The 54,436-nt window shown below is 62.8% G+C and carries 55 protein-coding genes, 2 pseudogenes and 1 riboswitch (1 of these 58 cut by a window edge); of the genes and pseudogenes, 27 read left to right on the top strand and 30 right to left on the bottom strand.

Annotated elements, in window-relative coordinates; all coding sequences use genetic code 11:
- Positions 1-330, top strand: the end of a protein-coding gene (locus NKI20_RS04090) for an ROK family protein (protein ID WP_023757160.1). It extends 846 nt beyond the left edge of the window; only the last 330 of its 1,176 coding nucleotides appear in the window; its start codon lies beyond the left edge, outside the window; the stop codon is at positions 328-330.
- 38 nt (positions 331-368) lie between these two features.
- Here the strand turns inward: NKI20_RS04090 and NKI20_RS04085 are convergent, their stop codons facing one another.
- Both NKI20_RS04085 and NKI20_RS04080 read right to left on the bottom strand, forming a co-directional pair.
- Entirely contained in the window at positions 369-845 is a 477-nt protein-coding gene (locus NKI20_RS04085; RefSeq protein ID WP_352828518.1) for a methyltransferase family protein, read from the bottom strand.
- Complete coding sequence (locus NKI20_RS04080; protein ID WP_352828517.1) at positions 842-1,840, bottom strand: heparan-alpha-glucosaminide N-acetyltransferase; 999 nt, start codon at positions 1,838-1,840, stop codon at positions 842-844. Before NKI20_RS04080 ends, NKI20_RS04085 begins: the two co-directional genes overlap by 4 nt.
- Positions 1,841-2,064: 224 nt before the next feature.
- Here NKI20_RS04080 and NKI20_RS04075 point away from each other — a divergent pair, with 224 nt between their 5' ends.
- The 5 genes from NKI20_RS04075 to cobO all read left to right on the top strand — a co-directional run bounded on the left by NKI20_RS04075 (position 2,065) and on the right by cobO (position 5,817).
- Entirely contained in the window at positions 2,065-3,264 is a 1,200-nt protein-coding gene (locus tag NKI20_RS04075; protein WP_352828515.1) for an MFS transporter, read from the top strand.
- A gap of 125 nt (positions 3,265-3,389) precedes the next feature.
- A riboswitch (cobalamin riboswitch) is annotated at positions 3,390-3,586 on the top strand.
- 36 nt (positions 3,587-3,622) lie between these two features.
- Positions 3,623-3,802, top strand: a complete 180-nt coding sequence (locus NKI20_RS04070) for a CbtB domain-containing protein (protein WP_023757164.1) — start codon at positions 3,623-3,625, stop codon at positions 3,800-3,802.
- Positions 3,803-3,817: 15 nt separating this feature from the next.
- Positions 3,818-4,585 carry a CbtA family protein gene (locus NKI20_RS04065; RefSeq protein ID WP_352828512.1) on the top strand — a complete coding sequence of 256 codons (768 nt, stop codon included), beginning with the start codon at positions 3,818-3,820 and terminating at the stop codon, positions 4,583-4,585.
- A gap of 172 nt (positions 4,586-4,757) precedes the next feature.
- Positions 4,758-5,201, top strand: a complete 444-nt coding sequence (gene cobU / locus NKI20_RS04060) for a bifunctional adenosylcobinamide kinase/adenosylcobinamide-phosphate guanylyltransferase (protein ID WP_352485680.1) — start codon at positions 4,758-4,760, stop codon at positions 5,199-5,201.
- A gap of 1 nt (position 5,202) precedes the next feature.
- Positions 5,203-5,817, top strand: coding sequence for a cob(I)yrinic acid a,c-diamide adenosyltransferase (cobO, locus tag NKI20_RS04055; protein WP_352828509.1), 615 nt, complete (start codon positions 5,203-5,205; stop codon positions 5,815-5,817).
- A gap of 40 nt (positions 5,818-5,857) precedes the next feature.
- Here the strand turns inward: cobO and cbiB are convergent, their stop codons facing one another.
- Complete coding sequence (gene cbiB / locus NKI20_RS04050; protein WP_352828505.1) at positions 5,858-6,826, bottom strand: adenosylcobinamide-phosphate synthase CbiB; 969 nt, start codon at positions 6,824-6,826, stop codon at positions 5,858-5,860.
- Between cbiB and cobD the strand changes: the two genes are divergently transcribed.
- Both cobD and NKI20_RS04040 read left to right on the top strand, forming a co-directional pair.
- On the top strand, positions 6,825-7,871 hold the full coding sequence (cobD, locus tag NKI20_RS04045) for a threonine-phosphate decarboxylase CobD (RefSeq protein WP_352828502.1): 1,047 nt from the start codon (positions 6,825-6,827) through the stop codon (positions 7,869-7,871). The two genes, cbiB and cobD, sit on opposite strands and share 2 nt — an antisense overlap.
- Entirely contained in the window at positions 7,868-8,377 is a 510-nt protein-coding gene (locus tag NKI20_RS04040; RefSeq protein ID WP_023757789.1) for a tyrosine phosphatase family protein, read from the top strand. The genes cobD and NKI20_RS04040 overlap by 4 nt, the downstream gene beginning before the upstream one ends.
- On the opposite strand, the gene NKI20_RS04035 is transcribed toward NKI20_RS04040, so the two are convergent.
- Both NKI20_RS04035 and NKI20_RS04030 read right to left on the bottom strand, forming a co-directional pair.
- Positions 8,378-9,181, bottom strand: coding sequence for a creatininase family protein (locus NKI20_RS04035; RefSeq protein ID WP_352828498.1), 804 nt, complete (start codon positions 9,179-9,181; stop codon positions 8,378-8,380).
- A 55-nt stretch (positions 9,182-9,236) separates the two neighbouring features.
- Positions 9,237-9,620 (bottom strand): RidA family protein, encoded by a 384-nt coding sequence (locus NKI20_RS04030; RefSeq protein WP_352828495.1) that lies wholly within the window; start codon positions 9,618-9,620, stop codon positions 9,237-9,239.
- Positions 9,621-9,886: 266 nt separating this feature from the next.
- Between NKI20_RS04030 and NKI20_RS04025 the strand changes: the two genes are divergently transcribed.
- From NKI20_RS04025 to NKI20_RS03995, 7 genes are all read left to right on the top strand, one after another.
- Complete coding sequence (locus NKI20_RS04025) at positions 9,887-10,891, top strand: ABC transporter substrate-binding protein (protein WP_352602863.1); 1,005 nt, start codon at positions 9,887-9,889, stop codon at positions 10,889-10,891.
- 11 nt (positions 10,892-10,902) lie between these two features.
- Positions 10,903-11,730: an ABC transporter ATP-binding protein gene (locus NKI20_RS04020; protein WP_352828492.1), complete on the top strand. Its 828-nt coding sequence runs from the start codon at positions 10,903-10,905 to the stop codon at positions 11,728-11,730.
- Positions 11,717-12,568: an ABC transporter permease gene (locus tag NKI20_RS04015; protein WP_023757784.1), complete on the top strand. Its 852-nt coding sequence runs from the start codon at positions 11,717-11,719 to the stop codon at positions 12,566-12,568. The genes NKI20_RS04020 and NKI20_RS04015 overlap by 14 nt, the downstream gene beginning before the upstream one ends.
- Positions 12,569-12,754: 186 nt before the next feature.
- A complete protein-coding gene (locus tag NKI20_RS04010; RefSeq protein ID WP_352728449.1) occupies positions 12,755-14,056 on the top strand; it encodes a cytosine deaminase in 1,302 nt (433 codons plus the stop codon).
- Entirely contained in the window at positions 14,056-15,459 is a 1,404-nt protein-coding gene (locus tag NKI20_RS04005) for an FAD-binding oxidoreductase (RefSeq protein WP_352828767.1), read from the top strand. Before NKI20_RS04010 ends, NKI20_RS04005 begins: the two co-directional genes overlap by 1 nt.
- Before the next feature lie 207 nt (positions 15,460-15,666).
- The gene (locus NKI20_RS04000) at positions 15,667-16,248 is read left to right on the top strand and encodes an NAD(P)H-dependent oxidoreductase (protein WP_352828487.1); all 582 of its coding nucleotides are present in this window, start codon (positions 15,667-15,669) and stop codon (positions 16,246-16,248) included.
- The gene (locus tag NKI20_RS03995) at positions 16,248-16,835 is read left to right on the top strand and encodes an NAD(P)H-dependent oxidoreductase (protein WP_352828484.1); all 588 of its coding nucleotides are present in this window, start codon (positions 16,248-16,250) and stop codon (positions 16,833-16,835) included. The genes NKI20_RS04000 and NKI20_RS03995 overlap by 1 nt, the downstream gene beginning before the upstream one ends.
- Before the next feature lie 178 nt (positions 16,836-17,013).
- On the opposite strand, the gene NKI20_RS03990 is transcribed toward NKI20_RS03995, so the two are convergent.
- The 5 genes from NKI20_RS03990 to NKI20_RS03970 form a co-directional block, all read right to left on the bottom strand.
- The gene (locus NKI20_RS03990) at positions 17,014-19,464 is read right to left on the bottom strand and encodes a GcvT family protein (RefSeq protein WP_352828481.1); all 2,451 of its coding nucleotides are present in this window, start codon (positions 19,462-19,464) and stop codon (positions 17,014-17,016) included.
- A complete protein-coding gene (locus NKI20_RS03985; protein WP_352828478.1) occupies positions 19,461-20,642 on the bottom strand; it encodes a pyridoxal phosphate-dependent aminotransferase in 1,182 nt (393 codons plus the stop codon). Before NKI20_RS03985 ends, NKI20_RS03990 begins: the two co-directional genes overlap by 4 nt.
- Positions 20,635-21,540, bottom strand: coding sequence for a homocysteine S-methyltransferase family protein (locus NKI20_RS03980; protein ID WP_352828475.1), 906 nt, complete (start codon positions 21,538-21,540; stop codon positions 20,635-20,637). The genes NKI20_RS03985 and NKI20_RS03980 overlap by 8 nt, the downstream gene beginning before the upstream one ends.
- Positions 21,537-23,990 carry a GcvT family protein gene (locus NKI20_RS03975; RefSeq protein ID WP_352828472.1) on the bottom strand — a complete coding sequence of 818 codons (2,454 nt, stop codon included), beginning with the start codon at positions 23,988-23,990 and terminating at the stop codon, positions 21,537-21,539. Before NKI20_RS03975 ends, NKI20_RS03980 begins: the two co-directional genes overlap by 4 nt.
- A gap of 99 nt (positions 23,991-24,089) precedes the next feature.
- Positions 24,090-24,686, bottom strand: coding sequence for a helix-turn-helix domain-containing protein (locus NKI20_RS03970; RefSeq protein ID WP_352828469.1), 597 nt, complete (start codon positions 24,684-24,686; stop codon positions 24,090-24,092).
- A gap of 171 nt (positions 24,687-24,857) precedes the next feature.
- On the opposite strand from NKI20_RS03970, the gene NKI20_RS03965 reads away from it, so the two are divergent.
- Positions 24,858-25,562, top strand: coding sequence for a nitroreductase (locus NKI20_RS03965; RefSeq protein ID WP_023757774.1), 705 nt, complete (start codon positions 24,858-24,860; stop codon positions 25,560-25,562).
- 110 nt (positions 25,563-25,672) lie between these two features.
- Here the strand turns inward: NKI20_RS03965 and NKI20_RS03960 are convergent, their stop codons facing one another.
- The 5 genes from NKI20_RS03960 to NKI20_RS03940 form a co-directional block, all read right to left on the bottom strand.
- Positions 25,673-26,290 carry a sarcosine oxidase subunit gamma gene (locus NKI20_RS03960; RefSeq protein ID WP_352828464.1) on the bottom strand — a complete coding sequence of 206 codons (618 nt, stop codon included), beginning with the start codon at positions 26,288-26,290 and terminating at the stop codon, positions 25,673-25,675.
- The gene (locus tag NKI20_RS03955) at positions 26,283-29,276 is read right to left on the bottom strand and encodes a sarcosine oxidase subunit alpha (RefSeq protein ID WP_352828461.1); all 2,994 of its coding nucleotides are present in this window, start codon (positions 29,274-29,276) and stop codon (positions 26,283-26,285) included. Before NKI20_RS03955 ends, NKI20_RS03960 begins: the two co-directional genes overlap by 8 nt.
- A complete protein-coding gene (locus tag NKI20_RS03950) occupies positions 29,273-29,569 on the bottom strand; it encodes a sarcosine oxidase subunit delta (RefSeq protein WP_023757771.1) in 297 nt (98 codons plus the stop codon). The genes NKI20_RS03955 and NKI20_RS03950 overlap by 4 nt, the downstream gene beginning before the upstream one ends.
- Positions 29,570-29,637: 68 nt before the next feature.
- Positions 29,638-30,897, bottom strand: coding sequence for a sarcosine oxidase subunit beta (locus NKI20_RS03945; RefSeq protein WP_352828764.1), 1,260 nt, complete (start codon positions 30,895-30,897; stop codon positions 29,638-29,640).
- A gap of 5 nt (positions 30,898-30,902) precedes the next feature.
- Entirely contained in the window at positions 30,903-31,124 is a 222-nt protein-coding gene (locus NKI20_RS03940; RefSeq protein WP_352828784.1) for a hypothetical protein, read from the bottom strand.
- Here NKI20_RS03940 and NKI20_RS03935 point away from each other — a divergent pair.
- From NKI20_RS03935 to NKI20_RS03900, 8 genes are all read left to right on the top strand, one after another.
- The gene (locus NKI20_RS03935; protein ID WP_352828458.1) at positions 31,107-33,596 is read left to right on the top strand and encodes a mechanosensitive ion channel family protein; all 2,490 of its coding nucleotides are present in this window, start codon (positions 31,107-31,109) and stop codon (positions 33,594-33,596) included. The two genes, NKI20_RS03940 and NKI20_RS03935, sit on opposite strands and share 18 nt — an antisense overlap.
- 174 nt (positions 33,597-33,770) lie before the next feature.
- Positions 33,771-34,034, top strand: a complete 264-nt coding sequence (locus tag NKI20_RS03930) for a hypothetical protein (protein WP_352828455.1) — start codon at positions 33,771-33,773, stop codon at positions 34,032-34,034.
- 295 nt (positions 34,035-34,329) lie between these two features.
- Positions 34,330-36,891 (top strand): GcvT family protein, encoded by a 2,562-nt coding sequence (locus NKI20_RS03925; protein ID WP_352828453.1) that lies wholly within the window; start codon positions 34,330-34,332, stop codon positions 36,889-36,891.
- Between the two features lie 83 nt (positions 36,892-36,974).
- Entirely contained in the window at positions 36,975-37,823 is an 849-nt protein-coding gene (locus tag NKI20_RS03920) for a DUF1194 domain-containing protein (protein ID WP_352828451.1), read from the top strand.
- 88 nt (positions 37,824-37,911) lie between these two features.
- A complete protein-coding gene (locus NKI20_RS03915) occupies positions 37,912-38,259 on the top strand; it encodes a peptidase inhibitor family I36 protein (protein ID WP_352828449.1) in 348 nt (115 codons plus the stop codon).
- A gap of 165 nt (positions 38,260-38,424) precedes the next feature.
- On the top strand, positions 38,425-39,375 hold the full coding sequence (locus tag NKI20_RS03910; RefSeq protein ID WP_352828447.1) for an ABC transporter substrate-binding protein: 951 nt from the start codon (positions 38,425-38,427) through the stop codon (positions 39,373-39,375).
- 90 nt (positions 39,376-39,465) lie between these two features.
- Positions 39,466-40,239: an ABC transporter permease gene (locus NKI20_RS03905; RefSeq protein WP_352728480.1), complete on the top strand. Its 774-nt coding sequence runs from the start codon at positions 39,466-39,468 to the stop codon at positions 40,237-40,239.
- A complete protein-coding gene (locus NKI20_RS03900) occupies positions 40,236-41,018 on the top strand; it encodes an ABC transporter ATP-binding protein (protein ID WP_352602830.1) in 783 nt (260 codons plus the stop codon). Before NKI20_RS03905 ends, NKI20_RS03900 begins: the two co-directional genes overlap by 4 nt.
- Positions 41,019-41,028: 10 nt before the next feature.
- Here the strand turns inward: NKI20_RS03900 and NKI20_RS03895 are convergent, their stop codons facing one another.
- The 4 genes from NKI20_RS03895 to NKI20_RS03880 form a co-directional block, all read right to left on the bottom strand.
- Positions 41,029-41,286 carry a type II toxin -antitoxin system TacA 1-like antitoxin gene (locus NKI20_RS03895; protein WP_352602828.1) on the bottom strand — a complete coding sequence of 86 codons (258 nt, stop codon included), beginning with the start codon at positions 41,284-41,286 and terminating at the stop codon, positions 41,029-41,031.
- Positions 41,214-42,230 carry a GlxA family transcriptional regulator gene (locus NKI20_RS03890; protein ID WP_352602826.1) on the bottom strand — a complete coding sequence of 339 codons (1,017 nt, stop codon included), beginning with the start codon at positions 42,228-42,230 and terminating at the stop codon, positions 41,214-41,216. Before NKI20_RS03890 ends, NKI20_RS03895 begins: the two co-directional genes overlap by 73 nt.
- A gap of 265 nt (positions 42,231-42,495) precedes the next feature.
- Positions 42,496-42,630, bottom strand: a complete 135-nt coding sequence (locus tag NKI20_RS03885; protein ID WP_013531161.1) for a hypothetical protein — start codon at positions 42,628-42,630, stop codon at positions 42,496-42,498.
- A 339-nt stretch (positions 42,631-42,969) separates the two neighbouring features.
- Positions 42,970-43,155 (bottom strand): hypothetical protein, encoded by a 186-nt coding sequence (locus NKI20_RS03880; protein WP_023757759.1) that lies wholly within the window; start codon positions 43,153-43,155, stop codon positions 42,970-42,972.
- Positions 43,156-43,373: 218 nt separating this feature from the next.
- On the opposite strand from NKI20_RS03880, the gene NKI20_RS03875 reads away from it, so the two are divergent.
- Positions 43,374-44,273 (top strand): LysR substrate-binding domain-containing protein, encoded by a 900-nt coding sequence (locus NKI20_RS03875; protein ID WP_023757757.1) that lies wholly within the window; start codon positions 43,374-43,376, stop codon positions 44,271-44,273.
- Between the two features lie 33 nt (positions 44,274-44,306).
- Here the strand turns inward: NKI20_RS03875 and NKI20_RS03870 are convergent, their stop codons facing one another.
- The 9 genes from NKI20_RS03870 to NKI20_RS03830 form a co-directional block, all read right to left on the bottom strand.
- Positions 44,307-45,260, bottom strand: coding sequence for an alpha/beta hydrolase (locus NKI20_RS03870; protein ID WP_023757756.1), 954 nt, complete (start codon positions 45,258-45,260; stop codon positions 44,307-44,309).
- Between the two features lie 228 nt (positions 45,261-45,488).
- Positions 45,489-45,674, bottom strand: a complete 186-nt coding sequence (locus tag NKI20_RS03865; protein ID WP_023757754.1) for a hypothetical protein — start codon at positions 45,672-45,674, stop codon at positions 45,489-45,491.
- 236 nt (positions 45,675-45,910) lie between these two features.
- Positions 45,911-48,064, bottom strand: coding sequence for an ASKHA domain-containing protein (locus tag NKI20_RS03860; RefSeq protein WP_352828440.1), 2,154 nt, complete (start codon positions 48,062-48,064; stop codon positions 45,911-45,913).
- Positions 48,015-48,989: a methyltetrahydrofolate cobalamin methyltransferase gene (locus tag NKI20_RS03855; protein ID WP_352828438.1), complete on the bottom strand. Its 975-nt coding sequence runs from the start codon at positions 48,987-48,989 to the stop codon at positions 48,015-48,017. Before NKI20_RS03855 ends, NKI20_RS03860 begins: the two co-directional genes overlap by 50 nt.
- A gap of 79 nt (positions 48,990-49,068) precedes the next feature.
- The gene (locus NKI20_RS03850) at positions 49,069-50,160 is read right to left on the bottom strand and encodes a methylenetetrahydrofolate reductase (RefSeq protein WP_023757751.1); all 1,092 of its coding nucleotides are present in this window, start codon (positions 50,158-50,160) and stop codon (positions 49,069-49,071) included.
- Positions 50,157-50,768, bottom strand: a complete 612-nt coding sequence (locus NKI20_RS03845; protein ID WP_352485596.1) for a methylenetetrahydrofolate reductase C-terminal domain-containing protein — start codon at positions 50,766-50,768, stop codon at positions 50,157-50,159. Before NKI20_RS03845 ends, NKI20_RS03850 begins: the two co-directional genes overlap by 4 nt.
- Complete coding sequence (locus tag NKI20_RS03840) at positions 50,761-51,063, bottom strand: virulence factor (RefSeq protein ID WP_023757749.1); 303 nt, start codon at positions 51,061-51,063, stop codon at positions 50,761-50,763. Before NKI20_RS03840 ends, NKI20_RS03845 begins: the two co-directional genes overlap by 8 nt.
- 306 nt (positions 51,064-51,369) lie before the next feature.
- Positions 51,370-52,149: a formyl transferase gene (locus tag NKI20_RS03835; RefSeq protein WP_352828433.1), complete on the bottom strand. Its 780-nt coding sequence runs from the start codon at positions 52,147-52,149 to the stop codon at positions 51,370-51,372.
- A gap of 94 nt (positions 52,150-52,243) precedes the next feature.
- Positions 52,244-52,819 (bottom strand): DUF4893 domain-containing protein, encoded by a 576-nt coding sequence (locus tag NKI20_RS03830; protein WP_352828431.1) that lies wholly within the window; start codon positions 52,817-52,819, stop codon positions 52,244-52,246.
- Positions 52,820-52,933: 114 nt separating this feature from the next.
- On the opposite strand from NKI20_RS03830, the pseudogene NKI20_RS03825 reads away from it, so the two are divergent.
- A pseudogene (locus NKI20_RS03825) lies at positions 52,934-53,185 on the top strand (NAD-dependent epimerase/dehydratase family protein); the annotation flags it as partial.
- Between the two features lie 181 nt (positions 53,186-53,366).
- Here NKI20_RS03825 and NKI20_RS03820 read toward each other — a convergent pair.
- Positions 53,367-53,999 carry a DUF1638 domain-containing protein gene (locus NKI20_RS03820; RefSeq protein ID WP_352828428.1) on the bottom strand — a complete coding sequence of 211 codons (633 nt, stop codon included), beginning with the start codon at positions 53,997-53,999 and terminating at the stop codon, positions 53,367-53,369.
- A gap of 64 nt (positions 54,000-54,063) precedes the next feature.
- On the opposite strand from NKI20_RS03820, the gene NKI20_RS03815 reads away from it, so the two are divergent.
- Positions 54,064-54,204 carry an entericidin A/B family lipoprotein gene (locus tag NKI20_RS03815; protein WP_023757744.1) on the top strand — a complete coding sequence of 47 codons (141 nt, stop codon included), beginning with the start codon at positions 54,064-54,066 and terminating at the stop codon, positions 54,202-54,204.
- An 86-nt stretch (positions 54,205-54,290) separates the two neighbouring features.
- Here NKI20_RS03815 and NKI20_RS03810 read toward each other — a convergent pair.
- A pseudogene (locus tag NKI20_RS03810) lies at positions 54,291-54,436 on the bottom strand (cobalamin-binding protein); the annotation flags it as partial.

The raw sequence follows: 54,436 nt of genomic DNA, 5'->3' as shown, positions 1-54,436 counted from the left end.
GACCGCTACGACATGGTCAGAGCGGCCAAGACCGGTGACGAGGTGGCCGTGAATTTGCTGCGCGAAGCAGGCGAAGGCATCGGAAGGTTTCTGGGCAGCTTCTGCAACATCATCGATCCGGAGGTGATTGTCGGCGGCGGCGAAGCGGTGAGCTTCGGCGACTACCTCTTCGAGCCCATGCGCGACGCGCTACGGCGTTACGCAATGTGGACTCCACCGCCGATCACGCCGGACTGGGCAGACGATTCATGGGCGCGGGGCGCCGCCGCGCTCGCTACCCAGCGGCTGTTTGATTTCGAAAGCAGGCCTGGAGAAGTCGCGGCCGTATAGGCAATATCTCGAACTCGGACGCCCGCGGTGAGGCTTGCTCAAATCCAGCGCCGCACGCGTTTGGCGTAGTCGCGGTATTTCTTGCCGAACTTCGCCGCCAGAACCTTTTCCTCGCTCTCGATCGCCATCTTCTGCGTGGCGAAGGCCGCGATGAGCGCCATCGGCAGGAACCAGACTATCCCTGAGACAAAGGCGACGCCGATCAACAGCAGTGTGTTGGCCAGATAGATCGGATTGCGGGTGATGCCGAAGGGACCCGACGTGACGAGGTGGTCAGGCACCGCGTTCGGGTTGAGCGTTGTCTTGGCCCGGATCATGGTGCGGATCGCGGTGAACCAGAGTGCTGCGACGCCGAACAGCGCCACCCAGCCGGCGGCGAACAGAATATCGCCCAAGAGGTCGCCGATCCAGGGCAGGGGATAGAGCAGGCCCAGCGCGATGCTGATGGCGATGGCGGCGGTGTAGATCAGCGGCGGCCACGGGATGAGCCCCGGCTTCGGCTGGTTCTCGGTCATTTGACCCCTTCCTCCATCAACTTGCTGTCGGTGTTGGCGGTACACATGCCGGCAAGGTCGGACAAGTGTGATTTCCATTCCGCAGTCTGATCGTTGTTGTAGAGCCGATCAAGCGTCGCCTCGCCCTCGAGCGTATCGAGCATGCAGACACAGTAGCTGGAACAGAACTCGGTGTCGCGCGACTGCTCGCAGGACAGCTGGCAGGTTTTGAGGAAATTCACCTGCGGGGTTTCGACCTGCGCCGGCATGATCTGCGAGAACAGCCAAACGCAGCCGATCAGCAATGGCTGGTGGATCAGGTAGAAGGCCAGGCTGTGCCGGCCGATGAAGACCAGCGGGTTGGCCCAGCGCCCGGCCTTGAGGTTCGCCAGCCACGTCAAGATACCCGCGCCCGCGGCAAGCCTGGTGGAGCCTATACCCAGAAGCACGGCGCCGAACCATGGGAACAGTGGAACGTAGTCGTTGGAACGCGGATTGACCGCCGACAGGCCGACCCACCACAGCCATGGATGGTCGAAGGCCTCGAAGCGCAAATAGACCGGCGCCGCGATGACCAGCGCGGCAACCACCATGGTCAGTAAAGCCGGCAGGCGAAGAAACAGCAGGCCGAGCAGGCTGGCCAGCGCGATCTCGTGCAATATGCCGAAGAAGATGAAGCCGTCCGGGGTGGCGATGCGGGTGACGATCGAAATCGCGATCGCGGCTCCCGCGACCATGGCGAAACGCTTCCAGAAGCCGTTCCAGCGGATTTTCTTGCCATGGGCGAGGTACAGGCTGACGCCGACCAGGAACAGGAAGGTCGAGGCGATGCAGCGCGCGTAGATCTTCCACCAGCCGAAGGCGGTCAGGCCGGGATCGGTGTAGCCGAAGAATTCCAGATCCCAGGTGAAATGGTAGCTCGCCATGGCGATCAGCGCGATGCCGCGCACGATGTCGATGGCGACGATGCGCCTTGGTCGATCCTGAACGGGTGCGGTCGGCGTTTGGATGCTCATGGTCTCGCATTCTGATTCAGCCCCGCAAAACGACTATCACGGTTGCACCGAACAAAAGAAGGCCGGGAATTTTGCCGAGGACGCCGGATCAGGCGCCGCTTTAGGCCAGTGCCGGGAAGCCTTTGGCCGACTTCGTTTTTTGCCGGGTACGCGTCGGTTTCCTCTTATTGGCGCCGGCATCGCCACGGCAGATTTGGTCCGATAGATTCTGCTTTGGGGAAGCAATGTCCACCCATGTGCGCCATCCGATCTGGCTTCCGGCCCTAAAGGCCGCGGACGCGCGCACCTTCGCCTCGCTCTATGCGGTCGAATCCTTCGCCCGCGCCACGGTGTCGAGCGTCATCCCGATCCAGGCCTATGAGATCCTGCACAACGAGCAGATCGTCTCGATCCTCTACACCGTCGTGGCGATGCTCGGCCTGTCGGTGACGCTCTTCATGCCAATGCTGATCCGCCGCTTTGCCCGGCGCTGGGTCTACACCGCTGGCGCCTGCCTGCTTGCCATCGGCTCGCTGTTCTTCGTCACCCATACGCTTGCCGGGCAACTGGCCGGCATGCTGTGCCGCGTGATGGGCGCCAGCGCGCTGTCGATCACGCTCAACCTCTATATCATGGACCATATCCGCAAGACCGATTTCATGCAGGCCGAATCGCTGCGCATGGCGTGGTCGATGTTGGCGTGGACCGGCGGGCCGACGCTCGGCATCTTCCTCTACACGCACTTCGGCATCTATGCCGCGCATGGCGCCGTGGCGATCTTCGCCCTGGCCTTGCTGGCGCTGTTCTGGACTTACCGGCTCGGCGACAACCCGTCGATTAGCCCGGGCCAGACGCGCCCGGTCAATCCGCTCGCCAATATCGGCCGCTTCGTGGCGCAGCCCAGGCTCAGACTGGCCTGGCTGATCGCTTTCGGCCGCTCCTGTTTCTGGACGACGTTCTTCGTCTATGGGCCGCTGTTCATGGTCATCACCGGCGAAGGCAAGCTGGCCGGCGGCGTGCTGGTTTCGGCCGGCAACGCGCTGCTGTTCATGGCCATCTTCTGGGGCAAGGCGGGAAAGCGTTTTGGCAGCCGCAGGACGATGACATTTGCCTATTTCGCCATGTCGGCCATGCTGCTGGCGGCAGGCTTCGTCGGCGAGACCGTGCCGCTGCTCACCGGCGCCTTCCTGCTTGGCGGCGCCTTCTTCACCATCGCGCTCGACGCACTCGGCTCGACCGCCTTCATGCGCTCGGTGCGCTCCTATGAAAGATCGCAGATGGCGGCGGTCTACCGGACCTATCTCGACTTTTCCGAACTGACGCCGCCGCTGGTCTATTCGGTGGTGCTGGCGTTTTTCGGCCTAGGCTCGGTGTTCGTCACGCTGGGCCTGCTGGCTGCGGTCTGCGGCTTCGTGACGTGGCGCTATCTGCCGAAATCGCTTTGATCTTCAGGGCTTTGGTGGAAGTGCCGCATGCCAAGGTGCCTGCGGCAGCGGAGGCCCTCACTGGCACGACGCATTCGCGATGGTTGCCGCCGGAATTTGGTTTGCTGGAGGCGACGATTCTGCCTATAGTCGGCAATGTCGTCGGTTCCATTTTGGAGCCAAGAGGGAATGCGGTGAGGGCGAGTTTCGCCCAATGCCGTGGCTGCCCCCGCAACTGTGTGCGGTAGTCCTCTCCATATGCCACTGAAGATTTCTTCTTCGGGAAGGTGGGGAAGGGCGCTGATCCGCGAGCCAGGAGACCTGCCGGCGACAGGAAACTGACTTCGATGCCCTCGGGTGGAGGGCGAAAGGACAAGACATGACTACTGCTTCCGTCTCCCTCGGCGCCTCCGTCTCCTCGCAGTCGCGCTTCATGCAGCTCGCGCTCGCGGCGCTGCTCGGCGTTTTCGTGATGGGCTTTGTCGGCTTCTCGCATATCGATGCGGTCCACAATGCGGCTCACGACTATCGCCACTCGATGGCGTTTCCCTGCCACTGACGAGGATCTGACATCATGAACCTGTTTCGCAACGTCGTGTTCATTGCGGCGATCGCAGGGCTCGTGGCCGGTGTCGTTCTCGCCTGCATGCAGGCCTACGCCACCGTGCCGCTGATCCTGAAGGCGGAAGTCTACGAACAGGCCGGCGGCGGGCATCACCATGACCATGCCGTTCCGGCCCCAACGGATAGCAATGCCATGAGCACAGCCGCTCCGGCAGCGGAAGCCGCCCCGGCCGCCGAAGACGAGGGTTGGGCGCCGGCAGACGGTTTCGAACGTTTCGCCTTCAGCGTGCTTGCCAACATCGTCACCGGCATCGGCTTCGCCTTGATCCTGGTCGCGGTTTCCGAATTCGCCGGCGGCATCGGTGGCTGGCGCCAGGGCGTCTTCTGGGGGCTGGCCGGCTTTGCCGTGTTCACGCTGGCGCCGGGCCTAGGCCTGCCGCCGGAACTGCCGGCCATGCCAGCGGCCGATCTGACCGAGCGCCAGATCTGGTGGTGGGCTACCGTAGCGATGACCGCGGCCGGGCTCGGCCTGATCGCCTTCCGCAAGTCGCTGCCGCTGGCGATCCTGGCTGTGGCCTTGATCGTCGCTCCGCACATCGTCGGCGCGCCGCAGCCCGGCAGTTACGAGACGGCGATCCCCGAAGGCCTGCACCACCAGTTCGTGGTGGCGGTGACAGTGACCAATCTGGTGTTCTGGCTGGTGCTCGGCGCGGTCGTCGGCGTGGTCCGCGGCCGCTTCACCGGCACCGCGACCAGCCTGCGCGACAGCTTTGCCTGACAGCAAGGCACTGACCTTCCTCATCGGCGGTGGGGGGGGCCGCCCCCCCGCCGCCGCCCCCCCCCCCCCCCCCCCCCCCCCCCCCGCCCGCCCCCCCCCCGCCCACCCCCCCCCCCCCCCCCCCCGCCCCCGCCCCGGCCGCCCCCCCCCCCCCCCCCCCCACGCCGAAACCCTGGCGACGGCCTTGCCCTCGCCATGGACCTATATCGCGACGGCGCAAGCCTATGACGATGAGATGCGCGAGCGCATCGCGCTGCACCGCTCACGCCGCGGCGAAGGCTGGACGACCATCGACGCACCGCTCGATCTTGCCGGCGCGCTCGCGGCCTTGCCCGACAACCAGCCGGTGCTTGTCGACTGCCTGACATTGTGGCTGACCAATCATATGCTGGCCGAACATGATCTCGAGCTGGAATGCCGGCGACTGGCGGAGGTGCTGTCGCGGCCGCGCGGGCCCTGGTTCGTGGTGTCCAATGAAGTCGGGCAAGGCATCGTGCCTGACAACGCACTGGCGCGCCGGTTTCGCGATGCCGCCGGCCGGCTTAACCAGCAGATCGCTGCCGTCGCCGACACAGTGCTGCTGATGGTGGCGGGACTCCCGCTGAAGGTGAAATGACATGACCGACGTCGACAATAAGGACGAAGAACGCCACCGCGCCAAGATGGCCAAGCGCAAGGCGGTGCAGGATGCCGAGGTGGCGAGCAAGACGGTCGAGAAGGGGCTGCTGATCGTCAACACCGGGCCGGGCAAGGGTAAGACGACGGCCGCCTTCGGTCTCGCGCTGCGGATGCTCGGCTACGGCAAGCGCGTCGGCGTCGTCCAGTTCATCAAGGGCAAATGGCATACCGGCGAGAAAGACGCCTTCGCCGCCTTCGGCGACCGCGTCATCTGGCACGCGATGGGCGAGGGCTTCACCTGGGAAACGCAGGATCTGAAGCGTGACATCGCCGCGGCCGAAGCGGCGTGGGCCAAGGTGCTCGAGCTGATGGCCGATCCGTCAATCAGCCTGCTGGTGCTCGACGAGTTGAACATCGCGCTGCGCTACGACTATCTCGATCTCGACAAGGTGGTTGCGGCGCTGAAAGCCCGCCGCGAAGGCCTGCACGTCGTCGTCACCGGCCGCAACGCCAAGCCGGCGCTGGTCGAGGCGGCCGATCTCGTCACCGAGATGGGCGTGACCAAGCACCATTTTTCCGCGGGCGTTAAGGCGCAGCAGGGCATCGAGTTTTGAACGTTTCTTACCCTCCTCACAAGGGGGAGGGTGAAATGGGTCACGCCACAATGACGATGATCGAAATCACTCCAAACAGCGCAATCAGCAGATAGTCGGCGACGCGATAGAGTTTCAGCGCCTGCCTTATATCGGCGCTGTCGGCTTCGCGGCGGCCGCCTCCGCCCATGAAGACGTCGTCGACCAGGACGCCGCCGTAGCTGCGCGGCCCGGCGAGTGCCAGGCCGAGCGCGCCAGCCATCGCCGCTTCCGGCCAGCCGGCATTCGGCGAGCGGTGCTTCTTCGCGTCGCGCCACACCGCGTGCCAGGCATTGCGCGGGTCGGCGTCCCTGACCAGGAAAGCCGCCAGCACGATCAGCAGCGCCGTCAGCCGTGACGCCGGCAAATTGATCCAATCGTCGAAGCGTGCCGCCGCCCAGCCGAACGCCTCATGGCGCGGGGTACGGTGACCGATCATCGAATCGGCGGTATTGGCGGCCTTGTAGGCGGCGCCGCCGGCGAGGCCGCCGACACCGGTCCAGAAGGCGGGAGCAACGATGCCATCGGAAAAATTCTCGGCCAGGCTCTCGATCGCAGCGCGGCTGATACCGGCCCGGTCCAGCGTCTCGGGATCGCGGCCGACGATGCGCGAGACGGCAACGCGGCCCAGAGCGAGACCGCCGGTGTCGAGTGCGTCCGCCACCGCCTCGACATGTTCGTAAAGGCTTTTCTGCGACAGAAGCGAGGTTGCCAGAAGGGCCGTGATGATCAGCCCCATGGGAACGAACCAGAGCAGGATCTGCATGCCGAGGCCGATCAGCGCCGGCACGAGCACGATGACCAGCAGCGCCTGGACACCGCGCTTGCGACGCAACGCGTCGGGATCAGTGGCGTGGTTGAGCCTGCGGTCGAGAAAGGATATCAGCCTGCCGAACCACGTCACCGGATGGCCGATGGCGCGAAACAGCCAGTCGGGATAACCGAGGGCGAATTCGACGGCCAATGACAGGAAAGCGATCAGAACTGACATGAAGCTTCTTGAAGGAACGGTGGACCATGGTGGAAGTCTTGGCCGGGCGAGGGCGCTTTTCCCCCACGCTTCGCGGCCTTTCGTCGACCTCTCGACCGGTATCAATCCGCACTCCTACCCGCTTTTCGACCTGCCCGCCACCTCGCTGTCGCGATTGCCGGAGGCCGCGCGCACGCGTGACCTGTTAGAGATCGCGGCCAGCACTTATGGCGCGCCGTCGCCAGCCAACCTCGCGGCGGCACCGGGCACGCAGATCCTGTTGCCGCGCGTCGCATCGCTGATCGCGCCCGGCAAGGCTTTGGTGCTGGGGCCGACCTATGCCGAACATGCCCGCGCTGCGGCGATCGCCGGACACCGAGTGTTGGAGGTCAACGATTTCGAAGCGCTGGCGGACGCCGACCTTGCCATTGTCGTCAATCCGAACAATCCGGATGGACGCATCGTCGAGCGGGACGGTTTGCTGGCGCTGGCCGCCCGACTGCGCGCCAAGGGCGGGCTGCTGGTCGTCGACGAGGCGTTCATGGATGTCGGTCCGCGTGAACACAGCCTTGCAGGCGATGTCGGGCGGGGCGGCATCGTCGTGCTGCGCTCGTTCGGCAAGTTCTTCGGCCTGGCCGGGCTGCGGCTCGGCTTTGCACTTTCCGATGCGGCGACGGTCGAACGGCTGGAAACGCAATTCGGGCCATGGGCCGTCGCCGGTCCGGCGCTTGAATACGGCATCCGCGCGCTTGCCGATATCGACTGGCAGGACGCGATGCGGGCATCCCTTGCGGAAGCATCGGCGCGGCTCGATAGCCTGTTCGGCCGCTTCGGCATTCCCGTCGCGGGCGGCACGACTTTGTTTCGCTATCTCCGCCTGGCCGATGCCGATGGCCTTTTTGCAGCCCTTGGCAAGCGCGGCATCCTGCTTCGGCATTTTGCCGACCGGCCACATGTCCTGCGCGCCGGCCTGCCGGGGAGCGAGGAGGAATGGCAGCGGCTTGAATCCGCTCTTGCCGAATGGACGGCGCGGCGCGAGGATCGATCAAAGGGTTCGAAGCAATGATCTATGTCTGCTCGTTGGCAAAGATCGAGGAAACGGTGGCAAGGACCGGTGCCGAGCGCATGCTGTCGCTGCTTGCCGCTGGAACGGAGGTGGTACGTCCCGCCTCGATAGCGAGTGAAAACCATCTGCACCTGGTCATGCATGACATTGCGGTGGCGCAGGACGGCATGACCATGCCGGGCGAGGATCATGTCCGCAACCTGCTCGATTTCGCGCGCCGGTGGGACCGGGCAAGGCCGATGGTCGTGCATTGCTATGCCGGCATCAGCCGCTCGACCGCCTCGGCCTATATCATCGCTGCAGCACTGGCGCCGAAACGCGACGAGGCCGAACTGGCTCAAACGCTGCGAGCGCTGTCACCATCGGCGACACCCAATCCGCGACTGATTGCGGTGGCCGACACGCTGCTCGATCGCAACGGCCGCATGGTCGAGGCGATCGAAGCGATCGGGCGCGGTGCCGACGCTTTCGAAGGCACGCCTTTCGCGCTCAAGATTGACGGCTAGCTATTTCAGCCAGTCGACGAGTTTCGCCTTGCGCACATCCCGCAGCAGGCTGATGAAACCATCGGCCTGATATTCTGCCGTCAGCCGGCCTTTTTCCGATGTGGCGATGCTGGCGTCGCCGACCACGCCATTCGGGTTGAGATCGCTAGCGATCCAGGCAAAGGCGTGGGTGCCGGTGTGGCGCAGCAGCGAGAATTCCTTTTCGGCCTTGGCGACGTTGGAAACGAAATTGTCGGCCTTGCCCATGTCGACAAGGTCCGGCCGGAAATGCAGCATCAGCGAGGTCTCGACATCGCCGCCATGGATGCCGTGACGGTCCTCGAGCTCGGTGTACATGCCGGCCGGGCGGCCAAAACGCTGCCAGCTGGTCTTCACCGCCAGCATTTTTTCGCGCACGCGCAATTCGCGCGTGACGATGCCCATGATCTCCTCGTTGCCACCGTGCGAATTGACGACGACCAGTTTTCGCACGCCGGCGCGCGCGATCGACAGGCCAAGCTCGGTCCACGCCTCGACCAGCGTCGTTGCCGGCAAAGTGAGGGTGCCCGGTGCGTGAAGATGCTCGTTGGACTTGCCCACCGCCTGCACCGGCAGGATGCGGATGTCGAGATCGTCGGGCAGGCGCGAAATGACCGTGTCGAGCATGCCGTTCATGATCGAGGTGTCGGTCGAAACCGGCAGATGCGGGCCATGCTGCTCGATCGCCGCCACCGGCAGCACGGCGATCGTCGCCTCCGGGTCGATCGAGGCGTATTCGGTGGTCCGGTAGTCGCCCCACCACACGCGTCTTTTTGCAACGGTCATGCTACGCCTCTTCAATGGATGAGTGAGACCTAGCGCGGGAAGGACGGCCTGTCGATCACCCCGCCGCGATCGCTTCGACCTCGACCTTGAATTCGGGCCGCGCGAATCCCGAGACGATCATCAGTGTCGAGGCCGGTGCGGGGCTCGAAAACAGCCGGTCGCGAACGTCCATGTAGGGCCGCAGATGCGCGCGGTCGGTGACATAGGCGTTGATGCGCACGATATCCCCGAGGCCGAGCCCTGCCTCGCCGAGCACCGCGGCGATGTTGCGGAAACAGAGTTCGGCCTGTGCGCCGGCGTCTTCCGGAATCTGGTCGTCCGCCGTGATGGCGACCTGGCCCGAGCACAGCACCAGCCGCTTGCCGGGCGGCACCTCGACGCCGTGGCTGTAGCGGGCAAAGGGCGGCTTGATCGACTTCGGGATGAGGAATTTGAACATGGCAATCTCCTGGATGCCGCCAGCCTAAGGCCTGACCCGCCACGCCTTCAAGATGGCGGTGCATGTTGCTGGTGCGATTGTGGACAGGCGTTCAAAAAATAGGCACGATGCCTCTCGTGCAGCACGACCTTGTCCGGCTTTCGCAGATGGCTGTGGTGCAAGCGGGCGGTCCCGGCGCAAGGCGCTGGTGGCATATGTCTTGCTTCTTGAATCTTTGGTGTCGAGCCTGGCGCGTGGCGCGCCGGTGCAAACAGAGGGTGGTGTCGATGTACGGAAAACAGAAGATTTCGGCGGCGGTGGTGGCGCTGCTTGCAGCCGGCACGCTGAGTGCCGCTGCGAATGAGAAAGTCACCTTCGGCACCAACTGGTTGGCCGAGCCGGAACATGGCGGATATTACCAGTCCGTGGCCGATGGCACCTACGCTGCCTGCGGCCTCGATGTCACCATCATGCAGGGCGGCCCGCAGGTCAGCGGTCGGCCGATGCTGCTTGCCGGCAAGATCGATTTCTACATGGGCGGCAATCTCCTGTCGGCTTTCGATGCCGTCCAGCAAGGCATTCCGATGCGCGTGGTGGCGGCGGACTTCCAGAAGGATCCTCAGGTCATCATGTCCCACCCCGGCGAAGGGCTCGACAAGTGGGAAGACCTGAAAAACGCCGACCAATACATATTGGGCGACGAGGGCGTGCAGACCTTCTTCCAATGGATGGTCATCGAACTCGGTTTCGACGCCTCCAAGCGCGCGCCCTACACCTACAACACCGCTCCTTTCCTCGCCGACAAGAAGTCGATCCAGCAGGGCTACGTCACCTCCGAGCCGTTCGCGGTAAAGAAGGAAGGCGGCTTCGTGCCGAACCAGTTCCTGCTGGCCGACTATGGCTGGGACACCTACGCGACGACGATCGAGGTGATGCAGGACACGATCGACAAGAAGCCGGAGGTGGTCCAGTGCTTCGTCGATGGCTCGGCCAAGGGCTGGTACAAATATCTCTACGGCGACAACAAGGCCGCCAACGACCTGATCAAGAAGGATAATCCCGACATGAACGACGAGCAGATCGCGTTCTCGATCGATCAGATGAAGAAGTTCGGCCTGGCCGATTCCGGCGACACGGAAAAGCTCGGAATCGGCGCAATGACCGACGCGCGGGTCCAGAGCTTCTACGACAAGATGGTCAAGGCCAAGGTCACGCCAGCCGGCATCGACATCAAGAAGGCCTACACGCTGACCTTCGTCAACAAGGGCGTCGGGCTCGAGCTGAAGAAGTAGGCCGTCCCGGCATGATGCAGGAAAAAGTGGCGCCAGCGCCGTCTGCGTCGGGCACGTCCTCGACGCTTCTGGCGCTGCGTGGCGTCGGCAAGGTTTTTTCCAACGGTGTGACGGCGCTGAGCGAGGTCGACCTGACGATCCGGGAAGGCGATTTCCTCAGCCTGCTCGGACCGTCGGGTTGCGGCAAGTCGACGGCGCTGCGGCTGATCGCCGGCCTGTCGACGCCGACCTCCGGCGTGCTCGACTGGCGCGGCGGCGGCGCGCCTGACCGCTCGAACATCGGCTTCGTCTTCCAGGAGCCGACGCTTCTGCCCTGGGCCAATGTCTTCGACAATGTCTGGCTGCCGCTTCGGCTGAAAGGCATTTCGCGCGCCAAGGCGAGACCGGCGATAACCGAAATGCTGGCGCGGGTGCATCTGACCGGTTTCGAAGACGCGGTGCCGCGCGAACTGTCCGGCGGCATGAAGATGCGCGTCTCGATTGCGCGGGCGATGGTGACCAAGCCGCGCGTGCTGCTGATGGACGAGCCGTTCGCGGCACTCGACGAGATCACCCGCTTCAAGCTCAACAATGATCTGCTGGAGCTGTGGCAAGACGAACGCTTCACCGTCGTGTTCGTCACCCACAGCGTCTTCGAAAGCGTCTTTCTCTCCAACCGCGTCGTCATCATGGCGGCACGGCCGGGCAGGGTGTTCGACGAGCTCGCCATCGAGGCTTCCTATCCGCGCGACGAGGCGTTTCGCACCTCGCCCGACTATGCGGCACTGTGCCGGCAGGCCTCCGATGTGCTGGTCAAGGCCATCAACTCAACAGCAGGCACACACCATGACGGCCATTGACGAGCGGGTGCTCGAACTCGACCCCGAGGAAGCACGCCGGGTGCGCCAGGAACGCTTCGAGCGGATCGGCCGCTGGGTGCTGCCGCTGGCGATCATGATCCTGGCGATCTGGCTGTGGGACCGCATCTGCGTGTGGAACGAGATTCCGCAGTACATCCTGCCGCGCCCCGGTGTGGTTCTGTGGACGCTCTACAACGATGCCGGCCTGCTGTTTTCCTCCCTGCTGGTCACCTTGCGGATCACCTTCCTCAGCCTGGCTCTGGCCGTCATCGGCGGGGTCGGGCTAGCGGTGCTGTTCGCGCAATCGAAATGGGTCGAGATGTCGTTCTTCCCCTTCGCGATTGTGCTGCAGGTGACGCCGATCGTGGCGATCTTTCCGTTGATCAACATCTATGTGAACGACCAGACGACCAAGCTTCTGCTGTGCGCCTGGATCGTCGCCTTCTTTCCGATACTGTCCAACACCACGCTTGGCCTCAACTCCGTCGACCGCAATCTGCGCGACATGTTCAAGCTCAATGGTGCGACGCGCTGGCAGCAGTTGCGCTATCTTAGGCTGCCGGCGGCGATGCCTTATTTTCTCGGCGGGTTGAAGATCGCCGGCGGCCTGTCGCTGATCGGCGCCGTCGTGGCCGAATTCGTCGCCGGCACCACCGGCCAGTCGTCTGGCCTTGCCTCGCGCATCATCGAGGCCGGCTACCGGCTCAACGCGCCGCGCCTGTTCGCGGCGCTGTTTTTGATTTCGCTCACCGGCATTTTGATCTTCCTCGTGCTGTCGCTGATTTCGCATCTCATTTTGCGGCGCTGGCACGAAAGCGCACTGAAGCAGGAGCGCTAGGATGACTATAATGTTGGCGCGAAATACCCCCCTCTGTCCTGCCGGACATCTCCCCCTCAAGGGGGGAGATCGGCTGTGCTTTTTGCTTTCGCCAATTGTGAATGCTGAAAAAGAGGCGGTTCGACCGAAGCTGCCAATCTCCCCCCTTGAGGGGGAGATGTCCGGCAGGACAGAGGGGGGTAGGCCTTGATACCAGCCTCTGGCTCCTATCGCCTTGCCAATGCACGCGTTCATCAATCCATCACGCCTGGCTTTGCCGCAACCTTCGATAACGACGGTTTCGCACTTGCCGACGTCGCTGTTGCCGACGGCAAGATCGCAGGCATTGCCGCGCATCGTCGTGCAGCAGTGCAGGCGGACGCCGTCGACCTCGCCGGCCGTATAGTGCTGCCGTGCTTCATCGACTGCCACACGCATATCGACAAGGGCCATATCTGGCCGCGAATGCCCAATCCCGACGGCACCTTCATGGGTGCGCTGAACGCCACCGGCACCGACCGTGCCGCTCGCTGGAGCGCAGAGGACGTGGCGCGGCGCATGGATTTTTCGCTGCGTTCGGCCTACGCGCATGGCACAAGGGCGCTGCGCACGCATCTCGATAGCGTCGCACCGCAGGAGGAGATCTCCTGGCCGGTGTTCGAGACGATGCGCGAGGGATGGCGCGGCCGCATCGAGTTGCAGGGCGCCTGCCTGCTCGGCATCGAGGGCGTGCGCGACAAGAAGTGGTTCGACAGGCTGGCCAAGCGCGTCGCGGCCGCGAAGGGCGTGCTCGGGGTCGTCACCTATATGGTGCCGGACCTCGAAGAGCTGCTTGACCATGTCTTCGCGCAGGCGATCAAGCATGGCCTCGATCTCGATTTCCATGCCGACGAGACCGACGATGTTGCCGCCATATCGCTGAAGAAGATCGCGGAAGCCGCCCTTTGGAACGGCTTCGAGGGCAAGATCCTCATCGGCCATTGCTGTTCGCTGGCGCGCCAGCCGGACCTCGATGTGCTGGACACGCTGGACAAGGTGGCGAAGGCGGGGCTGGCCGTCGTGTCGCTGCCGATGTGCAATCTCTATCTGCAGGATCGACGCGGCAACGGCACCACGCCGCGCTGGCGTGGCGTGACGCTGCTGCATGAGATGAAGGCGAGGGGCATTCCGGTGGCGGTCGCATCCGACAACACGCGCGACCCGTTCTATGCCTATGGCGATCTCGACATGCTGGAGGTCTACCGCATGGCGACGCGCATCCTGCACTTCGATCATCCGGTCGCCGACTGGCCGCAAGCAATCACCGCGACGCCCGCCAAAGTGATGCGGCTCGACGGCTTCGGTACGCTCGCCGCTGGTAGCGATGCCGATTTCATCGTGTTCAAAGGTCGAAGCTGGACGGAATTGCTGTCGCGGCCCGAATCGGATCGCATTGTCGTGCGCGGCGGCAAGGCGATCGACCGGCAACTGCCCGACTACGCCGAACTCGACGGACTGATGGTGGAATGATGGACGTTTCGGCGCTCAAACGCGATCTCGAAGGCCTGAAGGTCGACGACAATCCGGCCATCGTCCAGCAGAAGAGCCGCGATTTCTATTGGTATAGCCCGGTGCTGAAGCAGCAGCTCGACCATGTCACCGGCGATTTGATCGTGACGCCGAAGACCGAGGCCGAACTGATCCGCGTGCTTGCGACCTGCCATCGTCATGGCGTGCCGGTAACGCCGCGCGGCAGCGGCACCGGCAATTACGGGCAGGCGATGCCGCTCTCCGGCGGCGTCGTGCTCAACCTTGCCGAGATGAATGAGATCAAGTCGATCGCGTCAGGTCGCGTGGTGACCGGACCGGGAGCCATTCTGGCCGACATCGACAAGGCAACGCGGGCGCATTCCGGCCAGGAGCTTCGGCTGTCGCCGTCCACCTACAACACGGCCTCGATCGGCGGCTTCATCGCCGGCGGTTCGGGTGGCGTCGGTTCGATCAATTTCGGCGGCCTGCGCGATTTCGGCAATGTGCTGCGGCTGCGCGTGGTGACGATGGAAGCGGAGCCGAAAGCGCTCGAACTCACCGGCGAGGACCTGCACAAGGTGACCCATGCCTATGGCACCAACGGCATCATCACCGAAGTGGAGATGCCGCTGACCGCTGCTTACGATTGGGTCGACGTCATCGTCGGCTTCGACGCTTTCATGGATGCGGCCCGCTACGGCAACGCGCTGGCCTGCCAGGACGGCATCCTGACCAAGCTGATCACGCCGATAGCGGCACCCGTGCCCCAGCTCTATTTCAAGCGCCACCAGAAATTCCTTCGGGAAGGGCAGAGCATTTGCGTGGTCATGGTGGCGCGGCACGGGCTCGATGCCTTCCTGGCCTTCACCCGGCGCGCCGACGGCGAAGTGATCTTTAACGCCGCCACCGCGACGCCGGAGGAGAAAAAGGGCCTGCCGCCGGCCTATGAATTGGCGTGGAATCACACGACGCTGAGGGCACTACGCGTCGACCCTTCGATCACCTATCTGCAATCGCTTTATCCCTTTCCCAACCAGCTGGCGCTGGTCGAGAAAATGGACGCCATGTTTCCAGGCGAGGTTTTCTCGCATCTGGAGTTCGTGAGGCTGGACGGCAACATCACCTGCTTCGGCCTGCCGCTGGTCAAGTTCACCACCGAGGCGCGGCTCGACGAGATCGTACGCCTGCATGAGCAGAATGGCTGCCCGATCTTCAACCCGCACCGTTACACGTTGGAAGAGGGCGGCATGAAGCAGACGGACGCGGTGCAGCTTGCCTTCAAGCGGGAGACTGATCCTCAAGGGTTGCTCAATCCCGGCAAGATGATCGCCTGGGAGAACCCGGACTACGACTACCGGTCGGGCCGGACATTCCTGTTCAAGGGACTGCAGAGGACGGGGTAAGACGATGAGCGTGTGGCGCAGTACCCCCCTCTGGCCTGCCGGCCATCTCCCCCTCAAGGGGGGAGATTGGCAGCCTCTCGGTCGCGACCATCCTGCCGCGTTGAAAGTTGGCGAAAGCGATGCGGCAGTCCGATCTCCCCCCTTGCGGGGGAGATGCCCGGCAGGGCAGAGGGGGGTGCCTCGCGCTGACCTGGGGGATATTCCCCTGTGAACATCCTCGTCCTCTACGCCCATCCGGTCGAGACCAGCTTCAATGCCGGCCTGCACCGGATGATCGTGGAGCGGTTGACGGCAGCGGGCCATATTGTCGATGACTGTGACCTCTATGCCGAAGGTTTCGATCCGCGGCTGACACGCCGGGAAAGGCTGGACTATCACAACCAGCGCGGCTCCTCCGATGCGGTGGCTTCCTATGTCGAACGCCTGCTGCGCGCCGATGCGCTGGTGCTTTCCTATCCGGTCTGGAACTACGGCTTTCCGGCGATCCTGAAAGGCTTCTTCGATCGCGTCTTCCTGCCGGGCGTCTCGTTCAAGCTGGTCGACGGCAAGGTGCAGCCGTCGCTGCATAACATCCGCAAAATTGCGGCGGTGACCACCTATGGTGGCAGCCGGTTCCGCGCAATGCTGATGGGCGATCCGCCGCGCAAATTGATCAAGCGTATGCTGCGCGCCGCCGTAAAGCCGGGCGCGCCGGTGAGCTATCTCGCTCACTATGCAATGAACCTGTCTACAGACGGCACGCGCAAGGCCTTCGAGGCAAGAGTCGCAGCCAGCATGGACGTCTTCTGATGCGCGCGCTGTTGGTCTACTGCCATCCGGTGCCGGAGAGTTTTTGCGCCGCAATCCGCGATACCGCCGTGGACGTGCTGAAGGCGAGGGGCTGGGAGGTGCGGCTGCTCGACCTCTATGCCGAGAAATTCGACCCGGTGATGACCTGCGACGAGCGGCGCTCCTACAACGACCAGGCGCCGCAGGACCCGGCGCTGAGGCCGCATTTCGAACTGCTCAACTGGGCGGAAGCGATCCTGTTCGTCTATCCGACCTGGTGGTATGGGCTGCCGGCGATGCTGAAGGGCTGGCTCGACCGGGTGTGGGCGACAGATGTCGCCTTCAAGCTGCCTGCTGGCAAGGGACGCATCAAGTCGCTGATGACGCACGTGACCAAGGTCGGCGTCATCACCACCTGCGGCGCGCCGACCTGGTGGAGCGTCGTCGTCGGCCAGCCCGGACGCAAGACCCTTTTGCGCGGCATGCGGGCGCTGTGCGCGACGCGTTGCCGGACATTCTTCCTGGCGCACTATCTGATGGATTCATCGACACCACGGACGCGCGCAGCGTTTTTGGCGAAAGTGCGGGCGAAGCTGGAGCGGTTTTGAGTTTTTCACCCTCCCCTTGTGGGGAGGGTCGCGCAGCAAATGCCGCAAAGCGGCTTTTGCGAAGCGGGGTGGGGGTTTCGTAGGGCGCTATCCCCCACCCCGTCCCGCAATCTCCGCTCCGCTCCGACCGCGAGCCGACCCTCCCCACAAGGGCCCACAAGGGGGAGGGTAAGAGGCGCTACATCCTCATCCGCTCCGACTTCGGGTCGTACATCGGCTTCAGCGACGCTAACGCCACAAAACGCTCGCCGGCGATCTCGATCTCGTAGGATGAGGCCAGCACGTCCGCCTCGCTCTCGCCCAGGCACTTGACATATCCGAGCCCGACGGCGCCGCCGAGATGATGGCCGTAATTGCCCGAGGTGATCGGACCGACGATCTTGCCGTCGCGCAGGATCGCTTCATTGTGGAAGAGCAGGGGTTGCGGGTCCTTCAGCCGGAACTGGACCAGCCTACGTGACAGGCCGGCTTCCTTCTTCTTCAATACTGCATCGCGGCCGATGAAGTCGCCCTTGGCCGTTCTAACCGCGAAGCCGAGGCCGGCTTCCAGCACGTCGTCCTCATCGGTAATGTCATGGCCGAAATGCCGAAAAGCCTTTTCGATGCGACAGGAATCCAGCGTGTGCAGGCCGCAGAGTTTCAGCCCGACATCGGCTCCTGCCTCTTCGATTGCTTCGAAGATATGAGCTGCCTGGTCGGTCGAGACATAGAGTTCCCAGCCGAGCTCGCCGACATAGGTGACGCGGTGGGCGCGGGCCAGGCCCATGCCGATCTCGATCTCCTGGAATGTACCGAACGGATTGGCTTCGTTGGAGAAATCGTTCGGGCTCACCTTCTGGATCAGCTTTCGCGAGTCCGGGCCCATCAGGCAGAGCACGCTTTCGGCAGCCGTGACATCGGTAATGACGACGAATTCGTCGGTGAGGTGTTTTCTCAGCCAGGCGAGATCGCGCTGCAGAGTGGCGCCGGGAACAACCAGAAAGAACGCAGTCTCCGACAGGCGCGAGACGGTGAGGTCGCTCTCGATGCCGCCACGCTGGTTGAGCATTTGGGTATAGACGATCTTGCCCGGCGCGACGTCCATGTCGTTGGCGCACAGTTTTTGCAGGAAGGCACAGGCGTCGCGGCCCTCGACGCGGATCTTGCCGAAGGAGGTCATGTCGAACAGGCCGACCTTGTTTCTGACCGCGAGATGTTCTTCGCGCTGGTTGTCGAACCAGTTCTGCCGCTTCCAGGAATAGCGGTATTCGCGCTCCTGGCCCTCGCGAGCGAACCAGTTTGCGCGCTCCCAGCCGGCGACCTCGCCGAAGACAGCACCACGCGCCTTCAGATGCTCATGCAGGGGTGAGCGTCGGACATTCCTCGATGTCGCCATCTGGCGATAAGGGAAATGGTCGGCATAGAGCAAACCGAGCGTTTCGGAGACCCGCTCCTTGAGATAGCGGCGGTTCTTCTGGAACGGCTGGGCGCGGCGGATATCGACTTCCCACAGGTCGAAGGGAGCTTCGCCATCGTTGATCCACTGCGCCAGCGCCATCCCGGCGCCGCCGGAGGAGACGATGCCGATCGAATTGTAGCCGGTCGCCATCCAGTAGCCCGGCAGCTCCGGCGCCTCGCCGAGATAATAGCGGTCGTCCGGCGTGAAACTCTCGGGGCCGTTGAAGAAGGTGTGGATGCCGGCGGTCGCCAGCATCGGCATGCGGTTGACGCCCATTTCGAGGATGGGCTCGAAATGATCCATGTCCTCGGGCAACTGGTCGAAGCAGAAATCCTCAGGGATGCCGTCCATGCCCCAGGGCTTGGCTACCGGCTCGAAGGCGCCGAGCATCATCTTGCCGGCGTCTTCCTTGTAGTACGCGCACTCGTCTGGCACGCGCAGCACCGGCAGGCGGCCGAGACCGGGGATCGGCTCGGTGACGAGATAAAAATGCTCGCAGGCGTGCAGCGGGATGGTGACGCCGTTCTGCGCGCCAAGCTCGCGCGCCCACATGCCGGCGCAGTTGACGACGATGTCGGCTTCGATGGTGCCTTGGTCTTCGCCCTGTGCCCAGGACACGCCGGTGACGCGACCGGCCCTGGTGTGGATCTTGGTGACCTTCACATTCTCGACGATTGTGGCGCCGCGCTGGCGCGCGCCCTTGGCCAGCGCCATGGCGATGTTGGCAGGGTCGCACTGGCCGTCGAGCGGCAGATGCACGGCGCCGACGACATCGGAGACATTGAGATGCGGGTACATCTCTTTGACTTCATTGGGCGAAATCTCGCGGACATCGACATCGAACGCGCGGGCGAGAGAGGCTTGTCGATAAATCTCGTGCTTGCGCTCCTCGGTCAGCGCCACGGTGATCGAGCCAACCTGGCGCATGCCGGTGCCGACCTCGGTCTCGGCTTCCAGCTTGACGTAGAGGTCGGCGGAATATTTCGCCAGTCGCGTCATGTTCTGCGAACCGCGCAACTGGCCGATCAGGCCGGCGGCATGCCAAGTCGTGCCCGACGTCAGCTGCTTGCGCTCCAGGAGCACGATGTCGGTCCAGCCGAGCTTGGCAAGGTGATAGGCGACCGAACAGCCGGAGACGCCGCCGCCGATGATGACGGCCCTTGCTTTGGCGGGAACTGCCTTGGCGGTCATGCGGCCTCGCGACGGTAGCTGGAGGCAAAGCGGCGCAGCCGGAGCGCTGCTTCCTGCAGCACGGGTTCGGGCTGGCAGAGGCTGATGCGAATATGGCCGGCTGCGGCTTCGCCGAAGCTGGAGCCGGGCATCACGGCGACATTTTCCTTGTCGAGCAGAGCCCAGGCGAATTTCTCGTCGTCGGGTTCGAACGCACTGATGTCGAGCATGACAAACATGCCGCCCTCGGAACCGCGCACGTTGACATTGTTCATCCCACGCACGGCGTCGAGCAGGACGGTGCGGCGCGCCGCATAGCGTTCGGCGATCTCCTTGACGCCATAGCGGTTCTCCAGCGCCTCGGCGCAGGCGATCGAGATGAAGGCCGGCAGGCCGTAAGTCGTCACCAGATTGAGATTGGTGAGCAGTGTGATCATCGCCTCCGGGCCTGTCAGCCAGCCCATGCGCCAGCCGGTCATGCCGTGGCTCTTCGACATCGAATTGATGACCAGCGTGCGCTCGGCCATCCCGGGCAGCGAGCGCGGCGAGACGTGTTCGCCTCCGCCCAGTGTCCAGTAGACCTCGTCCGATAGCAGCCAGAGGTCATGCTCCCTGCAGACGTCGGCGAGTTGTTCCAGCCGCTCGCGCGAATAGACCGCACCGGTCGGGTTGTTCGGCGTGTTGATCAGGATCGCGCGCGTGTTCGGCCGGAGTGCCGCCCGGATCATGTCGGCGCGCGGTTGGAAGCCGTCCTCAGCGGGCGTCTCGACGACGGTGAAATCGGCGCCTGCAGCGCTGAACGTGTTTGGATAGGTGGCGTAGTAGGGCGCCACGACGATGGCGTGGTCACCCTGGTCGAGCACGGCCTGGATGGCCGCGTAGAGCGCTGCCTGGCCGCCGGGCGTGGCGATGACCTGATCTGGTGTCGTCTCGACGCCGGTGCAGGCGCTCGAGGCCGCCGCCATCGCCTTGCGCAGGCGCGGCAAGCCGGGAAGTGGGGTGTAGTGGTGGTTGCTGCCGCGAACCGCTGTCACGCAGGCTTCGATCGTTTGCGAAGGCGTGTCGAAATCATGGTCGCCGACCGACAGCATGATGATGTCTTCGCCAGCCTCCTTGCGGGCCCAGGCGGCTGAATGGACTTCCCAGCCGTCCTTGCCCGAAGGCACGATGCCGGAGATGCGCGATGATGGCTTAGGCATGAAAAACTCCCGAAATTTCGTAGCCGGCCTGTTCGAGTCGGTCGCGCAGAGCAGCGATATGCGGCGGTCCAACCTCGCAGCAACCACCGACAATATCCGCGCCGGCCTCGACCCAGCCGATCGCCTGGTCGGCATAGGCTTCCGGGCCGAGATCATGTCGCGCGTGCAGCACATCGACGGTGCCGCCGTGCTTGAGCGCTTCGGTGGAGGTGAAGCCGTTGGCATAGGCGCCGACCGGGCCGCCGAGGTCGATCAATTCAGGCAGTGCCGCGGCAATCGCTTCCGGCCGGCAGCAGTTGAGCAGCCGTGCAGCGACTGCCAAGCCGTCGAGCGCGCTTGCCGCGGCGGTTATTGCCTCACCACTGCGCAGCCGCGGTTTGCCGTGATCGGCCAGCGTCCACGAGACCCATACGGGCTTGCCGCTTTCCGATGCCGCGGTGACTGCCGCGCGCGCCTCCTCTGCGGACGCCATGGTTTCGCACAGGAACAGGTCGACGCCATCAGCCTGCTCGGCAACGACGCGCCGGTAGATGTCGAGCGTATCCTGATATGAAATGGTCAGTGCCGGTGCGTAACTGCCGAACAGCGGCGACAGGCAGCCGGCGATCGCCGCATCGCCGGCCTCGTCGCGGGCTTGCCTCGCCAATTCGATGCCGCGCTTCTGCAATGGCTTGAAGAGGTCCTCGGCGCCCTCACGCGCCAGGCGTTCGGGTGTCGCTGAATAGGTGTTGATGGTGATGACGCGAGCGCCGGCACGGATGAATTCCGCGTGCAGGCCGCGCACCAGATCCGGCTCATCGATCAGCACCCTGGCCGACCAGAGCGGTGTCGGCTCGGATTTGCTGCGGCGAACCAGTTCCTGTCCCATGCCGCCATCGGTGAGAATGATCCTCTTCATGCGCGCAGCCTCTCGTTCTTTGGATCCCATAGCGGCTCGTCTTTCTGGACGACCGCCTGGAAACGGTCGCCGAAGATTTCGACCTCGACGGCGGTACCGGGTTCGGTCAGATCGGCGCGCAGCATGCCGAGTGCGATCGACTTGTCGATGCGATGACCCCAGCCGCCCGACGTCGTCTCGCCGACGATCCGGCCGTCATGCCACAGCGTCGACATGTAGGGAGCGTCGCAGTCGCCGGGATTTTCGACGATCAGCGTGACGAAACGCTTCTTCACACCCTGTTGTTTTTCGATCAGCAACGCCGACTTGCCGCGGAACTCGGGCTTATCCCATTTGACGAAGCGCTCGAGCCCGCCTTGCAGGATCGAATAGTCGGTCGAAAGGTCGCCCTTCCAGGTGCGGTAGCCTTTTTCAAGCCTGAGCGAATCCAGCGCATACATGCCGAACGGCTTCAGTCCGTGCTGCTGTCCTGCCGCGCAGACCGCGTCGAAGATGGCGGCGGTGTCGTCGACCCTTGTGTGGATCTCCCAGCCGAGTTCGCCGGCGAAGGAGACGCGCACAAGTTTCGCCCAGCGGCCGGCGATCTTGGTCTCCTGATGCGTCAGCCATGGCAGAGCGAGGTCGGCTTCGCAGACATCGGCGAGAATTTTTCGCGAGTTGGGGCCGGCCAGGACCTGTGTCGAGAATTCCTCGGTCCGGTCGATCAACTTGAATGGTGCATCCTTGGGCATGCGCGACTTCAGCCATTCGAAATCATGCCATTGCGCGACCGCCGCGGTGATCAGCGTCATCAAATTCTCGTCGTGACGCACGACGGACATTTCGGTGACGATGCGGCCCTTGTCGTCGGCGAAATAGACGAGGCCGATGCGGCCGGGTTTCGGCACCAGCCCGGTAACCTGCAGGCTCAGCCATTCGGCGGCGCCCGGGCCGTCGAGGTTGAAGCGCGAGAAGCCTGGCAGGTCGAGGATGCCGGCTGCGTCGCGCACCGCCAGGCATTCTTCGCGCACGCGATGCTGCCATGGTCCGTCGCGGCGGAAGGTCAGTGTGGCTTCCTCGGAAACATCATCGCCGTCTTTCGCATACCAGGTGGCGCGCTCCCAACCATTGTAGGCGTCGAAGCGGGCTCCGAACGCCTTGATGCGATCGTGGATCGGCGACAGCTTGCGGTCGCGGCCTTCAGGCCAGACATGGCGCGGAAACTGGATGGCGTATTCGTTGCCATAGATCTCCATGCCCTTGGCGACGCAATAGTCTGGCGCCGAGGCAAAGGACGTGAAGCGGCGCGGATCGCACGACCACATGTCCCATTCGGTCTGGCCTTCGGTCACCCATTCGGCCAGCACCTTGCCGGCGCCGCCGCCCTGGGCGATGCCGAAGGTGAAGACGCAGGCCTCGAAGGCGTTGGGAACGCCGGGCATCGGCCCGATCAGCGGATTGCCGTCCGGCGTGTAGGGGATCGGCCCATTGATGACCTTGGACAGGCCGGCCGTGCCCAGGATCGGCACGCGGGCGACGGCGTCGGCCAGATAGTGCTCCAGCCGGTCGAGATCGTCGGGGAACAGCTGGAAGGAAAAATCCTCCGGCATCGGATCGTTATGGGTCGCCCAATGCGCGCGGCAATTGCGCTCGTAGGGGCCAAGGTTCATGCCGTTCTTTTCCTGGCGCAAATAGTAGGAGGTGTCGACGTCGCGCAGCAGCGGCAATTTCTTGCCCTGTTCCTTCGACCACGCCGCCAGTTCCGCAATTTCCTCGAACAATATGTACTGATGGCTCATCACCATCATCGGTACCTCGCGGCCGAACATCTTGCCGACTTCGGCGGCGCGGTAACCGGCAGCATTGACGACGATCTCGCAGCGGATCTCGCCTTGCGCTGTCTCGACCACCCATTCGTCGTTCTCGCGGCGCACGCCTGTGACCGGGCAGAAACGGATGATTTTCGCGCCCATGTCGCGTGCGCCCTTGGCCAGCGCCTGCGTGAGCTGCGCCGGATCGATGTCGCCATCGCTCGGATCGTAGAGCGCGCCCTTCAAATCATGCGTCTCGATGAAGGGATAGCGGCGCTTGATCTCATCGACGCCGACAATGTCGATGTCCATGCCCTGATAGCGGCCCATGCCCTTGGCGCGCTGAAACTCCTGCATACGCTCTTTCGTATGAGCAAGGCGCAGCGAACCGGTAACGTGGTAGTTCATGGGATAGTCGACCGCTTCGGCCAGCCCGCGATAAAGCTCGGTCGAATAGCGCTGCATGTTCATCAGCGACCAGGACGAGGAGAAGGTCGGGACGTTGCCGGCAGCATGCCAGGTCGAGCCGGAGGTCAGCTCGTTCTTTTCCAGAAGCACGCAGTCGGTCCAGCCCGCCTTAGCGAGATGATAGAGCGAGGAGGTGCCGACGGCACCGCCTCCGATGATCACCACGCGAGCCGTGCTCGGCAAACCCGCCATGTTCTTCTCCCAAACCTGAAGCGCGTCGCGCTTCTATTTTTGTTTTGATGCATGTCGTTCTCCCAAAACCGCTGCACACTTTTGGGCGACATGCATTCTTCAATAGACTGGTGGTGAAACCACCCAGATGACAATTGCCGGCTCGGAACCCGGATTGCGCCAACGGTAGGGCTTGCCTTCGAAGCGAAAGGAATCGCCCTCGCCAAGCCGATGCCAGACGCCGGCTATTTCGATGTCGAACAGTCCGGATGCGACGTACCCGGCTTCCTCGGTCGGCCGCTGTGCCTCGGCCTTCAGTTCGGCACCCGGCGCGAAGACCGAACGCACCATTTCGAAGCTACCGCCGAGATCGGGCGACAGAAGCTCCTCCACCAAGCCGGTTTCGCTTGTGCCAAGCGTGCGACGTCTGCCGGCGCGCACAACCACGCCGCGCTCGCTTTCGACAGGCACGTCATGGCTGAAGAACAGGCTGATCGGCACGCCGAACAGTTCGGCGAAGGCTCTGAGGTCGCTGAGCGATGGCGTCGACAAGCCACGCTCCACCTGGCTGACCCAACCGACCGAACGGCCAAGCTTCAAGCCGATCTCCGCCAGCGTCAGACCACGCAGTTTGCGCAAGGCCCTAATATCGCCGGCCAGCACGCGTTCGTCAGGTCCCTGCAATGTACTTGCTGTAGGCGAAGGCAAAGCGCTCATTTCGTGAAAAATTCCAGATAAATTTCATGAGAAATCAAGCGCATGAAAAAATCAAGTCGATTTTCACGCTTGCTCAAGATTTGCTTGCACGATTTTGATGGTTCATGCAAAGGCTCGGGCACGAACGGCGAGTGGGGACGTCTGGTCGAGACGAGGGTTAAGGGACGGCCCATGCTGGAAAACAACACTCGAATCGCGAGCGAGGCCGAGATCGTCGACGAGGCGATTCTGTCGCGCCGCTCGGTGCGCGCTTTCCTGCCCGACATGGTCGACGACGATACGATCCGCGCCATTCTGGCAGTTGCAGCGCGGGCTCCGTCGGGCACCAATATGCAGCCGTGGAAGGTCTACGTCACCAAGGGCGAGACAAAGCAGCAGATTACCGACGCCATTCTCAATTCCGGCATTCGCGCCGAAAAAGCCGACTGGGACGAGTACCGCTACTATCCCACGCAGTTCTTCGAGCCGTACCTGACCCGGCGCCGCGCCAACGGCTTCGGCCTCTATGGCGCGCTCGGCATCGGCCGCCGCGAGGTCGACAAGATGCGCGCCCAGCACGACCGCAACTTCGTCTTCTTCGACGCGCCGGTCGGCATGATCTTCACCATCGACCGCCGGCTCAACCAAGGCTCATGGATCGACTACGGCATGTTCCTGCAGAACATCATGGTCGCGGCGCGCGGTAGGGGTTTGCATACTTGCCCACAAGCAGCGTTTGCACCCTACCATCGTCAGATAAGGCCGGTGCTCAACATTCCCGACGAGGAGATCGTCGTCTGCGGTATGGCGCTTGGCCATGAGGACCTATCCAAACCGGAAAACACCTTCCGCACCGATCGCGTGCCGCTGGAAGAGTGGGTGACGTTCAGCGAATAAGCCGGCCGGCTAGGAATCCGGGTGGTAGGTGGGCAAGCAGCGCCCAGAGCGTGATGACGCCCTCGATCACGAACTGGAGGCGGAAGTCGTCGGCGAGGGGCCGGCCGCCTCTACTGCACCTCGTAGCCGACTTCCTCGCTTGCGTGACAGAGCGCCTTCCAGAACGACCGGGCGAAGGAGCGGAAGACGTAGATGTCGAACTGGTCGGCGCCGGTGCGCTGGATCTGGGCGAAGACATCGTGATGGGCGGTCGAGCGGCCGGCGCCGACCGGGAAGGCAGGCAGCGAAAAGTCGATGGCGAAGAACTTTGCCAGCACCCATTCGGCCTTCGGCCCGGCAATGCGGATCACGGTGCGGCCATGCGAAAGGTCGGTGATCGTACCGATGGCCGGGGTAACCACCTTGGCAAAGGCAGCGGCCAACCCCTCGGCCTCGTCGGCAACGGTGAACTTTCCAGGCGCGAAGCCGAACACCGACTTCACGCCGTCGCTCGCTCCGCCGCCGGCACCGTCCGGCAGCGCAAGCCCAGTGACGGTGTGGATGGCTGATATCAGCTTCTTCTCTTCGCCAGGCCAGGCGGCGAGCTGCACGATCGAGCCCGGCCGCGTCTCGGTCAGGATGATCTCGACGCCGTGCTCGAAATTGCCGTGCGAGCCGACGTGAAATTCCGGATCGAGTGGCGACAAGTGCTCTGGCGGCTTGCGCTCGGGTGATGGGCGCTCAACCATGCATGCGACTCCCGTCCGGATCGAAGAAGTGGTTGGAGACGATCTCGACCGGTCCGAACCGGTTGCGCAGGGGATCGGAGACATGGGCGCGCGTGCCTTGCCTGGCCTTGCCGCCCTTGACCAGCGCCAGCGCGATATGCTTGCCGAGCGCCGGCGAATAGCAGCAGGCGGTGATGTGGCCGATGGAACCGTGCGGATTGGCCTCGTCCAGTTCTTCGACGATGTGCGCTCCGCCGTTGAGTGGCCGGTTGTCGAGCGAAATCAGGCCGACCAGTTCCAGGCGGTCAGCGGCGATCAGGCCTTCGCGGTCCATCATCGCCGAGCCGATGAACGGCTTCTTCTTCGACAGCATCCAGTCGAGATGCAAATCGCGCGCAGTGGTGCGGCCATCGATCTCGGCGCCCGTGACATGGCCCTTTTCGATGCGCATCGTGCCCAGTGCTTCAAGTCCGTAGGTGACCAGCCCGAACGGTCTGCCGGCCTCAATCAAGGCTTCCCAGACATGGGTGCCATAGCCTGCGCCGGAATAGACTTCGAATGCCATTTCACCGGAGAAAGACAGCCGGCAAATCATCACCGGTACGCCTGATATCTCGCCACGAACGATGCCCATGAACGGCAAGGTAGCGTTGTCCACCGCTGTGCCAGTGACACATGTAGCAAGGATCTGCCTGGCCTTGGGCCCGCCGATCGCGGCGCCCGCCCATTCGTCGGTCACCGAGGTGACGTGGACTTTCAGCTCCGGCCAGATCATGTCGAGGAAATATTCGAGATGCTGCATCACCTTGCCAGCGTTGGCCGTGGTGGTGGTCATCAGGAAATCCTGCTCGCCGAGTCGCCAGGTGGTGCCGTCGTCGAAGGCGAGGCCGTCCTCGCGCAGCATGAGGCCGTAGCGGGCCTTGCCGACGGCGAGCGTCGAAAACATGTTGGTGTAGACGCGGTCGAGGAACAGAGCGGCGTCGAGCCCTTGCACCGCAATCTTGCCCAGTGTCGAGACATCGACGATGCCGGCGCTCTCGCGCGTCGCCTTGGCTTCGCGGACATAGGCCTGCTCGACCGTCTCGCCGGCATGGCCGTAGATCATCGGACGGTACCAGAGGCCGGCGGAATACATCGTTGCACCATTGGCTAGATGCCAGTCATGCATCGGCGTCAGCCGTTCGGGCTTCAGGTCGCCGAAGCGCTCGGCCGCCAGCGAACCGATCGAAACCGGTGCAAAGGGCGGCCGGAATCGCGTCGTGCCGACCTCTGGGATCGGCTTGCCCAGCGCTTCGGCCATGATGGCAAGGCCGGGCACGTTGGAGCTCTTGCCCTGGTCGGTCGCCATGCCGAGCGTGGTGTAGCGCTTCAGATGCTCGACCGAGACAAAGCCTTCGCGATGCGCCAGCCGCACGTCCTCGGCGGTGACGTCGTGCTGGAAGTCGACAAAGCTCCTGCCCTTGGCCCTGATCTCGAACACCGGGGCAGGACGGGGGTCACAAGGCAAGGATTCGATAATCGGGTACGCCATCGGCGTGACTGTTGCGCCGATCGCCGAAAAACCGGCGTTGCGGCCGTCCAGTATTGCCTCGAGGGTCATGAAATGGCCGCTGAAGGCGCCGGCGCCGACCCATTTCTGCGTCGGCTTCGGCGGCAGGAAAGCTTGCAACGCCTCGTTCCATTCCGCTTTGGCGCCAGCCTGGCTTGCGAGATGGATGGTCGGCGACCAGCCGCCGGACATCAGCAGGCAATCGGCATGGATGCTGCGCGCGTCGCCGGCGAGCGTTCCGTTGGTCATGTCGAAGCGTTGCAGCTTGAGGCCGGACAGCGCCTTGCCACCTTCGGTGGCGACGACGGCGTAACCGGCGAAGATCTCGGCTTCGGCTTCCGTGGCCAGCTTGCGCATCTCTGGCGACAGCTCCGGCCTGATATCGGCGATGGCGACGATCGCGGCACCGGCCTTCTTCAAGGCGACGGCTGCCCGGTAGGCGCTGTCATTGTTGGTGAACAGCGCGATCCGCTCCCCCGGCAGCACGCCGAACTCGTTGGCATAGCGCTCGGCGGCATGCGCCAGCATCACGCCTGGCCGGTCATTGCCGGGGAACACCAGCGGCCGTTCGAAAGCGCCGGTGGCCAGCACCACGGATTTGGCGCGGATCGCCCAGTAGCGATGGCGCGGCTCGCCTTTGCCTGGCTGCTCCTTGTGATCGTTGACCCGTTCGAGCGCGGCGAGCGTGTTGTTATCGTAGTAGCCCCACACCGTGGTGCGCGGCAAAAGCCGGACATTGTCGCGGCCTTCGAGCTGGGCGACGATGCGGCGAGCCCAATCGGCGGTCGATGCGCCATCGATGGTCTCGTCGGACCAGTTGGCCGAACCGCCGAAACGCGGTTCGAGATCGGCCAGCATGACGCGGACGCCCAGATCGGCGGCGGTCTTGGCTGCCATCAGGCCGGCCGGGCCGGAGCCGACCACCAGCACATCGCAAAATGCGTTCATGCGCTCGTAGCGGGCCGGGTCCTTGGCCGATCCGGCGCTGCCGAGCCCGGCGGCACGACGGATGAAATGCTCGCAAAACATCCAGAAGCGCGTGCCCTTCAGCGGACCGAACACCGGTCCCATGAACGTCTTGTAGTAGAAGCCGGCCGAAAGGATCTTGCCGCCGAGCTGGTTGACGGCGTTGATGTCCCAGGTAAGCGAGGGAAAGCGGTTCTGGCTGATGGCAACCAGCCCGTCATGGATCTCGACCATGGTCGCCGGAATATTAGGCTCGCGAACCTCGCCCCTCAGCACCGTCACCAGGGCGTTGGGCTCCTCGATGCCCGCGGTGAGCAGGCCGCGCGGGCGGTGGTATTTGAACGAGCGACCGAAGAGGGTGACGCCCTTGGCCAGCAGGGCCGATGCCAGCGTATCGCCGGCATGGCCGCTGTAGGTCGCGCCGTCGAAGGTGAAGCGGATCGTTTTCAGCCGGTCGATGCGGCCGCCGGTGTCGGTGCGGCGCGGGCTCATGCCTTGTCCTCCGCCTTGCGGCGCGCGGCCGAGCCATGATCGCCGCGCACAAAGGCGACGCTGGAAATCTCATGCGTCAGCGTGTTGCGCACGACCCTCAGATGCGCGCGGCAACCACCGGAATGCTGCCAGATCTCGTTGTGTTCGCCGGCCGGGTTCAGGCGGTCGTAGACATAGGCGTTCCACGCCTCGAAATTCTGCGAGGCAGGGTCGGGACGCTGACGGTTGCCGTCACCTTGATAGGTAAACTCGATGACGTCGCGCGGGCCGCAATAGGGGCAGGTGATCAGCATCGAATTTTATCTTCTTGGTTGACCATGAGTTTATCGGAAAACCGTTCTCCACTTTTCCGCATCATGGTTTAATGCAGCCGCGGGTTTGCACCCTGGCCCTTGTCGTCGATCATCAGGCCGCGATGGAAGCGGTCAAGCGTGAAGGGGGCGTTGAGGTCGTGCGGCTGATCCTTGGCGATGGTCCAGGCGAAGCACCAGCCGGAAGCCGGCGTCGCCTTGAAGCCGCCATAGCACCAGCCGCAGTTGAGATACATGCCGGGCAGGGGGCCGGTGGTGATGATCGGCGAGCCATCCATCGACATGTCGCAGACGCCGCCCCAGGAGCGCAGCATGCGCACGCGGGCAAGGCCCGGAAACAGCGCCAGCATCTCGCTCATCACCTCATCGACGATAGGCAAATTGCCGCGCTGGGCGTAACTGTTGTAGCCGTCGATGTCGCCGCCATAGATGAGGCCGCCCTTGTCCGACTGCGACATGTAGAAATGGCCCATGCCAAACGTGACGACGGTTTCGATGAAGGGCTTCAGCGATTCCGTCACGAAGGCCTGCAGCACATGGCTTTCGATCGGCATCGTCTCGATGCCGGCCAGCTGCATGACGCGTCCAGTGCTGCCGGCCACCGCGACAGCCACCTTCTTGGCGCGGATGTCGCCGCGCGACGTCGTGACGCCCGTGATGCTGTCGCCATCGCGAAGGAAGCTGGTGACCTCGCAATTCTCGATGATATCGACGCCACGGCGGTCGGCGCCACGCGCATAGCCCCAGGCCACCGCATCGTGGCGAGCAGTGCCGGCGCGCCGCTGCATCAAGCCGCCGACCACCGGAAAGCGTGCGTCGGCGGAAATGTCGAGCGCCGGGATCAGGCGCTTGATCTGCGCCGGTGTCATCAGCTCGGCGTCGACGCCGAGATGGCGCATGGCGTTGCCGCGCCTTGCATAGTCGTCGAACTGGGCCGGCGTGTGCGCCAGGTTCAGGCAGCCGCGCTGCGAAAACATGACGTTGTAGTTGAGCTCGTGCGAAAGGTTCTCCCACAACTTCATCGAGTGTTCGTAGAAGCGGGTGTTGGCCGGCAGCAGGTAGTTCGAGCGCACGGCTGTCGTGTTGCGGCCGACATTGCCGGAGCCGAGCCAGCCTTTCTCCAGCACGGCGACATTGGTGATGCCGTGCTCCTTGGCGAGATAATAAGCGGTCGCCAGCCCGTGGCCACCGCCGCCGATGATGACGACGTCATAGGACGCTTTCGGGTCCGGCTTCCGCCAGGCCGGCTTCCAGTCCTTGTTTCCCTTGAGCGCGTTCGCGAGCAGCGAAAAGGCCGAGTACTCTGCCATCATGGTCATCCGGTTCGGGCGATGCGGCAGACTATAGAGCAGGCCGCATCGGCAAAGCCAATATTGCGCCATTGCCTTTCGACTGGCCGACGCACTGTGTGATCGGACGGGCCAGTGATGGTTGCGACGGCTTGCTCCATGATATGGCCGTCTCTATCAAGGACAGGCAATTTCAAATTGCCTTTACCGCACGAGTCGCCGTCAAAATCATGATTTTCCGATTGCATCGCCTCATTCTGATCCTCGCGCTCGTTTTCTCGGCGCTGCACCCGTTCGACGCTACGGCGCAAGCAATCGGCCAGGGCGCCGCCGGACTGATCACCGATCAGCAGAAAGTCATCCAAGGCCTGACGGCCAAGACTGACGACCTCGAGAAGAAGATACAGCAGGACGGTGAGGACGATGCCTCGCTGGTGGATATACGTCTGCAACTGGAGGGTCTGTCGCGGGCGGCCCTCACTGGTGCGCTGGCGTTCCGTTCGCGTCTCAACGATATCAACAATCGGATCGAGACACTGGGTCCGCCGCCGGCGGCAGGCCAGCCGCAGGAGCCCGACATAGTGACCGGCGAACGCCAGGCGCTGGCGTCGGAGAAGGCCGAGATCAATGCGGTCGTCGCCAGCGCGCAGAACCTGTCGATCCGCATCAGCGGGCTGATCGACAGGATCGGCAGCATGCGCAGCGAGCTGTTCCGCAATCTTTTGACCAAGCGCTACGTGCTATCCGATGCACTGAGCCCGCAGGTCTTCTCTGACGCCAGGGACGAATTCGACAATTTCTACAAGGCGGTATCGTCCTGGCTGAGCTTCGCCTTCAAGTTCAAGTTCCAGGCCGTCCTTGCCGCGACCTTCGTGGCGCTCGGGCTGGCCCTGGTGCTGCTGGTTGGTGGCAGGCGCCTGTTCGGGCGGGTGTTCGAGGCTGATCCCACCAACGAAGATCCATCCTATCTCAGCCGTCTTTCGGTGGCCTTCTGGTCGACCTTGCTGCCGACGCTGGCGGTCGGTGTATTCCTGGCCTCCACGGTATTCTTTTTCAACTATTACAATGTGCTACGCGGCGATATCGGCCTCTTCCTGAATGCGCTCGCCGCGGTTATCGGGGTGGTGTTCTGCGTCAACAGGCTGACCAACGCGGCGCTTGAGCCGCGGCTGCCGAACTGGCGGCTTATCCCCGTCGAAACCGGCCCGGCGCGCTGGCTGGCGCGGCTGACGACCGCTATGGCGGTGGTTATCGGCGTCAACTATTTCCTGTCAGTGGTCAACGACAAGATGGGCTCGCCGCTGTCGCTGATCATCGCCCGCAGTTTCGGTGCCACCATCATCGTCGGCGTTATCCTGATCCTGATGGCGATGCTGAGGCCGTTCAAGGCGCATGATGGAAGCTGGCGGCCGTGGCCGGCATGGCTGCGCTATACATCGCTTGCGCTTGGTCTTTTCACCATCATTGCCGCGCTGCTCGGCTATATCGGACTTGCCTTGTTCGTCTCTCAACAGGTGGTCGTTACCGGCACTGCGCTGGTCACAGCCTATATCGGCTTCCTGTCGGCGCGCGCGATCGGCGAGGAGGGCGCTTTCACCAACACGTCCGTCGGGCGCTGGCTGTCAGCCAATTCGAGTTACGAGGATACCGCGCTCGACCAGCTCGGCCTCGTCGTCAGCGTCGCCATCAATGTGATGATCGTGCTGGTATTCCTGCCGCTGATCCTGCTGATGTGGGGCTTCCAGCCCGGCGATATCGAGGCCTGGGCCTACAAACTGGCAACCGGGATCAATATCGGCTCGGTGACGATTTCGGTCACCGGCATTCTTTCGGGCATCGTCGTCTTCATCATCGGCTATTTCCTGACGCGCTGGTTCCAGGGCTGGCTAGACGGTTCGGTGATGGCGCGCGGCAAGGTCGATACCGGGGTGCGCAATTCGATCCGGCTGGCGGTCGGCTACGCCGGTGTTGCGCTGGCGGCGCTCGTCGGCATATCGGCGGCGGGCATCGACCTCTCCAGTCTGGCGCTGGTCGCCGGCGCTCTTTCCCTCGGTATCGGTTTTGGCCTGCAGAACGTTGTGTCCAATTTCGTTTCCGGCCTGATCCTTCTGGCGGAACGGCCGTTCAAGGTCGGCGACTGGATCGTCGCCGGCGATGTCAGCGGCACCGTCAAGAAGATCAGCGTGCGCGCCACCGAGATCGAAACTTTCCAGCGGCAATCGGTCATCCTGCCCAATTCGAACCTGATCAACAACGCCGTCGGCAATTGGACGCATCGCAACAAGCTCGGCCGTATCGATATCAAGGTCGGCGTTGCCTATGGCAGCGACGTCAAGCAGGTACATGCCGTCCTGCTGGACATCGCCCGCAGCCATCCCTTGGTGCTGAAAAACCCCGAACCCTTCGTGCTGTTTTCCAACTTCGGGCCTGCCGCACTCGAATTCGAGATCCGCGTGTTCCTGGCCGATGTGATGAACGGCAACATCGCGCAGAACGACATCCGATTTGCCGTGCTTGAGAAATTCAGCGGCGAGCACATCGAAATTCCATCGACGCCGCGCGCCGTCGTCGATGTCAGCAAACCCAAGGCCTGGCCGACCGATGATGACAAGATCGAGGCCGACTTCGCCGAGCAGGAGCAGGCCAAGGTGGAGGCTGCCGCCGAAGCAAGACGGGCGGCCAAGACGGGACGCAAGGCGCGCAAGCCAGATCCCGACTAAGTTGTGCCGATTTCAACCAGCCCGCCAATTGACGCGCTCGGACCGGCAAAGCCAATTGCGGCATGAATGCGGCATTCAGTTGCGGTTCAGCTTCCATCTCATATAAGCTCCCATGCAAAGGCGAAAATGCCTTGCAAAATGCAACAGAGGCGGTGGGAACACCGATATTGCACCATGTGGAAGTCTCTCGTCGCTGCCGTCGCCCTGGTCGCCGCCATCGGCTCGGCCCATGCCGCAAGCGCGGTCAACAAGGACGCCGAGACCCGCACGCTGATCGTGACCGAGGGTGGCAGCAAAAGCGACCTGGCGCTGGCCGCTGGCGAAACCGTCGAGTTCTGCCCGAATGGCTGTTTCGTCACCTTGCCCAATGGCGACCTCGAAGCCCTGACCGGCTCGGAAACGGTCGAAATCTCGGGTGGCGTCGCCCGCATCAAGTAATCTTGGCGGCATGATTGGAAAAGGCCGGGCATTTGCACGGCCTTTTGCCGTTCCGGTATCGATTGTTTAACAATGACGCCGGAAATAGCGCCACGGCAGCCACAACCAAACGCAACCGGCCCTGCCAGCGGTGCCTGAGTTAACCCCGCTTCGGAAGGCGACCCGCTCAAGTCCCGGATGTGAAGCATTTCACCCTGTGGTCGCTCGGCTTTTTGCCAATGTCGCAAACAGGCTTCATCAGCGCCACCGCTCCGCCCTATAGTCCGCCCGCTTTATCACTTTGGAGTCGCGGGCAATGGCAGAGTTTCCGAAAAAGGCAAAGGTCGTCATCGTCGGCCTCGGCGGTATTGTCGGCGCATCGATCGCCCATCATCTGATCGAGCGGGGCTGGGACGATATTGTCGGCATCGACAAGTCAGGCATCCCGACCGATATCGGCTCGACGGCGCACGCCTCCGACTTCTGCTACACGACCAGCCACGATTTCCTGTCATGCTGGACGACGCTCTACTCCATCGATTTCTATGAGAAGATGGGCCACTACGCGCGCATTGGCGGGCTCGAAGTCGCGCGCGTCGGCGACGACAGCCGCATGGAGGAAATCAAGCGCAAGATCGCCTCGGCCAAGGCGTTTGGCACGCGCGCTCGCCTGATCGAACCGGCCGAGATCAAGGAAAAATTCCCGCTCATCGAAGAAGCAATGGTGCAGGGCGGCCTATGGGATCCAGACGCCGGTCTCGTCATCCCGCGCTCGCAGACCGTCGCCGGCAAGCTGGTCGACCAGGCGGAAGCCTCCGGCAAGCTGAAATCCTTCGCCAATACGCCGGCCCGGTCTCTTGTCGTCAAGGACGGCCGCATATCAGGCGTGGTGACCGACCGCGGCACCATCGAGGCCGATTATGTCGTCGTCTGCGCCGGCATTTGGGGCCGGCTGATCGCGGAAATGGTCGGCGAGGACCTGCCGGTCATGCCGATCGATCATCCGCTCACGTTCTTCGGTCCCTACAATGAGTTTGCCGGCACCGGCAAGGAGATCGGCTGGCCGCTGCTGCGCGACCAGGGCAATTCGGCCTATATGCGCGACACCGGCGATCCCAAGACCGCCGAGGGCGGCCAGATCGAATGGGGCTACTACGAGGAGACCAATCCGCGCCTTTGCCATCCGCGCGATCTGCTTGAGAAGGACCAGGCGCGGCTTTCGCCCTCGCAGCGCGACCTCGACATGGAACAGATCCTGGCGCCGCTCGAGCGTGCCATGGAACTGACGCCGATCCTCGGCGAACTCGGCTACAACGAAAGCCACTCCTTCAACGGCCTACTACAGGTGACGGCGGATGGTGGCCCGTCCATGGGCGAAAGCCAGAAGGTGCGGGGCCTTTGGTATGCCGTCGCCATCTGGGTCAAGGACGGCCCCGGCATGGGCAAGCTCATCGCCGACTGGATGACCGACGGTCGCACCGCGATCGACCATCACGCCATCGACTATGCGCGCTTCTATCCGCACCAGACGAAGGAGCAGTTCATCTGGGACCGCTGCACCGAGACGGCGATGAAGGTCTACAATCCGGCCGTGCATCCGCGCGAGCCTTTCTCCAAGGCCCGCAACATCAGACGTTCGCCGTTCTGGGAGCGCGAGAAGGAACTCGGCGGCTATTTCATGGAGCTGGGCGGCTGGGAGCGCGCGCATGGTTATGCCGCCAACGAGCATCTGCTGGAGAAATACGGCAACCGCGTGCCGGTGCGCGAGAACGAGTGGGACAACCGCCATTTCTGGCGCGTTTCCAATGCCGAACACCTCGCCATGAGCGAGGATGTCGGCATCGTCAACCTGTCGCATTTCGCCATGTACGACATCGAAGGCCCGGACCATGTCGCGTTGCTGGAATGGCTGTGCGCGGCCAAGATCGGCGGCGACAACAACATCGGTAAGGGCATCTACACCCACTTCCTCGACGAGGAAGGCATGGTGCGCGCCGACTTTACCGTCATCCGCATGGCCGACCGCTGCCGTTTGATCGACGGCGCCGACGCCGGCCCGCGCGACTTCCAGTACATGCGCCGCACGGCGCAGGACAAAGGCTTTGATGTCACGATCACCGATGTCACCGAGAAATATGTCACCGTCGGTATTTGGGGGCCGAATGCCCGGGCGACCTTGCAGAAAGTTGTCGAGAATCCGGACGGGCTTTCGCATGAGAATTTCCCATTCGCGGCGATCAAACCGGTTCGTATCGGCGGCAAGGACGTCACTGCTTTCCGCATCTCCTATGTCGGCGAGCAAGGCTGGGAACTGCACATGCGCTACGAGGACGGCCTATCCGTCTGGGATGCCCTGCGCTCGACCGGCGTGATGCCGTTCGGCGTCGAGACCTACGCCAACACGCGCCGCATGGAAAAGAGCCTGCGCCTGCAGAACGCCGACCTTTTGACCGAATACAATCTGCTCGAAGCCGATCTGGCTCGGCCGAAGGTCAAGGAGAACGACTTTTGCGGCAAGGCCAAGCATGTCGAGTATCGCGCCCGCAAGCACCAGCCGGCCATGCTGTGCACGCTGGTGATGACCAGCAATGTCGATTCGAAAGGCGTCTCCCGATATCCCGTCGGCACCATGCCGGTGATGGACCCGAAGACCGGCGAGACGCTGGTCGACGAACTTGGCCGGCGGTCCTTCACCACCTCGATGGCCTATGGCCCGACCATCGGCAAGAACATCGGTCTTGCCTATCTGCCGTGGGCGTACGCCCAGGAAGGCCGCAAGCTCACCATCGAATATTTCGGCGAAACCTATCCGGTTGAAGTGGCGGCTGTCGGCTACAAGCCGCTCTATGACCCGGAGAATTTGAAGCCGCGCAGCTGAATGTTGCAGGACTGTGAATGCAAAGCCCGGCTCGGCCGGGTTTTGCTCTTTTTAAACGGACGATTCTCGCTTACCCTCTGCGAATGTCTGCTTTTGCCTGCGCCAGACATTTCTTTTCAGGCTGCGCCGCGTTCGCGCTGACGCTCTGGGTGACGCCAGTATCCGCTGCGGATGAGCCGGTCGATGTCGAGTTGGTGCTGGCCGTCGATGTTTCGCTGTCGATGTCGCCGGACGAACTCGAGATCCAGCGTCACGGCTACGCCGCGGCGCTGACGCATGACAATGTGCTGCAGGCCATTGCTGACGGCGCCCATGGCAAGATCGCGGTCACCTATGTCGAATGGGCCGGCACCAACTGGCAGCGCGTCATCGTGCCGTGGACGGTGATTGCCAGCCGCACCGATGCGGAGCGAGTGGTTGCGCAATTGTCCGCCCAGCCTCCTAACAGTGCGCGACGAACCTCGATCTCCGGCGCGCTCGAATTCGGCAACGACCTGTTCGCCGAAAGCGGCTACCAGGGGACGAAGCGGGTCATCGATATTTCGGGCGACGGCCCCAACAACCAGGGCGCGCCTGTCAACCTCACTCGGGACGAGCTGATCAAGCAAGGCATCGTCATCAACGGCCTGCCGCTGATGACCCGAGGCGGCTTCACCGGCGCCTACGATGTAAACAATCTCGATCGCTATTACAGCGACTGCGTCATTGGCGGCCCCGGAGCCTTCATGATCCCGGTCAACGACTGGACGCAGTTTCCCGAAGCCATCCGCCGCAAGCTGGTGCTGGAACTTGCCGGTCCGGCCTCGCCGCAATGGGCGGCGGAAGAAGCCGCGCACCCACCGGTGGTATCGGCGCAGGCTCAACCCGCCACCGACTGCCTGATCGGTGAGAGGATGTGGCGCAACCGCAGCTGGATGTTCGACAGTCGCTAGCTTGCTACTCCAGCCGAAGCATTGGCAAAATACCCGGGCCGCGCTATCAGCCGGAGGGGACCCGCGGTCGAAACGGAGGAAAGATCAGATGAAACGTCTAGCCATCCTGACTGCTGCTGTCGCGTCCCTGCTTTTTGCCGACGGCGCCAGCGCCCAATACAACGACGAGCCCGCCTGCATAATGTTCGAGCACGCGAATTTTCGCGGGCGGTCCATTGGTATGGAGCCCGACGATTCCGTAAACTTTCGCGGCGGCCAGTTCTGGAACGACCGTGTTTCGTCGGTGATCGTTCGCCGCGGCTGCACGCTTGTTGCCTATGAGGATTCCCGGATGGGGGGCCGTTCGATCGAAATCAGGCGCAGGATCCGCGATTTCGGCGGTAGCGAGTGGAACGACCGCATCTCGTCGGCGGAGTGCTATTGCGACGGCTACTGAAGGTTATTTGGATTTAAGGCAGCCCGCTCCGTTTCGGGGATGGGCCGCCCGATAGTGTTGACTATACAGCCGCCGGCTCGCCGGTTGCCTCACCAAGCTGTTCATTGACAAGCCGATTGGCGTCTGTGAGACAATTTCCTCAGCGAAAACAAAAGGGGAACTGACATGACTAGGATCGCCGTTATTGCCGCAACATTGACGCTTGCCACCGGTCTGTCCGCACCGGCGATGGCAGCCACCTCGGTTACCATCGGCATCAGCGGCTGGACCGGCTTCGCGCCGCTGACGCTTGCCAAGCAGGCAGGCATTTTTGAGAAGCACGGTCTGGATGTGACCTTGAAGAAAGTGCCGCAGGCGAGCAGGCCGCTTGCCATCGCCAGCGGCGACCTGCAATGCGCCGCTACCACGGTCGAGACCTGGCTGGTTTGGAACGCCAGCGGGGTTACTACCAAGCAGATATTCCAGCTCGACAAATCCTATGGCGCCGACGGCATCGTTGCCCGCAACGACATCAAGACCGTCGCCGACCTCAAGGGCAAGACTGTCGCGTCCTCGGCGCCGGGCACGTCACCCTATTTCATGCTTGCCTGGGTGCTTAACAAGAACGGCATGTCGACCAAGGATGTGACCGTCGTCAACCTGGAGCCGGACGCGGCGGCGCAAGCCTTCCTCGCCGGGCAGAACGATGCGGCGGTGACCTATGAGCCGTTTATTTCTGCGGTGCGCGACAAGTCCGACCAGGGCCACATCCTGGCAACCACGCTCGACTACCCGATGGTGCTCGACACGGTTGGCTGTACGCCCGAATTCCTCAAGGCCAATCCGGATGCGGCCAAGGCGCTCGCCGATAGCTATTTCGACGCGCTCGACCTGATCAAGAAAGATCCGCAGAAATCCTACGAGACCATGGGCGCCGATGTGAAGCAGTCGGCCAAGGAGTTCGAGGATTCGGCGAAATACCTGAAATGGGCCGACAGGGCGGAAAACAAGCAGTTCTTCACCAAGGAATTCCAGGACTTCTCCAAGACCGCCGGCGAACTGCTGCTGCAGATGGGGTTGATCAAGGAAGCGCCCGACGTTACCACGCTGGCCGACACCAGCGCGTTGTCGGACTAACAGTGCTGCCTTTGACCGCAATGCGGCGGCGCTTGGCGCTGCCGCCTTCTCCTGGACAAGTGACGATTTGAAGATGGGGACGATTTGACGATGCGCCCCTTGCATCCAGTCTCGCCGGGCATCCGAACCGTGCTCGGCATTTCGTTCTTCGTGCTGTTCGTGGTCTTCTGGGCGTGGATCACGCTTGGCGGCCACGTCAACCGCATCTTCCTTGCCGATCCGCTATCGATGCTGCGGGATGGCTGGCGGCTGCTGGTCGAGGATCGTTTCTGGCTCGACATACTGATCACGATCTGGCGGGTTTTCGGCGGCTTCCTGCTAGCATCGGTCGTCGCGGTGCCGCTCGGCATCGCGATGGGCGCCTGGAAGCCGGTGGAAGCGTTTTTGGAGCCGTTCGTCTCCTTCGCACGCTACTTGCCGGCCTCGGCCTTCATTCCGCTGCTTATCCTGTGGGCCGGCATTGGCGAGCTGGAAAAATTGCTCGTCATCTTCGTCGGCTCGGTGTTCCAGATCGTCCTGATCATCGCGGTCAAGGTCGGCAGCACGAGACGCGACCTCGTCGAGGCGGCCTATACGCTCGGATCCACCAACGACGGCATCGTCAGACGGGTGATCATGCCGGCCAATGCGCCCGAGATCGCCGAGACCTTGCGCCTGGTGCTCGGTTGGGCCTGGACCTATGTCATCGTCGCCGAGCTTATCGGCTCGTCCTCCGGCATCGGCTACATGATCATCAACAGCCAGTCGCGGCTGGCAACGGGGCAGATCATCTTCGGCATCATCGTCATCGGGCTGATCGGGCTGTTGTCCGACTTCGCCTTCAAGGCATTCAACCGCTGGCTCTTTCCGTGGAGCCTGGCGTGAGCAAGCTTCTCATCGAAGGGGTCTCGCGCACTTTTGCTGGCGTGAGCGGCGGAGAGCCGGTCAAGGCATTGATGCCGATCGACGTGGCGGTCGCCGCCAACGACTTCATCACCATCCTCGGGCCATCCGGATGCGGGAAGTCGACATTGCTGCGGATCGTCGCCGGGCTCGAAGCACCGAGCGAGGGCCGCGTGCTGCTCGACGGCAAGGTGGTGACCCGGCCCGGGCCGGATCGCGGCATGGTCTTCCAATCCTACACGCTGTTTCCCTGGCTGACGGTTGCCGAAAACATCGCCTTCGGCCTGCGCGAACGCGGCATGCCTGAGAGGGAGCGGGACGGGATCGTCGCCTCCTATGTCGACCTTGTCGGCCTGAAGGGGTTCGAGAACCATTGGCCGAAGCAGCTCTCCGGCGGCATGCAGCAGCGCACGGCGATTGCACGGGCGCTGGCCAACGATCCCGAAATCCTCTTGCTGGATGAGCCGTTCGGCGCGCTCGACAACCAGACCCGCGGGCTGATGCAGGAGCTGCTGCTCGGCATCTGGGAACGCCGCAAGAAGACGGTGCTGTTCGTCACTCACGACATCGAGGAGGCGATCTTCATGGCCTCGCGGGTGATCGTGATGACGGCGCGGCCTGGCCGCATCAAGTCGGATGTCGCCATCGACCTGCCGCATCCGCGCCATTACACGCTGAAGACCAGCCTGGAATTCTCGGCGCTGAAGGCACGGCTGACGGAGGATATTCGGATCGAGGCGATGCGCACGGCGCAGGTGTAGTTCGCCTGGCTCACATTGGATCGCGATCGGATAAGATGCTCGGCTCGCTCAACAGGCGTTTCAGGCGTGAAAGGTCACGCGTCGAGGCATCCAGAGCCGCCATGAACGCAGCCCACTTCTTCGCGTCGAGGCGAAAGCTGCGCCGGTCGGCCAGTTTTTCGGATCGCGTCGTTCTCTTACTCACGTGACACCTGATCAGGCCGCCAGCAACTGCTTGCGGTCGACGCGCTCCTGCTGCGGCGAGCGGGCGTAGAGTTCGCGGTAGCATTTGGAGAAATGCGAGGCCGAGACGAAGCCGCAGGCGACCGCCACCTCGACCACCGGCAGCGACGACTGGATCAACAGGTGTCGAGCGCGGTCGAGCCGGATTTCGAGATAATAGCGGGCAGGGGATCGGCCCATCTCGGTGCGGAACAGCCGTTCGATCTGTCGGCGCGACAGGTCGACATGGTCGGCGATCTCTATCAGCGACAGCGGCTCGGAAAGATTACCCTCCATCAACTCGATGATGGTCAGCACTTTCGAGTTCTGGACGCCGAGGCGGGCGCGCAGCGGCAGACGCTGGCGGTCGGTAGGGCTGCGCACGCGATCGGTCAGCACCTGCTCGCAGACGCGGTTGACGAGGTTCTCGTCAAAGTCGTCGCCGATAAGTTTCAGCATCATGTCGAGCGCCGCGGTGCCGCCGGCGCAGGTGTAGACGTTCTGGTCGATTTCGAACAGGTCGGCAAAGACATTGGCCTTCGGGAACGCCTCGGAAAAGCCCGGCAGGTTCTCCCAATGGATGGCGCAGCGCTTGTTGGACAACAGGCCGGCTGCCGCGAGGATATGCGCGCCGGTGCACAGACCGCCGACGGCGACGCCGCGATTGTACTCCTCGCGTAGCCAGGCAAAGGCTGACTTGTTCTGATAGCGCTCGACATCGATGCCGCTGCAGACGATGGCCATGTTCGGCCGGTCGGGGCCCGCCATCTTCTTGCGCTCTTCCTCCAGCGAGGTGTTGACAGCGCATTCGACCCCGTTCGAGGCACGCACCGGCTTGCCATCAATGCTGGCCAGGCGCCAGCGGTAGGCTTCGTAGCCGAGCATGCGATTGGCGGAGCGTAGGGGATCGAGCGCGGTCGCAAAAGCGATCATGGTGAAATCGGGAACAAGGAAGAATACAAACGATCGCTTGATCGGATGCTTTACGGCGTTCAAGTGAACCTCACTCATCCATGGCGCGAACAGGATGTCGCGAATAGCATAGCGACATCAGGAAAAACCATGTCTGTCAATTGGCTACGCCGCCCGGAAAAGATTAAATTTGCGACATGGGTCGCAAATGGGCAATCTGCGTGCAGCGAGCCCCGGAAGTGGCACCCGCTGTTCAAAGGACAGGCAGCGTGCGTCCACCGGCAGAACAAAAACGCCGCTCTGGCTGGAGCCAGGCGGCGTTACAGTTCTAAAGCAGCGGCAGGGATGCGCTGCCTCTTAATCTTCAGGCGACGAAGCCCAGGCGCGCCGCATTCATGGCGCCGGTCTGGCCGGGCATGGTGTTGGCGAGGCGCTGGCGCTCGAGAGCGGTGGTCAGGTTCATTTCGCGGCGGGCGAAGAGGCGTGCAAAAAGCTTCATAATCATCTCCATTTGTTGCTCAGACGGGTCGCCTTCGCTTGATGGAGTGGGGCAGCTCGTTTGCTGGCGGTGATATAGGCTCGTGTAAGCAGAAACTAAATCGCAAAAGCGAAGCGCTTGATATGAAAAGCGACATCCAATGCGACAAATTTGGGCAAAGTGCCCGAAATTTATGATTGTTTACAACGAATTAATTGGAAACAGGAGCTGCTATGCGGCTTTCTCATATGCGTCATGCGCGAGCCACATGGCTCCGAAACTCATTTGAACACAAATAAAATAGGGAAGGCCTGCCGGGCTGGTTCGCGCGGCAGGCCTTCAGCAAATGCTACACACGATCTACTTTGCTCCAGCCCAGGATCCGGCGCCATGGCGTGCATTGGTCTTGGCGTCGGAGGCTTCAGGCCAGCCGATATCCTTCTGCAGTTCGATCGGCAGGGAGCGGATAGCGCGTTCGGTCTGGTAGCGGGCGCGGGCCGCGCTGAATTCGGCCGCGATACGACCGATGGACGACAGAATAGACATTATGTTCTCCTTTGGCATCTGGCGCAGCCAGACTGCGGTTGGCAAATCGGGTTCGTTTCAACTTCATTCGCGTCGAAGGCAGGTCCTGGTTCGCAGGTCATTTCATGGTGCCGATGGCAGCGACCTGCTTCGATGGAGTTGACTATCCTCCCGTTCTGATGTTCAATCAAACGAAATGGAATGATGTTTTGTATCAGAAAAATTGAAGGTCGGTCCCCATGAACGCCCCGCTCAATCATCCACTGCCGTTGCTCGATCTTGACGTTTTGCGCACTTTCGTGGCGATTGCCGAGACCGGCAGTTTCACCACCGCCGCCAATGCCGTCTTCCGCACGCCGTCGGCCGTCTCCATGCAGATCAAGAAGCTGGAGGACATCCTTGGCCGCTCGATGTTCGCGCGCGACGCCCGCTCGGTGTCGTTGACCACGGATGGCGAAATGCTGCTCGGCTATGCCCGCCGGCTGCTGTCGATCAACCGCGAGGTGGTGTCGAAGTTCATCATTCCCGAGATTGTCGGCGTGGTGCGGCTTGGTTCGCCGGATGATTACGGCGAGCGCGTGCTGCCGCATGTGCTGAAGCGTTTTGCGCAGTCGCATCCGTCGATCGCCGTCGACGTCACCATCGACCAGAGCAGCAATCTGCGCCGGCGCATGGACGACCGGGCGCTCGACATCACACTGCTGACCAATTCCTACAAGACCAGCGCGCTCGGCGCCGAGGTGCTGCTGACCGAGCCTATCGTCTGGGCCGGCGCCAAGGGCGGCTGCGCGCATCTGCGCGAGCCGTTGCCGGTATCGCTGTGGGAAGAGGGATGCGCCTGGCGGGCGGGAGCGCTCGATGCGCTTGGCCGCGAGGGCCGCAATTACCGCATTGCCTATATGAGCGCGCACACGGCCGGCCAGCGTGCCGCGATCATGTCCGATCTCGCCGTGGCGCCGCTGCCAAAGTCGTTTCTCGGCAACGACATGGTCGAGCTTTGCCCGAAGGACGGCATGCCCGACATCGGCACCTACAATCTGGCGATGGTGGTGGCGCCGGACGCCAGCGCGCCGGTCAAGGCAGTCGCCGACCACATCCGCGCGACCTTCGAAGTGTTCCGGGAAACCGGCAAGTTCTGATCCGCCAATAGGTTCGAACTGAAAGCAGAAGCACTACTCCGCCGCCGCGGCGGAGGGCGCTTCGAGGCCGGTTCTCATGTCTTGCCCGATCGGCAAGCGGTCCTCACTGAGAAATGCGACGATGTGCTGGCGGGCGCGGCGTGATTCCGGCATGTCGATCAACGGCCAGACGTGGAACATGCCTTCCTCGTAGACGACATCGACTTCGACGCCGGCGGCACGCGCCTTTTGCGCGAAGATCAGATTGTCAGGCGTCAACAAATCGCGTGAGCCAGTCAACAGCAGCGTTTTCGGCAGCACCGACAGATCGCCATAGAGCGGGCTGATGTGCCAGTCTGACGGATCTATTCCTGCACTATAAAGGCGGATTGCCTCCCGCCCGCCCGCAATGCCCAGCCATGGGTCGTCGCGTTCGGCCTCGAACACTTCGGGGTTAGCAAGCGACACGTCGAGGCCGGGTGAAATCAGCACATGGCGTGACGGCACCGGCAGGCGCTGTTCTGCGGCCATCATGGTCAGCACCACAGCCATGTTGCCGCCGGCGGAATCGCCCATGAAGACGATGTCTTCGGCCTCCGTCTCGTCGAGCACCTGGCGGTAGACGTCGCCGACCATGCCGAACATGGCGTGGAAATCGTGTTCGGGGGCGATGGGGTAGATCGGCACGGTGATGCCGTAGCCCAGCCGGTCGGCCATGTCGGCGATCAGGTGCCAATGATAGGGCGTGATTTCAAAGACATAGGCGCCACCGTGTAGATACAGTATCCGCTTCCGCTCGCCGGCCCTGGGGGCGATTTCATAGACGGGGAAGCCATCGATCGTATGCATCTCGACGTTAAGACGCTGACGCAGCGAGACAGGAGGCTGGTGATCCTCGGTCTTGCGCGCGGCGGCGATCCAGCGCTGCAGGTTCTCCGGGCTGGAAAACGCCTTCTTGCGGCTGTGCCTGAGCACGAAGGACACGACGTGGCTTTTCAGACTTGGCATGCTGATACACGAACTTCGGCCAAAGCCGACTAAGAGAACCCCTCTATTTCTGAAGATTGTGCCGTCGCTGAAAATGTCAAGATTTGTGTGTCTACACGGTGGTGTGATCCGCGCGCGGAGGTCAGCGATGCGGCAAAAGCGCGGCACGCAGCCGGTTGCTTGTGATTGTCGGGGCCATGCGAGGTCCGCGGCGGACGCCGAGCAATTTACATTTGTCGGCGAAGGTCATCAGCGCGATGTAGCCAGAAGCAGCGAGGCAAGCGCGGCTTGAGGATCGTTCGGCGGCGATGCTGGCCAACCAATATCCTTCTGGACATGAGCCGGCAGGCTATTCAGCGCGCGGATCGCCTTGTTGCTGGCGTGGGTCTGCCTGATGGTCACACCGAAGCGACCGAGATTTCCAAACATCGACATTTTCATCTCCCTTGACGAGCGGGGCCGAGGACTATCTTCGGCCGCCTTTCGATGCTCGGGTAAATGCACCTGCCATGTATCAGACGGATTTCGCTAAAACGGCGGTTTGGTTTCCAAGTCGTCGCGATTTGGAAACATTTGCATACAAATGAAATTATACCGAAGTCAGTGCTCCGGCGCCAACGCGCGTGAAAAAACGAGGCGTCCGATGACTCGAATAATTTCCTCTTGCGCCCTTACTGCTCCCGACCACGCCGCCGCCCCTCGTGGCCTTCGCGCGAACGCCGGCGCGGGGCGGCATCGCCGGCAACGCCATCCTCGCTGACCGTCTTGCGCGGCGGCAGTTTCACCGCCGCCGATAGTTTCGGGAATGGATCGACCTTGTTGGGCAGCGCCATGGCGTAGACGAAATGCTCCTGGAATTTCGGTTCGAGCGCCGTCTCGATCTTCTCGATCTTGCTGACCGTGTCCTCGACCTCGCGGCGATAGCCCCGATTGAGCAGCGCCATGCGGGCGCCGGCACCGGCGGCGTTGCCGACCGCTGAAACCTTGTCGAGGTCGCAATCCGGGATCAGACCCAACACCATGGCGTATTTCGGATCGATGAAGGAACCGAAGGCACCGGCGAAGTGGATGCGGTCGACATGCTCGGTGTTCTGCTTTTCCATCAACAGCTTGGTGCCGGCATAAAGCGCTGCCTTGGCGAGCTGAATGGCGCGCACGTCGGTCTGGGTGATGGTGATCTTCGGCCCATCTTCCTTCAATGCGGAGCCTTCCTTCAGCACGTAGGAGAAGGTGCGGCCGTTGGCGACGACACGCGGCGAGCGGGCCGCAAGCCCTCCATCGATGACGCCGTCCTCCGAGATGATGCCGGCGAGATACATCTCGGCTACCACCTCGATGATGCCGGAGCCGCAGATGCCGGTGACGCCGGTTGCCTGGACGCTGTCGACGAAGCCCGGCTCGTCGGACCACAGGTCCGAGCCGATGACGCGGTATTTTGGTTCCAGAGTGTCGGGATCGATGCGTACGCGCTCGATTGCGCCGGGCGCGGCTCGCTGGCCGCCGGAGATCTCAGCACCTTCGAAGGCTGGGCCCGTGGGTGAGGAGGCCGCGACGACGCGCGTGCGGTTGCCAAGCACGATCTCGGCATTGGTGCCGACGTCGACGATCAGCATCATCTCGTCCTGGCGATGCGGACCTTCCGACAGCGTCACCGCCGCCGCGTCGGCGCCGACATGGCCGGCGATGCAAGGCAGCATATAGAGTCGGGCGCCCGGATTGAGCTTCAGGCCGATGTCCGATGACTTGATGTGCACCGCGCCCGAAACGGCGAGCGCGAAGGGCGCGCCGCCAAGCTCGGTCGGATCAATGCCAAGGAACAGATGGTGCATGATCGGATTGCCGACGAAGACGGAATCCAGGATGTCGTTGCGCTGGACGTTGCCTTCGGCGCAGACCTTGTCGACAAGACTGGAGATCGCCTCGCGCACGGCGACCGTCATGCCTTCACGGCCGTCCGGGTTCATCATCACATAGGAGACGCGGCTCATCAGATCCTCGCCGAAGCGGATCTGCGGGTTTGAGGTGCCGGACGAAGCGGCGACGCGGCCCGACAGCAGCGACACCAGATGCATGGCGATGGTCGTCGAGCCGATGTCGCAGGCGAGCCCATAGGCCTCGTTCTTAAGACCGGGCCAAAGTGCCACGACACGCGCGGTCTCGCTGTCGGCATCCTTGTAGATCGCGGCGGTGGCGGTCCAATTGCCCTTGCGCAGGATGCCTTGCACCTGCGGCAGCAGATAAAAATCGAAATCGAGGCTTTTCAGGCCCCAGTCGTGCATCAGCGCGATCTTCAGGCGGTCGAGGTCGCCAAGCGGCTTATGCATGTCGGGTTCTTCGATCTCGACATAGCACATGCGGATCGCCGAATCGCGGGCGATCACCCTGGTGTCGGCATCCTTGCGGATCGTCTGCGCGTTGATGACCGTGTCCTGCGGCACGTCGATGACGAGGTCGCCCAGGATCTGCGCCGAGCAGGAGAGGCGGCGCCGTTCGGGCAGGCCACGGACGCGCTCATAGCGCTCTTCCTTGGCGCCCTTGGGCGTGATGTGATCGTTGGAGGAAACGATCTTGTGCTTGGCAAAATTGCCTTCCTGCACCTCGACCTGGCAGCGCCCGCAGGTGGCACGTCCACCGCACACACTTTCGACGTAGACGCCGAGCTGGCGCGCGGCATCGAGCACCGGCGTCCCGACAGGAAACCGCCCGCGCTTGCCCGACGGCATGAACAGCACGAGCGGATCGGTGATATTTGCAGGTGAGTTCACGATTGCGCGCTTATCCTCGACCCATCCGAGCTTCACGGCCGCCACGGCGGCGGCCGCCATTGTTGGCGCCTTCGCCCGGCGCGTTGACTTGCGTCGGCGCGGCGACCGCCTGGCCGCCCTCGGCCGGCTTGTAGTCCTTGTAGGTGCGGATCCAATTGGTGCAGTTCTCATCGGTGCCGTTGAGCACATTGGCGCCGCGCACGGCTTCCATCTCCTGCGGCCGCACCGGGTTCATGATCGCCGACGTCATGCCGGCGCCGATCACCATTGGGATGAAGGCGGCGTTGATGCCGTGGCGATGCGGCAGGCCGAACGAGATGTTGGACAGGCCGCAGGTGGTGTTGACCTTGAGCTCCTCGCGAAGACGGCGCAGCAGCGCGAACACCTGACGGCCGGCATCGCCCAGCGCGCCGATCGGCATGACCAGAGGATCGACGACGATGTCATGGGCGGGAATGCCGAAATCGGCGCAGCGCTGCACGATCTTCTTGGCAACGGCGAACCGCACATCCGGATCCATCGAAATGCCGGTCTCGTCGTTGGAGATGGCGACGACGGGCACATTGTATTTCTTGACCAGCGGCAGGATGGCTTCGAGCTTTTCTTCCTCGCCGGTGACGGAGTTGACCAGCGGCCGGCCCTTGGCGACCTTGAGCGCGGCTTCGATCGCGGCGGACACCGAGCTGTCGATCGACAGCGGCAGGTCGACCAGACCCTGGACGATTTCCAGCGTCTGCACCAAGAGGCCGGGTTCGGTCTCGTTCGGGTTGACCGAGGTTACGCCGGCATTGACGTCGAGCATGGTAGCGCCACAGGCTGCCTGCTCGAGCGCATCCCTGATGACGGTCTCGAAATTGCCCGCGATCATCTCGGCCGCCAGCTTTTTGCGGCCGGTCGGATTGATGCGTTCACCAATCACGCAGAACGGCTGGTCGAAGCCGATGATGATTTCTCGTGTCGCCGAGGCGACGATGGTACGGGTCATGAATTCTCTCCGCCATGATATAAAGATTTCTTTATATCGTTGTCTGTTTTCGTTCAAGCGAGCCGGTGGTCGTGCGCTATCAGTGCGCGGTCCTCACCATGTCCACCTGCGTTTCGGTAATGTCGTCGTGCAAGATGCTGTCGAGCCGGTCGGCGACAAGCTGGTCGTCGCGACGGATTTCGCGTTTCCACGGCTGGCGGCCCTTCAGCACGCCCGATTCATCAACGATCTCGGCGACATATTCCTCCTGCCGGTAGGCCATCACATGGACGCCGGAGACGCCTGATATTTCCTTCACCTCGTTGATGATGTCGATGCAGAGCTGCTTGCCTTCCTTCTTCTGGTCCTGGGCGCCTTCCAGCCGCTTGATGACCTGATCGGGAATATGGATGCCTGGCACGTTCGAGCGAATCCACTTGGCCGTCTTGGCCGAGGCGAGTGGGCCGACGCCAACCAGGATGAAGCATTTTTCGGTGTAGCCGAGGTCGCGCACCTTCTGCATGTAGGTGCGAAACATCGGCACGTCGAAGCAATACTGGCTCTGCACGAATTGCGCGCCGGCGGCGATCTTCTTGCCCAGGCGATGCGGGCGGAAATCGATCGGCGGCGCGAATGGATTGATCGCAGCACCGAGGAAAAGCTGGGGCGGCGTCGTCAGCTTGCGGCCGGACAGGAACTTGCCGTTATCGCGCATGATGCGGCAGGTCTCGAGCAATGACATGCAGTCGAGGTCGAACACCGGCTTGGCGCCGGGCTGGTCGCCGGCCTGCACGCCGTCGCCGGTCAGGCACAGCATGTTGGCGACGCCCATCGCGGCACCGCCCAGCACATCGCCCTGGATGGCGATGCGGTTCTTGTCGCGGCAGGCGATCTGCATGATCGGCGCATAGCCCATGCGGGTCAGCAGTGCGCAGATGCCTACCGACGACATATGGCAGTTGGCGCCGGATGCATCGACGGCATTGATGGCATCGACCCAGCCATCGAAAATCTTGGCGCGGTTATAGACGTCTTCCGGATCGGCGCTGTCGGGCGGATTGAGCTCTGTCGTCACCGCGAACTCGCCACGCCGAAGCACGCGCTCCAGCCGGCCGCGCGAGGTGTGGCCGGGCAGGGGGTCGAGCGGCAGGTGGATACCGGCCGGGTTCTCATCGCGCTGGCGTCCGATCATGCCGATGCCCCGGTGTTTGCCGCCTCATTCTTGGCGGCAGCGGCGGCTTCACGCGCGGCGGCGGCCTGCGCGGTCACCCGCAGCCACGCCGAGGTCTCACGCAGAGACTGGTCGACCGGCTTCTGCACCGTCAGGATCCTGTCGCCGTGAACCATGTTCTGCGAGCCTTCCCAGGCCTTGACCCAGACGCAGGGCATATCGGGCTCGACCTCGCAATTGCCGTTGGCGCGGACGCCGCCGCAAGGGCCGTTGCGCAGCTGCTTGGGGCAGTTCATTGGGCACGACATGCCGGTCGACGACAAGATGCACTGGCCACACATGCGGCAGTCGAACATGAAGCCCTTGACGCGCTTCTCGACGAATTTGATCGGTCCTTCGACGCGGCCGTAGCCGATGCCTTTCCACAGGGGATGGAGCGTCAGGAACATATCGGCGAATCTGGCGTAGAACCATTCGAGCAATCGCGAGTGCCGCACAGACCATAATCTGACCGCGAAGGAACGCTGCACGCGCCGCTGCGGCGACACGTCAGCCGGCTTGTAGTCGGATTTTGGCGCTGCCTTCTTGACCAAAGTGGCCTGGGTAATCGCCGGGGTGGTTTCAGACATTTTCCTTGCCGCCCGCCTTGACCAGACCGACAAGCCGCTCGCGGTCATATTTCGTGTCGATATCGTTGAAGGCCTTCTCGACCTCGGCTTCAAGGTCATCGCTGACCGGAACGGGATCGGCCTTGCGCCATTCGGCCAGATAGTCGTCAGTGCCACCGGCGCCGGTGCGCATAGCGCACATGTCGATCGCCTCGGTGAAGCGCAGCGGCAGTTCGCGCTTGGCGTTCTGCCGACCCTTCTTGACGATCACCTGGGCAGGAATGTCGCGCCAGTAGACGACGATCAGATCGGCCATGAATTCTCGCTCCCGTAGAACGCCTCCCGTCCGCTTGGACGCACACAAGGACACTCTACCACTTCAATTTGCTGCATCAGGCTTTCCGAAGATCGATTCCTATTTTCGGGGCCGATGCAATATCCGAGCATTGCCGCAACCGCAGTTGGGTCGCTTGTTATGGGACGACGCGCGCGCATTCAAAAGCGACGCATTTGGATGTCGTAAAATGAAAGGTGTGCTTATTCGTCTGTGGCGCGTGCCGGCGGCAGATTAGACGCGTTGGAAAAGCCGGCGCGCGGCATGCGGATCCGGGAGAAGAACGCGCTACCAGATGCCCATTCTCAGGCCAGTCCAGAGGTAGAACCAGATCGTTGGATGATACCATTGTTGCGACGGCAGGCCCGGGTCGATGGTGGTGAGTTTTCCGGCCAGCGCGTCGCTGATAGCCTCGACGCAGATGTCGCGCGAGAACGCGGCCTGACGAAGCGCGTAACTGGAGATGGTGTCGCCGCGTTTCGGCTGACCGTGCACCTGTTTCAGCACGCCGCCAGTGTCGACGCCGGCATCGACCAGATGCACGGTGGTACCGAAATTCTGCGGATCGCCTGAAGTCAGTGCCCAATAGCCGCCGTTCATGCCGCGGTATTTCGGCGTAATGCCAGCGTGATAGTTGAGCACCGGGCAAGGCATCCTGGCCAACATGCCCTTCGATAACAGCCTGCAGCCGTTCAGCAGGACAACGCCAGGCTGGAGCTTGTTGATCGCCTCGAGGCACTCCGGCCCGTTGGCCGAAGCAACATGGATGATTTCCTGGCCTCGCCGCGGCTCGACCTCCAGCTTTTCTTCGGCAATTAGCCGCGCGGCATGGCTGGCGAGAAGCCGTTTGCCGAGTCTGCTGAGCACCATCGTGCCAAGTTGACCCACGGCGGAGATCCAACCCTGACGGCGAGCCCGACCACGAAGCAATTGCTTTTTGGATTCAGGCGTTTCGAGGACGACGCTGACAGGGCCGACGCGGTCGGTGATCGCGTTGACGATAGCCCAGACATGCTGGCCTCCTCCAGTGACGACCACGATCCGCGTACTGGATTCTGATGCTGCCATGGATCTTGCCCCCTCCAAGCAACCCGTTCTCGACAATGGGCGGGATGCTAGGGCGTTCGGGTTAATCCTTGGTGATCAGCTCTTCGATACATGGTCAGCGCTGGAACTCGATGATGTCGAGCTTCGATTCATAGTAGGGCGCCGGAAATTCGATGCGCCATTCCTTGGCGCTGTTGCGAAAGGCATAGCCGACCTGGTCGGTCTGCGGACCACTGCCATAGGGCTTTGCCGGATCGCTGTTGACATAGAAGGAGCCGAGATAGATCGCACGTTTTTCGCCATCGTCGAAGAAACGGCCCTTGGTGCGCTGCGAGCCGCTGATCTTTTCCAGCTGCCAGCCGGAACCGTCGTCGGTCACCTTACATTTGAACCAGCCATAGATGACGAGCGGCAAAGGGCCGCCGGCCTTGATCGTGCGGCACTGCCAGTTGCCGGTCAGGCCCTTGTCGGAGAAGGAAACCAGCGGCTTCGCCAGCAAGGTGTCGAGCTGCCTGACTTCGGCCGGATCACCCGCTTTCGCCTCGGCGAGCGCTGCCTTGCGCGTCTCGCCATATTTGTCGAGCCGCGCCTTGTCGGCGGCAGTGATGAGTTTCTGCACCTCGCCGTCGGCAAAGGCAGGAAGAGTGCAGCAGAGCAGGCCGACAAAGGCGAACAGCGGGCGAAGTGTCATAGGAAGCCTCCCGGTTGAAGTCTGGCGCAGTGCCGGCTGGTGCATATCTATCGGGTCGCTGGCGCCTGTCATCCGTGCTTAACAGCGTCATGGTCAAAAATCATGGTGTGACGAATGCGAATCTTACTCACGGGGTCGTCGGGGTTAGTTGGCAGCGCACTGGCACCGCGCCTGCGCGCGATTGGGCATGACGTCACCGGGCTCGATCCTGCGCCATCGGCGGAGACGCGCCTTGTCGGCTCGATCGCTGATCGCAACCTTGTCATGCGGACGGTCAGGGAAAACCAGATCGACGCGATCATTCACAGCGGCGCGCTGCACAAGCCCAACATAGAGAGCCGCGCAAACAGCGATTTCGTCGCCACCAATATGCAAGGCACGCTCAACCTGCTCGATGCGGCGGTGGCGGCCGGCGAGCAGCGCTCTGATCGCCGATGCTCCGTCGGTCGTAGTGCGCAATTTCCCGGATTTTCCGGGCCCCTACGCGCGAAAGGGCTGGACGATATTTTCCTCGATCGACCGGGTCTACGGCGCCGCGCGGGGCGGCCTAGCCGGTGCCGGCAGCGGCCTGCGCCACTCCGGCCGTCAGATCGCCATAGCCGGTGGCGCGGCGCTCATAGACCAGACCGAGCATTTTCGCAGCCTTTTCGGCTACCTTGTCGAGCTCCGGATCGTTGGTCTGTGCGAGATAGATCAGCTTCTCGTAGTTGCCGAAATAGTCCTTGATCAGTTCCGGGTGCTTGTCGAGGCCGAGCGGCTTCATGAAGAAGGCGTCGAACTGACGGCACAGGAAGTCAGTCATGTAGAACGACATCATGTCGTCGTCGGCGACCTTCGCATAGGCGTCCATGCCTTGGTAGAAGGCGAAGCAGTGCGGCCCTGCCATGCGTTCGACGCCATGCTTCTCGCAGACGCGGTCGAGCATGCCGCCGGTGCCGCAATCGGCATAGCCGACGAAGATGTGCTGATAGCCGTCCGCCCTGGCCTTTTCGATCGCGTTGTCCATGGCCGGCGCTATGCGGTCCGGATAGAAATGGAACTCCGCCGGCAGGCAAGTCAGGTCGAGATGATCGAGCTTGAGCTGCTCCTTGACGGCCAGAACCTCGCGCGCAATCATCCCACAGGCGATAACGAGCAGCCTGTCGTCTTGATTCGGTTTCGTTATTTGCGTCTTGGCCATGGGACCAGTCGAGTCGGCTTTCGTTGCTGTGGTGCTGATTTATCTGTTGAGGGAGACACCGTTCATGAAACTGCTACGCATCGCGCCGATTGCCATCTTGGCCTGCGCGCTAGCCCTTACGGCTTGCGCGAACACTGTCCGCGGCGTCGGCAAGGACGTCAAGTCGACGGCCAAGGCAGTCGAGGACACCGTCACCAAGCCTTGATCCACGCGCAGCCTTCCTCATCATCTGGGGACAAAAAAGCCGCGCTGCAAGGCGCGGCTTCTTTCATGGAGCATTTCGGGGCCGGCTCAGGCCGAAGCGCGAACGTTGTGCTTGCGCTTCATGTAATCCTTGGCGGTCTCGACCGCCACCGCCGCGTCGCGGCAGTAGGCATCGGCGCCGACGGCCTTGCCGAATTCCTCGTTCAGCGGGGCGCCACCGACCAGCACGACAT

The organism is Mesorhizobium sp. M0830 (assembly GCF_040319965.1).
Lineage (GTDB): Bacteria > Pseudomonadota > Alphaproteobacteria > Rhizobiales > Rhizobiaceae > Mesorhizobium.
Note: the sequence above shows the minus strand (reverse complement) of the source record. Positions and strands in the feature narration are given on the sequence as shown.

What these genes read in the sequence shown, in the direction of transcription:
- NKI20_RS04085 (WP_352828518.1), bottom strand. Translation starts at nt 845, where the DNA reads ATGACCGAGAACCAGCCGAAGCCGGGGCTCATCCCGTGGCCGCCGCTG.
- NKI20_RS04080 (WP_352828517.1), bottom strand. Translation starts at nt 1,840, where the DNA reads ATGAGCATCCAAACGCCGACCGCACCCGTTCAGGATCGACCAAGGCGC.
- NKI20_RS04075 (WP_352828515.1), top strand. Translation starts at nt 2,065, where the DNA reads ATGTCCACCCATGTGCGCCATCCGATCTGGCTTCCGGCCCTAAAGGCC.
- NKI20_RS04070 (WP_023757164.1), top strand. Translation starts at nt 3,623, where the DNA reads ATGACTACTGCTTCCGTCTCCCTCGGCGCCTCCGTCTCCTCGCAGTCG.
- NKI20_RS04065 (WP_352828512.1), top strand. Translation starts at nt 3,818, where the DNA reads ATGAACCTGTTTCGCAACGTCGTGTTCATTGCGGCGATCGCAGGGCTC.
- cobO (WP_352828509.1), top strand. Translation starts at nt 5,203, where the DNA reads ATGACCGACGTCGACAATAAGGACGAAGAACGCCACCGCGCCAAGATG.
- cobD (WP_352828502.1), top strand. Translation starts at nt 6,825, where the DNA reads ATGAAGCTTCTTGAAGGAACGGTGGACCATGGTGGAAGTCTTGGCCGG.
- cbiB (WP_352828505.1), bottom strand. Translation starts at nt 6,826, where the DNA reads ATGTCAGTTCTGATCGCTTTCCTGTCATTGGCCGTCGAATTCGCCCTC.
- NKI20_RS04040 (WP_023757789.1), top strand. Translation starts at nt 7,868, where the DNA reads ATGATCTATGTCTGCTCGTTGGCAAAGATCGAGGAAACGGTGGCAAGG.
- NKI20_RS04035 (WP_352828498.1), bottom strand. Translation starts at nt 9,181, where the DNA reads ATGACCGTTGCAAAAAGACGCGTGTGGTGGGGCGACTACCGGACCACC.
- NKI20_RS04030 (WP_352828495.1), bottom strand. Translation starts at nt 9,620, where the DNA reads ATGTTCAAATTCCTCATCCCGAAGTCGATCAAGCCGCCCTTTGCCCGC.
- NKI20_RS04025 (WP_352602863.1), top strand. Translation starts at nt 9,887, where the DNA reads ATGTACGGAAAACAGAAGATTTCGGCGGCGGTGGTGGCGCTGCTTGCA.
- NKI20_RS04020 (WP_352828492.1), top strand. Translation starts at nt 10,903, where the DNA reads ATGATGCAGGAAAAAGTGGCGCCAGCGCCGTCTGCGTCGGGCACGTCC.
- NKI20_RS04015 (WP_023757784.1), top strand. Translation starts at nt 11,717, where the DNA reads ATGACGGCCATTGACGAGCGGGTGCTCGAACTCGACCCCGAGGAAGCA.
- NKI20_RS04005 (WP_352828767.1), top strand. Translation starts at nt 14,056, where the DNA reads ATGGACGTTTCGGCGCTCAAACGCGATCTCGAAGGCCTGAAGGTCGAC.
- NKI20_RS03995 (WP_352828484.1), top strand. Translation starts at nt 16,248, where the DNA reads ATGCGCGCGCTGTTGGTCTACTGCCATCCGGTGCCGGAGAGTTTTTGC.
- NKI20_RS03990 (WP_352828481.1), bottom strand. Translation starts at nt 19,464, where the DNA reads ATGACCGCCAAGGCAGTTCCCGCCAAAGCAAGGGCCGTCATCATCGGC.
- NKI20_RS03985 (WP_352828478.1), bottom strand. Translation starts at nt 20,642, where the DNA reads ATGCCTAAGCCATCATCGCGCATCTCCGGCATCGTGCCTTCGGGCAAG.
- NKI20_RS03980 (WP_352828475.1), bottom strand. Translation starts at nt 21,540, where the DNA reads ATGAAGAGGATCATTCTCACCGATGGCGGCATGGGACAGGAACTGGTT.
- NKI20_RS03975 (WP_352828472.1), bottom strand. Translation starts at nt 23,990, where the DNA reads ATGGCGGGTTTGCCGAGCACGGCTCGCGTGGTGATCATCGGAGGCGGT.
- NKI20_RS03970 (WP_352828469.1), bottom strand. Translation starts at nt 24,686, where the DNA reads ATGAGCGCTTTGCCTTCGCCTACAGCAAGTACATTGCAGGGACCTGAC.
- NKI20_RS03965 (WP_023757774.1), top strand. Translation starts at nt 24,858, where the DNA reads ATGCTGGAAAACAACACTCGAATCGCGAGCGAGGCCGAGATCGTCGAC.
- NKI20_RS03960 (WP_352828464.1), bottom strand. Translation starts at nt 26,290, where the DNA reads ATGGTTGAGCGCCCATCACCCGAGCGCAAGCCGCCAGAGCACTTGTCG.
- NKI20_RS03955 (WP_352828461.1), bottom strand. Translation starts at nt 29,276, where the DNA reads ATGAGCCCGCGCCGCACCGACACCGGCGGCCGCATCGACCGGCTGAAA.
- NKI20_RS03950 (WP_023757771.1), bottom strand. Translation starts at nt 29,569, where the DNA reads ATGCTGATCACCTGCCCCTATTGCGGCCCGCGCGACGTCATCGAGTTT.
- NKI20_RS03945 (WP_352828764.1), bottom strand. Translation starts at nt 30,897, where the DNA reads ATGGCAGAGTACTCGGCCTTTTCGCTGCTCGCGAACGCGCTCAAGGGA.
- NKI20_RS03935 (WP_352828458.1), top strand. Translation starts at nt 31,107, where the DNA reads ATGATTTTCCGATTGCATCGCCTCATTCTGATCCTCGCGCTCGTTTTC.
- NKI20_RS03940 (WP_352828784.1), bottom strand. Translation starts at nt 31,124, where the DNA reads ATGCAATCGGAAAATCATGATTTTGACGGCGACTCGTGCGGTAAAGGC.
- NKI20_RS03930 (WP_352828455.1), top strand. Translation starts at nt 33,771, where the DNA reads ATGTGGAAGTCTCTCGTCGCTGCCGTCGCCCTGGTCGCCGCCATCGGC.
- NKI20_RS03925 (WP_352828453.1), top strand. Translation starts at nt 34,330, where the DNA reads ATGGCAGAGTTTCCGAAAAAGGCAAAGGTCGTCATCGTCGGCCTCGGC.
- NKI20_RS03920 (WP_352828451.1), top strand. Translation starts at nt 36,975, where the DNA reads ATGTCTGCTTTTGCCTGCGCCAGACATTTCTTTTCAGGCTGCGCCGCG.
- NKI20_RS03915 (WP_352828449.1), top strand. Translation starts at nt 37,912, where the DNA reads ATGAAACGTCTAGCCATCCTGACTGCTGCTGTCGCGTCCCTGCTTTTT.
- NKI20_RS03910 (WP_352828447.1), top strand. Translation starts at nt 38,425, where the DNA reads ATGACTAGGATCGCCGTTATTGCCGCAACATTGACGCTTGCCACCGGT.
- NKI20_RS03905 (WP_352728480.1), top strand. Translation starts at nt 39,466, where the DNA reads ATGCGCCCCTTGCATCCAGTCTCGCCGGGCATCCGAACCGTGCTCGGC.
- NKI20_RS03895 (WP_352602828.1), bottom strand. Translation starts at nt 41,286, where the DNA reads ATGCTACCGCGAACTCTACGCCCGCTCGCCGCAGCAGGAGCGCGTCGA.
- NKI20_RS03890 (WP_352602826.1), bottom strand. Translation starts at nt 42,230, where the DNA reads ATGAGTGAGGTTCACTTGAACGCCGTAAAGCATCCGATCAAGCGATCG.
- NKI20_RS03885 (WP_013531161.1), bottom strand. Translation starts at nt 42,630, where the DNA reads ATGAAGCTTTTTGCACGCCTCTTCGCCCGCCGCGAAATGAACCTGACC.
- NKI20_RS03880 (WP_023757759.1), bottom strand. Translation starts at nt 43,155, where the DNA reads ATGTCTATTCTGTCGTCCATCGGTCGTATCGCGGCCGAATTCAGCGCG.
- NKI20_RS03875 (WP_023757757.1), top strand. Translation starts at nt 43,374, where the DNA reads ATGAACGCCCCGCTCAATCATCCACTGCCGTTGCTCGATCTTGACGTT.
- NKI20_RS03870 (WP_023757756.1), bottom strand. Translation starts at nt 45,260, where the DNA reads ATGCCAAGTCTGAAAAGCCACGTCGTGTCCTTCGTGCTCAGGCACAGC.
- NKI20_RS03865 (WP_023757754.1), bottom strand. Translation starts at nt 45,674, where the DNA reads ATGTCGATGTTTGGAAATCTCGGTCGCTTCGGTGTGACCATCAGGCAG.
- NKI20_RS03860 (WP_352828440.1), bottom strand. Translation starts at nt 48,064, where the DNA reads ATGGCGGCCGCCGCCGTGGCGGCCGTGAAGCTCGGATGGGTCGAGGAT.
- NKI20_RS03855 (WP_352828438.1), bottom strand. Translation starts at nt 48,989, where the DNA reads ATGACCCGTACCATCGTCGCCTCGGCGACACGAGAAATCATCATCGGC.
- NKI20_RS03850 (WP_023757751.1), bottom strand. Translation starts at nt 50,160, where the DNA reads ATGATCGGACGCCAGCGCGATGAGAACCCGGCCGGTATCCACCTGCCG.
- NKI20_RS03845 (WP_352485596.1), bottom strand. Translation starts at nt 50,768, where the DNA reads ATGTCTGAAACCACCCCGGCGATTACCCAGGCCACTTTGGTCAAGAAG.
- NKI20_RS03840 (WP_023757749.1), bottom strand. Translation starts at nt 51,063, where the DNA reads ATGGCCGATCTGATCGTCGTCTACTGGCGCGACATTCCTGCCCAGGTG.
- NKI20_RS03835 (WP_352828433.1), bottom strand. Translation starts at nt 52,149, where the DNA reads ATGGCAGCATCAGAATCCAGTACGCGGATCGTGGTCGTCACTGGAGGA.
- NKI20_RS03830 (WP_352828431.1), bottom strand. Translation starts at nt 52,819, where the DNA reads ATGACACTTCGCCCGCTGTTCGCCTTTGTCGGCCTGCTCTGCTGCACT.
- NKI20_RS03820 (WP_352828428.1), bottom strand. Translation starts at nt 53,999, where the DNA reads ATGGCCAAGACGCAAATAACGAAACCGAATCAAGACGACAGGCTGCTC.
- NKI20_RS03815 (WP_023757744.1), top strand. Translation starts at nt 54,064, where the DNA reads ATGAAACTGCTACGCATCGCGCCGATTGCCATCTTGGCCTGCGCGCTA.